The organism is Limnohabitans sp. 103DPR2 (genome assembly GCF_001412575.1).
Classification (GTDB): Bacteria; Pseudomonadota; Gammaproteobacteria; order Burkholderiales; family Burkholderiaceae_C; genus Limnohabitans_A.
Genome location: NZ_CP011834.1, coordinates 736,998 through 791,712, shown reverse-complemented (window position 1 = coordinate 791,712; position 54,715 = coordinate 736,998). Strand labels below are relative to the sequence as shown.

Here is a 54,715-nt window from a genome sequence, read left to right as displayed (position 1 = left end):
CTTCTTAGCGGCCATTGACGGCAACGACGATGTGCAAAACGTTTTTGTGGGCTTGTCTAACTGAGCTTCACAAGCACCGCTGACACTTGAATCTTGCAGGGCTCAGTGCGCTGCAGGTTTGGGTTTGTCAGCGCCAACGGCTTTTTGCAAGCACACAATTTTGGCTGGCTTTTCTTTGTACTCAAATTTGGGGCAAGCATCCGGGTTGCTGTTTTTCCCGACGGGTTGAGGTAAAGAATCGGGCGTTGTTTTGGGGCGAGTGATTTTCTCGGGCACCACAGAACGCTCCGGTTTTTTCTTGTCATCCGCTTTAGGTGCATCACTGGCAAAAGCGTTGAATGCCAACAGCATGGCCAAAATCACTGCAAATTTCATGAAGTCCTCGTAGATCGACGGCGCTCTGTGCATGCCGCAATGAACCGCATTGTGAATCTATTTTGCCTCAGCGTCACCTGCGCCAAGTAGCTTTTTGAAGAGGCTGGTCAATGACGTGGGTAATCTCGCAACACTTACCGTACCATGCACACTCAGAAATGACTTGTCTTTGAGGAACTTCAAATGCAAAACACCCCCGACAACCTGTTGCCAGACAGTTGGCACAAGTACTTTGCCATCCAAGCCAACAACACCGCTTGGACATTGTCAGAGTCTTTGGCTGACATCAGCCTGAACACTGAAATTTTGGACACCGCCCATGCATCGGCATGGCATTGGCGAGTGGTTGGCAAAGAAATCAACCACATGCGCAGCGTGATGCTACTGGCGCTGGTGCATGCACGCATGAACATGGGACCCAGTGCATGGGCTTATGCAGAACGCATGCGCATGTATTTCACTGAAAAAGCCGACACGCCAGATTGGGAATTGGCATTCACGCACACTGTGCATGCTTTGGCAGCTCTTGCTTTCGGCAAGACACCTGAATTCAAAGCTTCCAGGCAAGCCGCATTTCAGAGTCTCCAAAAAATTCAAGACAAAGCAGATCGCGAAGTCGTGATGAAAACATTTCAACTGATTTCCCAAGATTAAAGAAACACCATGTCCAACAAAGAAATGAAAGGCGCAGCGTATTGGGACGATCGCTTCCAAGCGCCCGCATATGCTTATGGCGAAGCGCCCAACGATTTCCTGCAATGGGCTGCGCCTCAAGTCAAACTCGGCAAAGCTGTTTCTTTGTGCGAGGGCGAAGGCCGAAATGCAGTGTTCTTGGCCAAGATGGGTTTTGAAGTCACTGCCGTCGATTTCTCGCGCGTGGGTTTGAACAAGGCCAAAGCATTGGCCGACCTGCACAAAGTCACCCTGAACTACGAAGTCGCAGACATGAAAGACTTTGAGCTAGAAAATAATGCATGGGACTTGGTGGTGAGCGTCTTTGCACAACCTGATGCAGACATCCGCCAGCGGCTTTATGCACGTTTGGGCCAGTCATTGAAACCGGGCGGCGCTTTCATCCTAGAGTCCAAGGTGAACGGCGAAAGCACTGCAGCTAACCGCTATCCAGGTGTAGACACACTCATCCAGGACATACAGCCTTTGAAAGTGGCATTTTCTAAACAAGGTGAGCGTGAGTTAAATGAAGGCAGTTATCACGTCGGCCTTCACACCACCGCACAAATTCTTGCATTTAAAAACGCTTAGGTTTTTCAAGTCCATTTGCGCGCATCATGACCTGCCCGGACATGATGAAATGATTTGCAGATGGACAACACTCTTTCCCATCCCCAACCGGCTGCAGTTGAAGCCCCTGTGGTTCATTATTTGCAGCAGACATGGGAAACAGCAGCCCAACTGCGCGCCTCCGATCTTCACTTCGAACCTTTCGAGAATTTTTACCGAGTCCGTTTGCGCATCGATGGCGTGTTGCAAGAAATTCCGCCACCCCCCTACGAATTCAAAGACCAAATTGCCTCCCGCATCAAGGTGCTGGCCAAGTTAGACATTGCAGAAAAAAGATTGCCACAAGATGGGCGCATGACAATCGGTTTGCGCAATTTGCAACGCTTGAATTTAAGGGTCAGCACACTGCCTACTTTGTTTGGCGAGAAGTTGGTGGTTCGGGTCTTAGCCACCGACATGGCGCAACTGCATCTTGACCATTTGGGCTATGGTCCCCAGGAAAAGCAGCGCATGCTAGAGGCCATCCACAAAACACAAGGCCTCATTTTGGTCACGGGCCCCACAGGCTCGGGCAAGTCGCAATCACTTTATGCCTGCCTGCACCTTTTGAACCGGCCCGAAATCAACATCGCCACTGTCGAAGACCCCTCCGAAATTCAGCTGAATGGCGTCAACCAAGTCAATGTCAAAGAACAAATTGGGCTGAACTTTGCCAGTTCACTCAAAGCCTTCCTCCGACAAGATCCCGACGTCATCATGCTTGGCGAAATCAGAGACCCTGAAACAGCCGACATCGCCATCAAGGCTTCACAAACAGGTCATTTGGTCATGTCCACGTTGCACACCAATGATGCCGCAGGCGCACTGGTTCGTCTTCGCAACATGGGCGTGGCGTCCTACAACTTGGCCGCCAGCATCAGCCTCATTTCTGCGCAAAGGCTGATTCGGCGTTTGTGTTTGCATTGCCGAAAACCCATGCATGTCTCGCTTCAAGCCCTGCGCGAATTGGGCCTGCAAACGTCCTTTCAAGACTTGCCGTTTGAACCTGTCTTTTTCAGTGCGCAGGGTTGTTCGCAATGTCACAAAGGCTATTGGGGACGCATTGGCTTGTTTGAAGTCATGCCCATGAGCCCCAGTTTGCGGCAATGCGTTGAAAATGACAGCAGCCATGTTCAATTGGCAACGCAAGCGTACAAAGAAGGCGTCCACTCGCTTCGACATGCAGGTTTAATTCAAGCCGCCATGGGCATCACATCGATGGCCGAAGTGCTCACGCAAACTGAGTGCATGGCATGAGCACCCCAGCAGCCATGGCACGCGCCTTAGAAAGGCGAAGGCCTAGCGCACACGTTTCTTTGCACCGCATTTCCGCCAAAACTTTGACTGTCTTCACCCGGCAATGGTCGGCCTTGATGAGTGCTGGCATTCCTTTGGTACAGGCCTTTCAATTGCTAGGACAAAGTGCTGTGGGGTCGCGCAAAACAAGGCAATCCTTGGGGCAAATATTGCAACAGTTACAGCAAGATGTCAGCGCAGGCTCTGCTTTGCATGTCGCTTTTCAAAAACATCCGCACACCTTCAACAGTTTGTATTGCAGCCTGCTCCAAGCCGGTGAGTCGGCAGGTATTTTGGACACGCTCTTGGTCCGCTTGGCGAATACCTTGGAGGCCCATGCGCAATTGAAGGCCAAAGTTCAACACGCGCTGATTTACCCTGCCTGCATTTTGCTGGTGGCCTGCGGCGTTTTAACCGTCATCTTGATTTGGGTGGTCCCTCTGTTTGAAGCGGTGTTCCAAAGCATGGGCGCTGCCTTGCCACAGGCTACACAGCAGTTGATCCAAGTTAGCCGCTGGGTCTCGCAATGGGGACTGCCTTGCTTGGCTTTGTTAACCTGCGCAGCAATCGGCTTGCACCGCGGGTATCGCCGTTCGCTAACCGTGAGGTTGGGTTGGGAATCGGCCACAAGCGCTTTGCCACTCATGGGTCCACTCATGCAAAGTCATCGCTCAGCCAAATGGGCATTGACACTTTCGGCCTTGCTGGAAGCAGGCATTCCCATCTCTGAAGCTTTGCAGCCGGCTGCAGCCGCATCGGGATCCGCGCTACTTCAAGCGCACACTGCAAAGTTGATGCAGCACATTCAAGAGGGTAGCGGTTTGAACGTCGCCATGTCAAAATCAAAACTGTTTCCACCTGTGCTGATCCAAATGTGCGCCATCGGAGAAGAAACGGGTTCTTTGGCGGCCATGCTCGAAAAAGCCGCACAGCTCTTGATGGCCGATTTGAACCAACACATCGCTCAACTCACCACCCTGTTAGAACCCTTGCTCATGGTTTTTCTGGGTGGGCTCATTGGCGGCATGATGGTGGCTTTGTATTTGCCCATTTTCAATTTAGGACAAGTCTTTTGATGCCCGCTTCGCAATGGCCCAATTTACTGGCACCGCCCGGCGCCATGGGCTGGGTGTTGCCGCAATTTGAGCAGGTCAGTCACTTGCAAGTGCTGGTATTTGCCGCGCTGGGACTCATCATTGGCAGCTTTGTGAATGTGCTGATTCACCGCTTGCCGCTCATGATCTTGGGCAACGATCTGTCCACCCACATGCCAACTGAGCTGTCCTCAGACGCGTCCAAAGCTTCGGCTGCAGAAACCAACTTCAACCTCAGCACACCGCCGTCACATTGCCCGCTCTGTCAGCATCGTTTGCATGGGTACGAACTTATCCCGGTGCTGTCATTTGTGATTTCCTTAGGTCGCTGCCGGCATTGCAATGGCCGTATTGCTTGGCGCTATCCGCTCATTGAGATCACCACCAGTCTGCTGTTCACCTTGTGCTTGTTTCAATTTGGTTGGACGTTCCAAGCACTGATGGCTTGCTTTTTCACCGCAGCCCTGCTGGCACTGGCCTGGATCGATGCAGAAACCTTTCTGCTGCCCGACGTCATCACGCAGGCCCTCTTGTGGGTCGGCCTCATTGGCAGTGCCATGTCACTCACCCCCACGCCCCTCATCCAGGCGCTTTCGGGTGCCGTGCTGGGTTACGGCATGTTGTGGGCTGTGGGCTGGGCTTTTGCAGCTTGGCGTGGCAAAGAAGGCCTGGGCCAAGGCGACCTCAAGCTTTTGGCCGCACTGGGTGCATGGGTCGGCATTTGGAGCTTGTTGCCTGTGCTCTTGCTGGCTTCGGTTTCTGGACTGATTTTTGGGGTCATCCAAAAAATGCGGGGGCAACTGGGTGACAATGGGCACTTCGCTTTTGGACCCTTTTTAGCCCTGTCTGGATTCGCATGTTTCTTTCTAGGAATTTCCATGGGAGTGTGAGCCTTTGATGCGTCAGCCTGTTCGACTGGGGCTCACGGGGGGCATTGGCAGCGGCAAAAGCACCGTGGCCGCATTCATGGCGCAAGCAGGTGCCGCCGTGATGGACGCAGATGCCATCTCTCGCGCCCTGACACAAGCCGGTGGCCAGGCCATTCCCGCCATCTTGGCTCAATTTGGCGAAACCCTCATCACGCCAGAAGGCGCTATGAACCGAGACGCCATGCGGGCCTTGGTTTTCTCCAACCCCCAGACCAAACGCCAGCTCGAAGCCATCATCCATCCTTTGGTTGCGCAAGCTTTGCAAGCCCAAACGCAAGCTGCCATAGAAGCTGGCAAAAAATGCCTGGTATTCGATGTGCCTTTGCTGGTCGAGTCGGGTGAGCGCTGGCGGCGCCAAGTGGACTGGGTCTGTGTGGTCGATTGCCAAACCGATACCCAAATTCAGCGCGTGATGGCCCGCAACCAACTGTCACAGCCGGAGATTGAAGCCATCATGGCGCAGCAGGCAAGCCGCGCAAAGCGTCTGGCCAGTGCCGATGGCGTCATCTACAACGATGGGCTTGATTTAGACCAACTCCAGACGGCCGTGCATGAAATGATGGCCCGCTTCGGGCTATGATCTTGCTACTGAAAGACGCAGCGTGATACTTTACGAATACCCCCTCAACGAACGCATCCGAACTTATTTGCGCCTGCAACATTTGTTCGCGCGCTTCAACAAGCTTTGCCAACGTACCGAGGCTTTGGACCATCACTATGCGCTCACCACGATTTTTGAAATCATGGAAGTGGCTTCACGCTCCGAACTTAAATCTGAAATTCTCAAAGACATTGAGCGTCACAAACAACAGCTCAATGCCTACCGCGGCAACCCCTCCATTTCCGAGCAAGCACTCGATCTCATCATCGAGCAATTGGACCAACGCTTTGAAACCCTCAACAGCATGGTTGGCAAGATGGGCAGCGCACTCAACGAAAGTGAATTCCTCAACAGCATTCGCAGCCGCACAGCCATTCCGGGTGGCACCTGTGAGTTTGATTTGCCGGCCTACCATGCATGGCAACACCACACCCCCGCAGCTCGCCAAGCCAACTTGTACGAGTGGTCTCAACACTTTGCGCCTTTGGCCACGTCCATTCAGCTCATGCTGAAAATGTTACGTGAGTCGGGCAGCACCCAAAAGGTCATGGCCACAGGCGGGCAGCTGCAACAAAATCTACCGCAAGGTCGTAACTTTCAATTGTTGCGACTGCGCATTGACGACAGCCTGAACCTCACACCCGAGATCAGCTGCAACCGTTTGCTGGTGGTCATTCGCCTCATGCAACAACAAGAAGACGGCAAGTTGTTGGCCAGCAAAGAAGACACCCCCTTCGAAATGACACTCTGCGCCTAATACGCGCCAGCAATCCTCACCCCTTTTGCAAGACACCGATGAGCGAGCCCTTGTCCAAGCCACGCCACGTGCCCTGCCCCACTTGCGGCGGGCCCAGTTTGTTCAGTTCACAAAATGCCTATCGGCCGTTTTGCAGCGAGCGTTGCAAAGGCATTGATTTGGGCGCATGGGCCAATGAAAGCTTCCGCGTGCCCGAAGAAACACCACCCGATCAAGAAAATTTTGGCGATCCCAAGCTGCAGTAAATCAGCTTGAATGTGTGGCCCCCGCAAAGCCACGCTCTTCGGCCAGCCAAGCCAACACCGGTATCGTGCCAGGCAAGACGGGCACCACTTGCACAGGCAAAGACTGCCAAGCAAAGTTCTGTCCTTCACGCATTTCAAGCTCGCCCTGCCACTCAAGCACTTTGCAAAAGTTCAGCCGCACCAAAGCGTGGGGATAGTCCACCAATTGCTGATGCCACAACTGCACATCGCCAATGTTCAGTCCCAACTCCTCGTGCAGCTCGCGCGTCAAGGCTTGCGCGACGGTTTCACCCGCCTCCAACTTGCCCCCTGGAAATTCCCAGTAGCCCTCGTAGACTTTGCCTGGCGGGCGCGAGGTGAGCAAAAACTGATCTTGCGCATTGATGAGAATGCCCACCGCCACATCGACCGTGGCACGGTCGGCACCGCCTTCGCGTTGCACATGGCCATCAGCCACCAGCAAAGACTTGGCGCTGCCGGTCAAGGTGTTGCTCACAAACTGCGATGGATGCTGGCAGTGGGCGATGGACCCATGCGGCCCATGTAGTCGCGCGCAAACTGATACGCCACACGACCACTGCGTGAACCACGCTCCAATGCCCAGACCAAGGCCTCAGGGCCAGAGGTTTGAATGACCGCCTCTGAGGCGCCCAGCGACTTGAGCCACTGCGCCACGATGGTGAGGTACTCGTCTTGCGAGAAGGGATAGAAGCTGATCCACAAACCAAATCGCTCAGACAAAGAAATCTTTTCTTCAATCACTTCACCTGGATGAACTTCACCGTCTTCGGTATGGGTGTAGGTGAGGTTGTCCTTCATGTGCTCGGGCAACAAATGACGGCGATTGCTGGTGGCGTAAATCAACACATTGGGAGTGGCTGCGGCCACCGAGCCATCGAGGATGGATTTCAAAGCCTTGTAACCGCCCTCGCCATCTTCAAAGCTCAAATCGTCGCAGAAGATGATGAACTTTTCGGGACGTCCGGCCACCACATCCACGATGTCGGGCAAATCAGTCAGGTCGTCTTTGTCAACTTCGATGAGGCGCAAGCCTTGCGCCGCATAGGCGTTCAAACAGGCTTTGATCAACGATGATTTACCGGTGCCACGCGAACCTGTCAGCAGCACATTGTTGGCGGGCAAGCCCTGCACAAATTGCAAAGTGTTTTGTTGCAGTTTTTCTTTTTGACCGTCAATTTCTTGCAGGTCATTGAGACTCATGTCGGACACATGGCGAACGCCTTCCAACACACCATGGCCCGACGCACGCTTGCGATAACGCCAAGCAATGGCTTCGTTCCAGTCGGGCTGGCTGAGGGGTTGCGGCAAGACGCGCTCCAAGCGCTCCAACATCAGCACTGCACGCTCTAAAAGCTTTTCAATGTTGTTGCTCATGAACGGTAGTCCGCGTTGATGGACACGTAGTCGTGGCTCAGGTCGCATGTCCAGACCGTGTCAACAGCGTTGCCGCGGCCTAAATGAACTCGGATGGTGATTTCACTTTGTTTCATGACGCGTTGGCCATCGGCCTCTTGGTAGTCTGGATTGCGACCACCGTTTTTCACAACGCACACATCGTCTAAATGCAAGCCAATCAAATCTTGATCGAGGTCTTGAATGCCCGCATAGCCCACGGCTGCCAAAATGCGGCCCAGGTTGGGGTCACTGGCGAAGAAGGCGGTTTTGACCAAGGGTGAATGGGCAATGGCGTATGCCGCCAAACGACACTCTTCAGAAGTTTTGCCGCCCTCCACCCGAATGGTGATGAACTTGGTTGCACCTTCGCCGTCGCGCACGATGGCATGCGCCAAATGTTGTGCAACGGACAACAAAGCAGCGCGCAAAGTTTGGCCGTCGGCCGAATGCCAATCGCTGATCACGGCATGCGTGGCTTTGCGTGTGGCCATCACCATGAAAGAGTCATTGGTGGAGGTATCGCCATCGATGGTGATGCGATTGAAAGATGCGTTGGCCAAATCGGTGGCCAAGGCTGGCAACAATGCAGGATCGATGTTGGCATCGGTGGCCAAGAAGCCCAGCATGGTGGCCATGTTGGGTCGAATCATGCCTGCACCTTTGCTAATGCCGGTGATGGTGACAGTTTGGCCTGACAAGAACACTTGCTGACTGAAAGCCTTGGGCACCGTGTCGGTGGTCATGATGCCTTCGGCTGCTTTGGCCCAATGCGCGGCTTGTGCGTCGGCCAATGCAGCAGGCATGCCCGCCACGATGCGATCGACGGGCAAGTTTTCCATGATCACGCCTGTGGAAAACGGCAAGACCTGTTGTGGCTTGATGTTGAGCAAACCCGCCAATGCATCTGCAGTAGCGCGCGCATCGGCCAAGCCTTTGGCGCCTGTGCCCGCATTCGCGTTGCCGGTGTTGATGACCAGTGCGCGAATTTGCGAATCAACGGCTGAAGTCACTTGCTTCAAATGCTCGCGACAAACTTGGACCGGTGCTGCGCAATATCTGTTTTGCGTGAACACGCCGGCCACAGCACTGCCTTCATCCAACAAGATCACGGTCAGGTCTTTGCGCCCCACTTTGCGGACACCCGCTTCGGCAATGCCCAGACGCACGCCAGGAACTGCCAAGATGTTGGCGGGATTGGGAGCTTGCAGGTTCACAGTCATCGTTACCCCTTATGCCAATTTGCCATGGCAGAACTTGTATTTTTTACCACTGCCGCAGGGGCAAGGGTCATTGCGGCCAACGGGGGCCAACAGGGTGCTCTGAAAATCAGATTGCGTCTGCGGTGCACCTTGCTCATCGGGGGCCGTGTACGTGACGTTGCTGATGTTTTCAGCACGCTCTTCTATCACTTGGGCCGCTTCTTCGATTTGTTCGCTGGACTCAATGCGCACATTCATCAGCACGCGCGTCACTTCGTTTTTCACGGAGTCGAGCAACTGGCCAAACAACTCAAACGCTTCGCGCTTGTATTCTTGCTTGGGTTGCTTTTGTGCATAACCACGCAAGTGAATGCCCTGGCGCAAATAATCCAAGGCACTGAGGTGTTCGCGCCAATGGGTGTCAATGCTTTGCAGCAAGACCACGCGCTCGAAGGGCACAAAGTTCTCAACACCCACAGCATCCAACTTGACTTTGAAGGCGTTGTTGGCTGCGACCAAAACCATGTCCAAGATTTCATCATCGGTGATGGCCGTGGCAGCCGCCACCGTTTCACGCAATGGCAACTCAATTTGCCAATCATCTTTGAGCACACGCTCAAGTCCTGCCAGATCCCACTGCTCTTCCACCGTTTCTTCGGGTACGTACTGGCGCACCAAGTCGGTAAAACTGCCTTCGCGCAATGCTGTGATTTGGGCGTCCATTTCGGTGGCGTCCAATATGTCATTGCGCTGTTGATAAATCACCTTGCGCTGATCGTTGGAGACGTCGTCGTACTCCAGCAATTGTTTGCGCATGTCAAAGTTGCGCGCTTCCACTTTGCGCTGCGCACTTTCAATGCTGCGCGTGACCATGCCGGCTTCGATGGCTTCGCCTTCTGGCATTTTCAAACGGTCCATGATGGCGCGCACACGGTCACCCGCAAAAATGCGCATCAGCGGATCGTCCAAGCTTAGATAGAAGCGTGAGGAGCCAGGATCACCCTGACGACCAGAGCGACCACGCAATTGATTGTCAATGCGGCGTGACTCATGACGCTCGGTGGCAATGATGCGCAAACCGCCAAGCGATTTAACTTGCTCGTGAACAGTCAACCATTCGGTGCGCAAGGCTGCGATTTTTTCTTGGCGCGCTTGGGCGTCCAAACTCTCATCGGCCTCAACTTCTTGAACGGCTTTCTCGATGTTGCCGCCCAGCACAATGTCGGTACCGCGGCCCGCCATGTTGGTGGCAATGGTGATCATGCCGGGGCGTCCCGCTTGGGCCACGATGTCGGCCTCGCGTGCGTGCTGCTTGGCATTGAGCACTTGGTGTGGCAACTTGGCTTTGGTGAGCATCTCAGAAATGAGTTCTGAGTTTTCAATGGACGTGGTGCCAACCAAAACCGGCTGACCTCGCTCGAAACATTCACGGATGTCTGCAATGGCAGCGTTGTATTTTTCGGGCGATGATTTGTAAACGCGATCGAGTTGGTCTTCGCGGCGGCTGATGCGATTGGGCGGCACCACCACAGTTTCCAAACCGTAAATTTCTTGGAACTCGTAGGCTTCCGTATCGGCAGTTCCGGTCATGCCGCCCAACTTGCCGTACAAACGGAAATAGTTTTGGAAAGTGATCGACGCCATCGTTTGGTTTTCAGCCTGAATGGCCACACCTTCTTTGGCTTCCACCGCTTGGTGCAAGCCATCGCTCCAACGACGACCGGTCATCAGACGGCCCGTGAACTCGTCCACAATCACGATCTCACCTTCTTGCACCACATAGTGCTGATCGCGGTGATAGATGTGGTTGGCGCGCAATGCTGCCGTGAGGTGGTGCATGAGCGCAATGTTGGCGGGGTCGTAAAGACTGGCGCCTTCAGGAATGAGGCCTGCACTGGCCAAAATGCGCTCGGCGTTTTCGTGACCTTGCTCGGTCAAGAACACTTGGTGCGATTTTTCGTCAACCGTGAAGTCGCCTGGCTTGGTGATGCCTTCACCTGTGCGCGGGTCGGCTTCGCCTTCTTGACGGGTCAGCATGGGCACCACTTGGTTCATGGCCACATACTGCGCAGTGTGGTCATCGGCTTGTCCGCTGATGATGAGCGGCGTGCGCGCTTCATCGATCAAGATGGAGTCCACCTCGTCAACGATGGCGTAGTTGAGACCGCGCTGCACACGGTCTTTGGCTTCGTAGACCATGTTGTCGCGCAGGTAATCAAAACCAAATTCGTTGTTGGTACCGTAGGTGATGTCGGCGTTGTAGGCCGCTTGTTTTTCTTCGCGTGACAGTTGCGGCAAATTGATTCCCACACTCATGCCCAAGAAGTTGTAGAGCTTGCCCATCCACTGGGCATCGCGGCTGGCCAAGTAATCGTTGACCGTGACCACGTGCACACCTTTGTTGGCCAAGGCATTGAGGTACACCGCCAAGGTGGCCGTCAGGGTCTTGCCCTCGCCCGTGCGCATTTCTGAAATCTTGCCGTTGTGCAAGGCAATACCGCCAATCATTTGCACATCGAAGTGGCGCATCTTCATGACACGCTTGGAGCCTTCACGAACCACCGCAAAAGCTTCAGGCAAGATGGCGTCGAGTGTTTCACCTTGCGCTACGCGCGTGCGGAACTCATCGGTCTTGGCGCGCAGCTGATCGTCGCTCAGGGCTTCGAATTGGGCTTCAAGGCCATTGATCAATGCCACTGTTTTGCGGTATTGCTTGATCAAGCGGTCATTACGACTGCCGAAAATTTTGGTCAGAAAATTGGTCGCCATGGTGCCACGGGTTCGTCTTTGCCATGCAAGCAAAGATTCGCCCGAAAATCCTGTCTAAAAGTGGATTCAAAAGGACAAGCGCACGAGGCGCAAGTGAACGCGCCATTTTAACTGCTGGGCAAGCCCAGAAACTGAAGATTTCCCGCAGATCAGCGGGGTTCTCGCATAATGGCAACATGGTCAAATTCAATCAAGCGATCTCACTCATGGAAGCTGCTCAAGAGTCGCCTAGCTTGGCGCACCTGACAGAACTCACGCGTGTGTCCAGCCAAAGGCTCAAACTCCTGCACACCCTCATTCCAGGGCCGCTTCGAACCGCCATCCAAGCAGGTCCTATCGAGGGCACGGAATGGTGCTTGTTGGTGAACTCCAATGCTGCAGCAGCCAAATTACGCCAAATGTTGCCTGCGCTGTTGGCGCATCTGAACACTCATGGCCATGCGGTCGAAAAAATTCGCCTCAAGATCCTTCAAAACCCTCGCTAATACGCTCTTAACATTCTCGCTGACACCCTCGCCTGCACCAAGGCTTGGCTGCGATTTGCCTGACGAAGAAAGTACAGACGAAAAAAAACCAACTCAACTGTTTTGCAGTGGGCTGGTTTTCAAAATGGTGCCGCTTGTCGGATTCGAACTGACGACCTACCGCTTACAAGGCGGTTGCTCTACCAACTGAGCTAAAGCGGCACGGGCTGAATTGTAATTCAATAATGACCGTTTTTCAGAGCCACTTGAATTTTTGAAGGTGCTTATTTAATTCGGGTTAGGGTGGGCCGTGTGGGTGACGGCGGTACAGGCTTGTCGCCCGAGTCTGAAGACTCAGACTTTGAAGCTTCAGAAGCGTCCGGTGCATTGGGCACTTGGTGCAATTTGTCCATGCCGAGCACCGTGCTGTTCAAGGGTGAATCGGTGACAGGAAAGGACATGCCTTGGCCGTTCTCTCGCGCATAGATGGCCATGACACGGTGAATGGGCACCATGATGTCACGTGGCTTGCCACCAAAGCGCGCTTTGAATTCGATGAACTCATTGCCCAATTGCAATGAACTGGTGGCATCGAAACTGATGTTGAGCACAATTTCGCCGCCTTGCACAAACTCACGCGGCACTTGGACCGAACCATCGACTTTGACCGCCACATAAGGGGTAAAGGAATGATCGGTGCACCACTCGTACATCGCCCGAATGAGGTACGGGCGAGTCGAAGGTGATTCAAGTGCGTTCATGACCATGCGAACAAACCTTGTGTTGCGAAGGGCTGTGATTGCGCCTTATTTGCGCATGACCTTTTCGGAAGGCGTGAGCGCTTCGATGTAAGCAGGGCGCGAGAAGATGCGCTCAGCGTACTTCAACAAAGGGGCCGCATTTTTACTCAGATCAATGCCGTAGAAGTCCAAACGCCAGAGCAAGGGCGCAATGGCCACGTCGAGCATGGAGAAGTTGTCACCCAACATGAACTTGTTTTTCAAGAACACGGGGGCCAACTGGGTCAAGCGATCGCGGATGTGTGAGCGTGCTTTCTCCAAAGCTTTGTCGTTGCCTTTGAGGGTGCGGTTTTCCAATGTGGCCACATGTGCAAACAACTCTTTTTCAAAGTTGAGCAAGAACAAGCGGACACGGGCACGATCGACAGGGTCACCTGGCATGAGTTGCGGGTGTGGGAATCGCTCATCGATGTATTCATTGATGATGTTGGATTCATACAAAATCAAATCACGTTCGACCAAGATCGGCACTTGGCCGTAGGGGTTCATGACATTGATGTCTTCAGGCTTGTTGTACAGATCGACATCACGAATTTCAAAATCCATGCCTTTCTCAAACAGCACAAAGCGGCAGCGGTGAGAAAAGGGGCAGGTTGTTCCTGAATAAAGCACCATCATGGTGAAGGCTCCTAAAAATCAAAAAGAGTGGGAAGCCACCGGGTTGGCGGGCCTGCCCACTCCATCAATTCGGGCATGGCCCGAATCACGAGTTCTTACTTAATGTCTTTCCAGTAAGCAGCGTTCAAGCGCCATGCAACGACCGTAAAGCCGGCCAAGAACAGCAACACCCAGACGCCCAGACGAACGCGGTTATTTTGCGCAGGTTCAGCCATCCATTGCAAGTAGTTGACCAAGTCGCCGACAGCTTTGTCGTATTGCTTGGGTGACAAGGTGCCAGGCGTGACCTGTTTCCACCCCACAAAAACGTGAGTGGTTTGTCCGTGCTCTTTGCGCTCTTCATAGACGGGCTCGCGCTCGCCTTGCAATTGCCAGAAAGGATTGGGCATGCCCACGTTGGGGAAAGCCAAATTGTTCCAACCCGTAGGTTTGGTTTCATCGCGGTAGTAAGTGCGCAAGTAGGTGTACAGGTAATCGGCACCTGTACCGCCATGACCCGAGCGTGAACGCGCCACCAATGTCAAATCGGGAGGTACCGCACCAAACCACTCTTTGGCTTGCTTGGGATCAATGTTGGCCTTCATGGTGTCGCCCACTTTGTCAGTGGTGAACAAGAGGTTGTCTTTGATCTGTTGGTTGGTCAAGCCGATGTCTTGCAAGCGGTTGTAGCGCATGAATGCCGCAGAGTGGCAGTTCAAGCAGTAATTGACAAACAGCTTGGCGCCATTCTGCAAAGACCCCAAGTCGCTGGTGTTAACAGGGGCTTTGTCCCAAGCAATGGCGTTGCCGCCGGCAGCTTGTGCACCTGTTAGGGATGCAACAGCAATACACAAACCCAGTGCAAATTTTTGAATTGATTTCATTTTCAAATACTCCTGGGCTTAGTGCGCAACGAAAGTAACGCGGTCAGGTACAGGCTTAGGTGTACCCAACTTGCTCCACCAAGGCATTAACAAGAAGAAGCCGAAATAGAACAAGGTGCCCACTTGTGAAACACGCTCACCAATGGGTGAAGGTGGCTGCACGCCCAAGTAACCCAAGATCAAGAAGTTGATCACGAACACGGCGTACACATACTTGTGCCAGTCGGGACGGTAACGAATGGACTTGACAGGGCTGTTGTCGAGCCATGGCAAGAAGAACATGATAACGACAGCGCCGCCCATGACCACCACACCCCAGAACTTGGCGTCAATGGCCAGCATCATGGCAGAGATGACCACAGCACCGCCCACAATGCCCGCCTTCAAAATGCTAGGCAATGCATTCTTGCGAACGGCCAAGACAGCACCCAAGACCACGCAGATGATCAAGACATACATCATCTCGCTGGTGATGGCACGCAGCATGGAGTAGTAAGGGGTGAAGTACCAGACAGGCGCAATGTGCAAAGGTGTCTTCAGAGGATCAGCTGGAATGAAGTTGTTGTATTCCAGGAAGTAACCACCGAACTCGGGCGCAAAAAAGATGATGGCCGAGAACACAAACAAGAACATGCTGACCGCAAAGATGTCATGCACAGAGTAGTAAGGGTGGAAAGGGATACCGTCCAAAGGATGACCGGCTGCATCTTTCGGTGCATTGGGGCCTTTGATTTCGATGCCATCAGGGTTGTTGGAACCCACTTCGTGCAACGCAATGATGTGCGCCACCACCAAGCCGAGCAGAACCAAAGGCACTGCAATGACGTGGAAGCTGAAGAAGCGGTTCAAAGTGGCATCACCCACCACGAAGTCGCCACGAATCAGCAGAGCCAAATCGGGGCCGATGAAAGGAATGGCGGAGAACAAGTTCACGATCACTTGGGCGCCCCAGTAGGACATCTGACCCCAAGGCAACAAGTAACCCATGAAGGCTTCGGCCATCAGGCACAAGAAGATGGCACAGCCAAAAATCCAAACCAATTCACGTGGCTTGCGATAGCTGCCATACATGAGGCCGCGGAACATGTGCAAGTACACCACGATGAAGAACGCAGAAGCGCCAGTGGAGTGCATGTAACGGATGAGCCAACCCCATGGCACATCGCGCATGATGTACTCAACAGAGGCAAAAGCGATGTTGGCATCGGGTTTGTAATGCATCACCAAGAAAATACCGGTGACGATTTGGATGACCAAAACCAACAGTGACAAGGATCCGAAGATGTACCACATGTTGAAGTTTTTGGGCGCGTAATACTCACTCATGTGCTCTTTGTAGAGCTTTGAAGCTGGGAAGCGGTTGTCGACCCAGTTCATGAGTTTTTCGCCAGCGGAGGCGTTGGGGGAGATTTCCTTGAATTCAGCCATGATGGTTTGCCTCAAGCCTTCTTGTCTTCACCGATCAGCAACTTGCTGTCGGACAGGTACATGTGCGGTGGCACTTCCAAGTTGTCGGGTGCGGGTTTGTTTTTAAACACGCGGCCGGCCAAATCGAAGGTAGAACCGTGGCAAGCGCACAAGAAACCACCTTGCCAATCGTCAGGCAAAGAGGGCTGTGGGCCTGATTGGAATTTGTCGCCAGGCGAGCAGCCCAAGTGAGTGCAAATGCCAACAGCCACCATGAACTCAGGCTTGATAGAGCGGTGGCCGTTTTTAGCGTATTCGGGTGTGGGGTAGGCTTTGCGATCAGAAGCGGGATCGGCCAATTGACCATCCAACTTTTTCAATGCTTCAACCTGCTCAGGCGTGCGGCGCATGATCCACACGGGCTTGCCGCGCCACTCCACGGTGAGTTTTTCACCAGGCTTGACGTCAGAAATATCAACTTCTACAGCAGCACCAGCGGCCTTGGCACGCTCGGAAGGCTGAAAAGAGCTAACAAATGGGGTGGCGACGAAGCCTGCGCCTACGGCGCCAGCACAAGTTGAGGCAATTAGCCACGTCCTTTTGCTGTTGTCGACTGGGGTATCACTCATGAGAATCCTCTAGCGAATCGGTATCAGGGTTAACCGCCGATTGTAGCCGACTGGTGAGGGTTTTTTCTAGGGGCGCTAGGCAATCAGTTGCTGCGCCATGCGAACAGCCGCAACCAAACTGTCGGCATCGGCCACCCCTTTGCCCGCAATGTCAAAGGCGGTGCCGTGGTCTGGACTGGTTCGAACCAGGGGCAAGCCCAAGGTGACATTGACCCCCTGCTCCAAGCCCATGTACTTCACAGGGATAAGGCCTTGGTCGTGGTACATGGCCAGCACCACGTCAAACTCGCCAGGGCTTTGGGCCTTGCGCCTAGCCCGCATGAAGATGGTGTCGGGGGCATAGGGGCCATGCACGTCCAAGCCTTCAGCCGCAGCTTGGGCCATGGCGGGCTGGATGATCTGAATTTCTTCTTGCCCAAACAATCCCCCTTCTCCGGCATGGGGATTGAGGCCCGCAACACCTATTTTGGGGGCGCGGCCCAACAAACGACTGAGGGCTTGATGGGTAATGCGCAGCGTTTCAAGCACGTTGTTGTAGGTGACGGCGTCGAGCGCCTGGCGCATGGACACATGAATGCTGACCAGCACGGTGCGCAGTTCGTCATTGGCCAACATCATGCGCACGGGCATTTGGGCCACGGGCACACCCTGGTGATGTGCTGCTTCGGCTTGCAGCAATTCAGTGTGCCCCGGAAATGCATTGAAGGGCGCACCTGCAGCAGACAAGGCTTCTTTGTGCAAAGGTGCCGTGACCAATGCGGCAATTTGGTGTTGCAAGGCGGCGCGTGCTGCCCACTGGACACACTCGCCGGCAAACCGTCCTGCTTCGGCGTGGATTTGTCCCCAAGGCAATGCGGCTGACACTTGGGCCACCTGCAAAACAGGCAACACGCCACTTGGGGCAATGCACGCCTCTTCCGGGCGATGAATGAGGCTGACACGCAATTGGCCCGAGGGGTCAACCAAGCTGGCAGCCTTTTGCATCAAGTGCAGGTCGCCCGCCACAAAACAATGCCGCGTGACCACAGAAGCACTTGGCGCTTTGGCATCCTGCAGAAAGGCCTTGGCAATGATTTCAGGACCAATGCCACAGGGGTCTCCAGGCGTGATGGCAATGGCTTGCGGCTGGGTCATGGTCTTTAGGCAGGATTGTGAATGTCAATGAATTGATGCGAGAGCCCCAACTCGGCAGCCACATGCGCCGCCACCGCGGGTGCGCCATAGCGCTCGGTGGCATGGTGACCGCAAGCCAAAAAGGCCACGCCAGTTTCTTTGGCAATGTGTGCCTGAGGCTCGGAAATTTCGCCCGTGATGAAGGCGTCCACACCTTCCGCAATGGCCGCCTCGAAATAAGACTGAGCCCCACCACTGCACCAAGCGATGCGTTGAATGGGCTTGGCCGTAGGTGCCACACAGGTGATGTGACGCCCAAGGACAGACTGCACGTGCGAAGCAAGTGCCTCTGCATTTTGAAACCCCTGCGGGTTGAGCGAATGTCCCACACTCACCAAATTTTGATCGCCACACCAAGCGTGCGCTTGCAGGCCAAGGACTTTGCCCAACTGCGCGTTGTTACCCAACTCGGGGTGCGCATCGAGGGGCAAGTGGTAGGCATACAAGTTGATGTTGTGCGCCAGCAATCTTTGCAAGCGCTCTTTCATCCAGCCCACCACCCGGCCATCTTGGCCGCGCCAAAACAAGCCATGGTGCACAAAGATGGCATCGGCTTTGACCTCGATGGCCGCGTCAATCAACTCGCGACTGGCTGTGACACCCGAGACCAATTTACCCACCGACGGCTTGCCTTCGACTTGCAAACCGTTGGGTCCGTAGTCTTTGAAGCGTTCTGGTTGTAGCAATTGGTCAAACGCTTGAAGCAGCGTCTTGAAATCTGTCATGGGCGTCTCATTTAAAGGGAGAGGCTATTGTGGCCCATCTGATGGCCTTGGCAAAGATTCAAGGCTTACGACACAATGCAAATCATGAAAAGATATTGGCTTTTATTTTCCCAAACCGTGACAGTCCTGGTGGCCGCTTGGTTTGTGGTGGCAACCCTTCAACCGACTTGGCTGAAGCGCGCCAACACGACCAGCACAGTGTCTTTCATGCAAGCCAAAGACGATGGTCAACCGGGTGTTGCGCCTGGCGGCAGTTTTCGACTAGCCGCCCAAAAAGCAGCACCGGCAGTGGTCAGCATCAATGTGCAACAAAAGTCTCGGGGCAAACCTCGCAGAGCCGACCCCTGGTTTCGATTTTTTGAGGAGCCCGAAGACGAGGCGCCCAGCGGTGGCATGGGAAGCGGTGTCATCGTCAGCCCCGAGGGCTACATCCTCACCAACCACCATGTGATTGAAGGCGCTGAGGCGATTGAGGTCAACCTCAACGACGGACGACGGGCCATGGCCAAAGTGATTGGCACCGACCCCGAAACAGACTTGGCCCTGCTCAAAATTGAATTGGGCCAATTGCCCGTGATTGTGTTGGGGCAAGTCGACAGCTTGCAAGTGGGCGATGCGGTGTTGGCCATTGGCAATCCATTTGGAGTGGGACAAACCGTCACCTCCGGCATCGTGAGTGCACTGGGCCGCAAACAACTTGGCATCAACACCTTTGAAAACTTCATCCAAACCGACGCCGCCATCAACCCTGGTAACTCGGGCGGTGCGTTGGTGGATGCGAATGGTGCGCTGATGGGCATCAACACGGCCATTTATTCACGCTCGGGTGGCAACATGGGCATTGGTTTTGCCGTGCCGGTTTCAACCGCCACCCAAATCATGGATTCGTTGATCAAAGACGGCAAAGTCACGCGTGGTTGGATTGGCGTAGAACCGCGCCCTTTGAATGCCGAACTGGCCGAGAGTTTTGGCATTGCCAAAGACAAAAGCACGGGGGAGTTGCCCAAAGGCGTGTTGATCAATGGCGTGCTACAAAACAGTCCGGCAGCCAAAGCGGGCTTGCAACCGGGTGATCTGATTCTGAAAGTGGCCGGCCAGGGCGTGGGCGATGTGCCCGACATGCTCTCGCGCGTGGCGGCTTTGAAGCCCGGAGAAACAGCTGTGATTTTGTTGCAACGCCATGGTCAATCCATGGAGGTGCGCGTGACACCGGGCACACGACCAGTGCGCCGCTAAAGCGCGTTCAAGACGAGGCAGCCGCTTCGTCTTCTTTGGGCGCTTGCGTGTGTTTGATGAACAACTTCGCCGCCCAAATGCCCAATTCATAAAGCAAGCACATGGGAATGGCCAAGGCCAATTGAGACACCACATCGGGTGGCGTGACGATGGCCGCAATGACGAAGGCCAAGACCACAAAGTAACCGCGGAAATCTTTCAATTTCTCGATGGTGACAATGCCCAATCTGGCCAGCACCACCACAGCGATCGGCACTTCAAAGGCCAAGCCAAACGCCAAGAACATGTTGAGCACAAAGCCCAGGTAGGCTTCAATGTCAGGTGCAGCCGTGATGCTTTTGGGAGCGAAGCTTTGAATGAATTTAAAGACTTGCCCAAAAACGAAGAAATAACAAAAAGCCACGCCAATGAAAAACAAGAGTGTGCTGGAAATGACCAAGGGCATGACCAAGCGCTTTTCGTGGGCATACAGTCCAGGCGCGATGAAGGCCCACATTTGGTAAAGCACCACAGGCAGCGCCAGCAAAAATGCGGCCATCAACAAAATTTTGAGGGGCACCATGAAAGGCGAGATGACCGACGTGGCAATGAGCGTTGTGCCCGCTGGCAAGTTGGCCACCAAAGGCGCCGCCAACAAATCGTAAAGCTCTGCAGGTCCGGGAAAGAGAGCCAAAATGGCCGCTGCCACACCCACCGCCGCCAAGGCGCGCACCAAACGGTCGCGCAACTCCATCAAATGGGACACGAAGGGCTGCTCGGTGCCAGCCAATTCGTCTTCGGGCTTTTGGGAAGGATCGGACACGGAAAATTAACTCAGTTGGGTAGGTCGGTATCGCGCGACGCGTGCAGCGCCCGACAGTGTTTTGGTGCGGACACCCGCGCGTGATTTGTACCACTGGGGCACAGCCGCTTGTTTCAAGCGAAACTTTTTGCCTGGGTGTTTGTAAACCGGTGGCGGGGGTTCCCAAGGGGTGTGATTGGACTCGGTTGCGAGGCCGGCCGTGGTTTCATTCCACTGCTTTTCAAAATCGATGGCTGTGGATTGAACAGAGCCTTCGACATCGCGTGCGGCCCCCTCCACAGTGTCTTTCATTTTCTTGAGCTCTTCCAAATCCATGGTGCGATTGACCTCAGCCTTGACATCGGAGATGTAACGCTGGGCCTTGCCCATCAGATTGCCCAAGGTGCGCGCCACGCGCGGCAACTTCTCAGGGCCAATGACGACCAGCGCCACGACCCCGATAAGGGCTATTTTGGAAATGCCAAGATCGATCAAATCAGGACTTTGTCTTAGCTTCTACGTCGATGGTGGTTTTTTCCACCGCAGCCGCGGCAGCCACTTGACCCGCAGGCTTTTCTTCAGTGCTGGTATTGCCGTTGGCATCTTTCATGCCGTCTTTAAAGCCTTTGACCGCACCGCCCAAGTCTGAACCGATGTTTTTCAGCTTTTTAGTGCCAAAAACCATGACCACGATGAGCAAAACGATCAGCCAATGCCAAATTGAGAATGAACCCATGGATATCTCCTAACAATTGAATGTAATTCTAAGCGTTTAACCGCGAAGCCAAGGACGAGGGCCGCCCATGACATGGAAATGCAAATGGTGAACTTCCTGCCCGCCCTCAGATCCGGTGTTGGTCACAATTCTGTAGCCACCATCGGGGTAAGGGCGACAGCCTTGTTCCAACGCCAGTTTAGGTGCCAAAGCCATCATGTGCCCCATTAAGGCTGAATGTTCAGGGGTAATTTGGGCCATCGAAGGGATGTGCAGCTTGGGCACCATCAGAAAGTGGACCGGCGCCCAGGGCGCGATGTCATGGAAGGCAAACACGTGTTCATCTTCGTAGACCTTCTTGGAGGGGATTTTTCCCTCAATGATTTTGCAGAAGAGGCAATGGGGGTCGTGCATCATTCACCTGTTTTTTCGCGTTGTTCCGCTTTGCGGAGGGCTTTTTCTTCCAAGCCACTCAGGCCTTCGCGGCGGCTGAGTTCGGCCACCACATCGGCAGGCGACAAACCATAGTGTGCCAAGGCAATCATGCTGTGGAACCACAAATCGGCCACCTCGCCCACCAATTTGTGCGCTTCGCCGCCGTGGTCCATGTCTTTGGCGGCCATCACTGTTTCGGTGGCTTCCTCGCCAATTTTCTTCAAAAAGGCATCGGGGCCCTTGTGCAGCAAACGGGCCACATAACTTTTTTCGGGGTCGCCGCCGTTTGCAGGTTTGCGACTTTCAATGACGGCCGCTAAACGGGCCAAAGCATCGGTTGAACTCATGATTTTGGCAACGAGTGCTCACTTGTAAATGGATTCAGGGTCTTTCAAGACCGGTTCGGTGGCGCGCCACGCGCCTTCTTGGTACTGCTGGTAAAAACAGCTGTGACGACCAGTGTGGCAGGCAATGCCGGGCTCATGGCCCAGTTGCGTGACTTTGAGCAAGACCACATCGTTGTCGCAATCGAGGCGCATGTCATGCACGGTTTGCACATGACCCGACTCTTCACCTTTGAACCAGAGTTTGTTGCGCGAACGGCTGAAATACACCGCGCGCTTGAGCTCGGCCGTTTTGGCCAGCGCCTCGCGGTTCATCCAGGCAAACATCAGCACATCGCCGGTGCTGGCCTCTTGCGCGATGACGGGCACCAGGCCCTGCGCGTCCCATTTGATTTGATCAAGCCATGTCATGGGTTGAATCTACCACTTGAAGATGAAGGGATTACAAACGAACGGGAATTCCCCGCTCGCGCATGCGCTGTTTGGCTTCTTGGACGGTGTATTCGCCATAGTGAAAAATGCTGGCCGCCAAAACGGCATCGGCACCACCCTGCTGCACGCCGTCGGCCAAATGGTCCAGATTGCCCACCCCGCCTGAGGCGATGACAGGCACTTGGATGGCGTCACTGACAGCTTTGGTGAGGGCCAAATCAAAACCCGACTTGGTGCCATCGCGGTCCATGCTGGTGAGCAAAATCTCGCCAGCGCCATACTCGGCCATTTGGGTGGCCCATTTGACAGCATCTAAGCCCGTGTTTTGACGGCCGCCGTGGCTGTAGACGTCCCAGCCTTCGCCGCGCAATGCCAGGTCGTCGCCCTGACGGCGCTTGGCATCAATGGCCACCACAATGCACTGCGCGCCGTACTTTTGGGAGGCATCGCGAATGACTTGGGGATTGGCAATGGCCGCCGAGTTGAAGCTGGTTTTGTCGGCGCCTGCATTCAGCAAACGGCGCACATCGTCCACGGTGCGCACACCGCCGCCCACTGTGAGGGGAATGAAGACCTGCGAGGCCACGGCCTCAATGATGTGAAGGATCAGGTCGCGGCCATCGCTGGTGGCCGTGATGTCCAAAAAGGTGAGTTCGTCGGCGCCTTGTTCGTTGTAGCGCGCTGCAATTTCGACAGGATCGCCGGCATCGCGCAGTTCTACGAAATTGACGCCCTTGACCACGCGGCCACCGGTGACGTCAAGGCAAGGAATGATGCGTTTGGCTAGCATGGTGTCTTAGAGGTTGAATTGTTGCCAAGCTTCCCACGATTGGAAAGCAGGCACGTCGATGGGTGTGTTGACGCGGGCCGCTTCAACGCACAACATGTGCTGGTAGCCTGAATCGGGCATGTCTTGGAGTTGACGCGCTTTTTCGGCACCCGGATTCCAAACCACGCTTTGGCCCCACGTGGCACTTTGCGAAATCTTCAAAGACTGAGCGCCGTCTTGCAGCACCCATGTCGGCGCGCTGTGCGCAGTCGCTTCTTCAGCCTTGGTTTCGACATCATAGACCCGGTCAAATTCAGCTTCAAAGCGCAAGTTGCCGCTACAGGCTTGGTGTGTGTCTTTCACAGCATCCCATTCGGGTTGCTGCGCTTGTCCGTGCAAACTGACTTGGGCTATGTCGCTGACTGCAAGGTAGGTGTGCAAAGCGCCAGTGAAAGTCAGCGTTGATTCCCCTAGATTGTCGACGCGCAATGAAATTTTCAATTGGTGCGCCTGCAAATCGACTGTGAGCAAGGCGCGGAAATTGACGGGCCAAATGCTGCGAGTTGCCTCATTGGCCTGCAATTCAAACGCATGGGTTGATGTTGGCGTTGCGGCTTCCAAACTGGCTTCAGACAAACGCCAAGGCATGTTGCGCACAAAGCCGTGCTTGGGCAAATTGCCACGCTGGTTGAATTGGGGAAAGCACACCGGCACACCGCCTCGAATGGCGGTGATGCCATCGCATGCGGACGTGGGGCTAAGGTACAAGCGCTCTGCGCCTGCGGCATGCCAAGACAAAACTTGTGCGCCTTGCTGCGCCACAAACACCCTGTCGCCGTTGGGCAAGGACCAGCGCCAACCGGCGTGGCCTTGGTAAGTATCAGCCGTTAAGTTCATCGGCCCTGGCCTGGGCTGCTTGGAAATCAAGGTCGCCAGAATAAACAGCGCGGCCACAGATGACGCCTTCAACGCCTTCGTCCTCGACCGCGCAAAGCTGTTCAATGTCGGCCATGTTGGACAGACCGCCGGATGCGATGACAGGAATGGTGAGGGCTTGGGCCAGTTTGACGGTGGCGTCGATGTTGATGCCGCTCAGCATACCATCGCGGCCAATGTCGGTGTAGATGATGGACTCAACGCCCCAGTCTTCAAACTTCTTGGCCAGATCGACCACTTCGTGACCGGTGAGCTTGCTCCAACCATCGGTGGCCACTTTGCCATCTTTGGCATCAAGACCCACGATGATGTGGCCACCAAAGGCGCTGCACGCATCGCGCAAGAAGCCTGGGTTTTTGACCGCCGCTGTGCCAATGATGACGTAACGCAAACCACCATCAATGTATTTCTCAATGGTGTCCAAATCGCGAATGCCACCGCCCAATTGAACGGGGATGTCATCGCCCACTTCTTTCAAGATGGACTTGATAGCGGCAAAGTTTTGGGGCTTGCCCGCAAAAGCACCATTCAAATCGACCAGGTGCAAACGGCGTGCGCCTTTTTCTAGCCAAGATTTGGCCATGGCCGCAGGGTCTTCGCCAAACGTGGTGGCTTGGTCCATGTCGCCTTGTTTGAGGCGAACGCAGTGGCCGTCTTTGAGGTCAATCGCAGGTATCAGAATCATGGCGAATTGCTAGCGCTAGAGTGGAACGAAAGAAAGTTAAAAAAATTCAGGGTTGCCAGTGCAAAAAGTTTCGGTACAGCGCCAAACCTTGGTCGGCACTTTTCTCGGGGTGAAACTGCGTTGCAAACAAATTATCGCGCGCAATGGCGCAAGCGAAGGCGCCGCCGTAGTCAGTTTCCCCAGCCACTTGGGTGATATTGAGCGGCTTGGCGTAAAAACTGTGCACAAAGTAGAAGTAACTGCCACTGGGAATGTTGCCCCAGACCGGATGTTGGGCGCCTTGGTGCTGACTGAAATTGACTTGATTCCAGCCCATTTGGGGGACCTTGAAGCGGCTGCCATCGGCTTGGACTTTGCCAGCCAAGTCAAATTTGATCACATTGCCGTGAATCAGGCCCAAACCCGGCGTGTTGCCTTCATCGCTGTGGTCGAGCAGCATTTGCATACCCACGCACACGCCAAACAAGGGCTTTTTGTCAGCGGCTTCCAGCACAGCCTCCATCAGGCCCGACTCGCGCAGTTCGCGCATGCAATCGGGCATGGCACCTTGGCCAGGCAAGACCACCCGCGAGGCATCACGGACATCTTGCGGGTTGGAGGTGATTTTGACCTCAACGCCGGTGTCTTGAGCGGCGTGAATGACCGCCTGCGCCACGGAGCGCAAGTTGCCCATGCCGTAATCGACCACCGCCACTGAGTTGACAGACATGCTTAGAGCGAGCCTTTGGTGGAAGGAATGACGCCCACCGAACGGGGATCGATTTCTAGCGCTGCACGCAAAGCACGTGCAAAAGCCTTGAACACGGTTTCGGCTTGGTGGTGCGCGTTGTCGCCGCGCAAATTGTCGATGTGCACGGTGACCAAGGCGTGGTTCACAAAACCTTGGAAAAATTCGTGCATGAGTTGCGTGTCAAAGCCGCCCACCATGCCGCTGGTGAACGGCACATGGTTGACCAAGCCAGGACGGCCTGAAAAATCGATAACGACGCGCGACAAAGCTTCGTCGAGGGGCACGTAGGCATGGCCGTATCGGCGCAAACCTTTTTTGTCGCCAACAGCTTTGGCAACGGCTTGGCCCAAAGTGATGCCCACATCTTCCACGGTGTGGTGGCCGTCGATGTGCAAATCGCCCTTGGCATCGATTTCTAAATCGATGAGACCATGGCGGGCAATTTGATCGAGCATGTGGTCAAAGAAACCAATGCCTGTGGACAGACTGGCTTGACCAGTACCGTCCAAATTCACTTTGACGCGAATTTGGGTTTCTGCAGTTTTGCGCGTGACTTCTGCGACGCGGGGTGAGCTCATAAAGATTCCTTGAGTGCTGCCAACATGCGCACGTTTTCTTCGGGGGTTCCGACAGTGAGACGCAAGCAGTTGCCAAGCAATGGGTGCATTTTAGAAACGTTCTTCACCAAAATGCCTTTCGTTTTCATACCTTCGAAGCACTTTGTGGCGTCTGGCATACGAACCAGCAGCATATTGGCCTGGCTTGGGAAGACTTGAACGCCTGGCAATTGCGCTAAAGACTGGCTGAGTTTTTCACGTTCTTGGCGAATTTGCACCGCTTGTTCGGCAAACACATCGGCATGTTCCAACGCAAACAGCGCACATTCGCAGTTCAAAACGCTGATGTTGTAAGGCGGACGCACTTTGTCGATTTCGGCAATCAAAGCCTTGGGGCCCACCATGTAACCCAGGCGCACGCCGGCCAATCCAAATTTAGACAAAGTGCGCATCAGCAGCACGTGGCCATGCTTCGCAACGCGGTCCATGTAGGTTTGGCTGGCAAAAGGCTGATAGGCCTCGTCCATCACCACCAAGCCGCCTTGCGCGCCTTGGGCCACCACGATGCGTTCAATGACATCAGCATCCCACAAGGTGCCCGTGGGATTGTTGGGGTAAGCCAAATAGACCACCGCCGGCTTGTGCGTGGCAATGGCGCTCAGCATGGCGGCCTCGTCCAACTCAAAGTTGGCTGTGAGGGGCACGCCGTGAAAGTTCACGCCTTGCAATTGTGCGCTCATGGCGTACATCACAAAGCCCGGCAATGGGGCTAAAAAGCTGGCACCCGGCACATCACAGGCCACTGACAGGAGTGTGATGAGCTCATCGGAGCCATTGCCTAACATGATGTCAAAGCCTTCTGGCATTTGCGCATACTTGGCCAACTCGGCGCGCAAGACATTGATGCGGTCACCCGGATAACGATTAAGGGCCAAGGCACCCAGCCGCTCGCCCAATTGCTTTTGCAATGCGGGCGACAAGCTGAATGGATTTTCCATGGCATCAAGCTTCACCATGCCAGTCGAATCCTGAATGGCATAGGCATGCATGGACTGCACGTCTTGACGAATGTGCTTCAACCAAGCAGCGGGATTTTGAATGGCACTCATGGTGTTTCTCTTTGCGTTGGCACGGGGTTCAAGCGCAACTCGGCAGCACGGGCGTGGGCTTGCAAGCCTTCGCCGTAAGCCAGCTCGGCAGCGATCAGGCCCAAACTTTGTGCGCCCTTTTCGCTCACCTCAATGAGGCTAGAGCGCTTTTGAAAATCGTACACACCCAAGGGCGATGAAAAACGTGCGGTGCCGCTGGTGGGCAACACGTGGTTAGGACCCGCGCAGTAATCGCCCAGCGACTCGCTGGTGAATGCACCCAAGAAAATAGCGCCGGCATGTTTGAGTAAAGGCTCCCATGCATGTGGGTTGCGGCTGGACACTTCCAAGTGCTCTGGTGCAATGCGGTTGCTGATGTTGCAAGCCTCTTCCATGCTGCGCGTTTGAATGAGCGCACCTCGATCGTTCATGGATTTTGCAATGATCTCGGCACGCGGTAAGGTGGGCAGCAACTGATCGATGGCGGCTTGCACTTGGTCAATGTAGGCCGCATCTGGGCACAGCAAAATGCTTTGTGCCAACTCATCGTGCTCGGCTTGCGAGAACAAGTCCATGGCCACCCACTCGGGCGGTGTGCTGCCATCGGCCAACACCAAAATTTCGCTGGGGCCGGCAATCATGTCAATGCCCACGGTACCAAAGACGCGCTTCTTGGCGCTGGCCACATAGGCGTTGCCGGGGCCTGTGATTTTGTCGACCTTGGGCACCGTGGCCGTGCCAAATGCAAGCGCTGCAACGGCTTGCGCGCCTCCGATTGTGAAGGCACGCGAGACGCCCGCCACATAAGCGGCAGCCAAGACCAAGGGGTTCTTCACACCTTGGGGCGTTGGCACCACCATGATCATTTCTTCAACGCCAGCCACATGTGCAGGAATAGCGTTCATCAAGACCGACGAAGGGTAAGCCGCTTTGCCGCCAGGCACATAAATGCCCACGCGATCGAGGGGCGTGACTTTTTGACCCAGCAAGGTGCCGTCTTCGTCTGTGTATGACCAGCTTTCGCCCGAAGCTTTCTTTTGCGCTTCGTGGTAACTGCGAACACGCCGAGCCGCAGCTTGCAACGCGTCTTTTTGGGCTGCGGGCAGGCCGTCAAATGCAGCTTTGAGTTCCGCCTGCGTCAGCATCAAGGCCTGCATGTCTTTGGCATTGAGGCCATCGAAACGCTGGGTGTACTCAAGCACGGCCGTGTCACCGCGTTGTTGCACGTCGGCCAAAATTTCGGCCACGCGCGATTCGATGGCTGCGTCGGCGTCGGCGGACCAATGCAAGCGCTTTTGAAACGTCGCTTCAAAATCGGCATCGGTGGTGCTTAAACGCAGAGCTTTGGCAACAAGCGCAGTCATCGGTTTTCTCTTCAGTGTTGAATTGTTCAGGCTGCTTTGGCAGCTTGTCCCGCCGCCACTGCGCCTGCAAAGGCTTCAATGATGGCGCGAATGGGTTCTTGTTTGAGCTTGAGTGACGCTTGGTTCACCACCAGACGTGAGCTGATGTCCATGATGCGTTCCACTTCAATCAGGTGGTTGGCTTTGAGTGTGCTGCCGGTCGACACCAAATCGACGATGGCATCGGCCAAACCTGTCAGGGGTGCCAACTCCATGCTGCCATAGAGTTTGATCAAGTCAACGTGCACACCTTTTTGCGCAAAAAATTCGCGTGCAATGTTGGTGTACTTGGTGGCCACTTTCAAACGTGAACCTGAACGCACGGCTGTAGCGTAGTCGAAGTCGGCACGAACGGCCACGCTCATGCGGCATTTGGCAATTTGCAAATCGAGGGGCTGGTACAAACCTTGGCCGCCATGTTCAATCAGCGTGTCTTTGCCAGTGACGCCCAAATCTGCACCGCCATATTCCACATAAGTCGGCACGTCGGTGGCACGCACCAAGACCACGCGCACACCCGCTTGGTTGGTGGGCAAAATCAGTTTGCGCGAGGTTTCGGGATCTTCCAAAACTTCAATGCCGGCCGCTTTGAGCAGTGGCAGTGTTTCATCAAAAATGCGTCCTTTGGACAAGGCCAAGGTGATCATGTCAATTCCTGTTCTGTTGCGCGTTCATTTCGAACGCTCAATCTGCGCACCGACATTGCGCAATTTGGCTTCCATGCGGTCGTAGCCGCGGTCAAGGTGATAGATGCGGTCGACAATGGTTTCGCCTTCGGCGACCAAGCCTGCAATCACCAAGCTGGCAGAGGCACGCAGATCGGTGGCCATGACAGTGGCACCCGACAATTTCGGCACACCTTGAACCACAGACACCTTGCCATCAATTTGAATGTTGGCACCCAAACGCACCAACTCATTGACGTGCATGAAGCGGTTTTCAAAAATGGTTTCAGTGACCTTGCTGGTGCCTTCGGCGATGCAATTGAGCGCCATGAATTGGGCCTGCATGTCGGTAGGGAAACCTGGGTATTCGGTGGTTCTAAAGCTCTGCGCCTTCATGCGACCTGAAGCTTGTACACGCACAAAATCAGCGCCCACTTCAATGCTGGCACCGGCGTCGCGCAGCTTGTCGATCACGGCGTCCATGTGGTCACCGCGCGCACGCTTCAGCACCACATCACCGCCTGTGGCTGCCACCGCGCACATAAAGGTACCTGCTTCAATGCGATCGGCCACCACAGCGTGGTCACAACCGTTCAGAGATTCAACACCTTGAATGTGAATGCGACTGGTGCCATGACCTTCAATTTTGGCGCCCATGCGAATGAGCATTTCAGCCAAGTCAGGAATTTCGGGCTCTTGGGCGGCGTTTTCCAAGACGGTTTCGCCTTCGGCCAACGCAGCCGCCATCAAAAAGTTCTCGGTGCCCGTGACGGTGACCATGTCGGTGGCAATGCGCGCGCCCTTGAGACGTGTTCGGCCATTGGCCAAACTGGCCACCATGTAGCCGTGCTCAACAGCGATCTGCGCGCCCATGGCTTGTAGGCCTTTGATGTGCTGATCCACAGGGCGAGAACCAATGGCACAACCGCCAGGTAATGACACACGGGCTTCACCAAAGCGTGCCAGCAAAGGGCCCAAAGCCAACACGGAGGCACGCATGGTTTTCACCATCTCGTAAGGCGCTTCGGGATTGTTCAGCGCGCCGGCGTTTAAATGGACCGTGCCATCTTCTTCGTGCGAGCAAGAAACGCCCATGTTGCGGATGAGCTTGAGCATGGTGCTGACATCTTGCAACTTAGGCACATTGCGCAGCACCACAGGCTGCGCAGTCAGCAGTGCCGCACAGAGTTCTGGCAAGGCTGCATTTTTGGCGCCTGAGATGTCAATGACGCCATTCAATGAATGACCGCCTCGAATGATGAGTTTGTCCATGTTGTCTATTGAATTTGTCTGATCAAGCGGAGGCTCAGGCCTGCGCTTTGGCCCATTCAGCGGGCGTGAAAGTTTTCATCGACAAGGCATGCACCTCGTCGTTGTGCATTTTGTTGCCCAAGGTGGCATAGACCTTTTGATGACGCGCAATGAGGCGAAGTCCTTCGAATTGCTCGGACACCACCACAGCTTGCCAATGACGACCGTCTCCGTCGACTTGGAGGTGCTGGCATGCGAGGCCTGCGGCAATCATGGTTTGTATTTGGTCTGCGGTCATGGTGAGTTGCGCTCGGAGAATCGAATCAGCCTCGAATTTTGTAGCCAGTTTTCAGCAATTGAATTGCCAAAGTACCCACACCCAACAGGGCGATGGAGACCACTGCCAAGCTGGTCCAAGGCGACACATCGCTTTGACCAAAAAAGCCATATCGAAACCCGTCGATCATGTAAAAGAAAGGGTTTAAATGACTCAAACCTTGCCAAAAAGCAGGCAAGGAATGAATGGAATAGAACACGCCGGACAAGAAGGTCATGGGCATGATCACAAAACTTTGGAAGGCTGCCATTTGGTCGAATTTTTCGGACCATAAGCCTGCAACCAGACCCAAGGCGCCCAACAACGCGGCACCCATGAAGGCGAAAACCGCAATCCAAACAGGCGCTTGGTACTGCAAAGGCGCAAACCACGCCGTCACAGCAAACACACCCAAGCCAACGGCCAAGCCGCGCAACATGGCCGAGCCCACATAGGCCACAAACCAATGCCAATGCGACAAAGGCGTGAGCAATAAAAACACCAGGTTGCCCATGATTTTGCTTTGGACCAAACTGGACGAGCTGTTGGCAAAGGCGTTTTGAAGCACGCTCATCATGATGAGGCCTGGCAACAAGAACGCGGTGTAGGGCACGCTGTCGTAGACCTTCACGTGGTCTTCCAGCACGTGACCAAAAATCATCATGTACAGCACCGAGGTGAGCACAGGTGCCGCAATGGTTTGAAAAGCAACTTTCCAGAAGCGCAACACTTCTTTGTAAAACAACATGCGCCAGCCGTTCATGCTTGCCCCTCAGCCATCACATCCAAGAACACATCTTCCAAATCGGCTTTGCGAATTTCAACGTCTTCAGCCACCAAACCAGCTTGCCTGACGGCCGCCAAATAGGTTTCAATTTCAACGGCATCGTTTGCGGGGAACTGAACAATCCGTCCCGTGATGCGTGCCTTGCTTGCCAATTCAGTGGGCAACTGGCCATCGATCTTGAAGCGCAGCACATTGCTGGAAGCCGACTTGAGCAACTCGGAGGTACTGGCCAAGGCCAACACACGACCTTGTTTGAGCATGGCCAAACGTCCGCATAAGGCTTCGGCCTCTTCCAAATAATGGGTGGTGAGCAGCACTGTGCTGCCCTGGCGGTTGAGCTTGGCCACAAACTGCCACAAGGTTTGACGCAACTCGACATCGACACCCGCAGTGGGCTCGTCCAACACAATGACCCGTGGCTTGTGCACCAAAGCTTGTGCCACCAGCACACGACGCTTCATGCCGCCCGACAACTGACGCATGTTGGCATTGGCCTTGTCGGCCAAGCCCAAACTGTCTAGCAACTCATCGATCCATGCGTCGTTTTTCTTGACACCAAAATAGCCCGACTGAAATCGCAAGGCTTCCCGCACGGAGAAAAAGGGATCGAACACCAACTCTTGTGGCACCACGCCCAACAAGCGGCGGCTTTGTACATAGTCGGTTTGGACATCGTGACCGTGCACCAAGACGCGACCCTCGCTGGCTTTGGCAAGTCCTGCCAAGATGCTGATGAGCGTGGTTTTGCCGGCACCGTTGGGGCCAAGCAGGCCAAAAAATTCACCTTCTTCAATGTCAAAGCTGACATGGTTCAGGGCCTTGAAAGGCTCACCGCCAGCAGATTTGGCGGGAAATGTTTTGGATACGGATTGAAAAGAGATGGCGGGCATGAGCCCCCTATTTTACGGTCATGCGCTTTCGACCAAGAGCTCCGAGACACCATAAAGCAGGGCCAATTCACGTAATTTGGCTGGGAACTGCTTGAATTTCAAGGTTTTGGTCAAACTTTCGGCTTCTCGGCGGCACCCCAGCAGCACAGCCAAGGCCGAAGAATCAAAATCGGTCAGCTGCCCCGCTTCAATTTCAACCTCGGAATCTGGGCTGTTTCGGATTTGCGCCTGCAAAGTGGCCATGCACGCAGCGGCGTTGCCATGGCGTAAATCGGCAGGAAGAATGAGGCGCGCAGTGGACATGCTGGGAGGACCTGAAACTCAAGCTTTTTTGGCGTTGGATTTGTTGCGATCAGAGAGGCTCTTGATCAGGCCGTCCACACCACCCGCATTGATTTCTTTGGAAAACTGCGAACGGTAGTTTTCGACCAACCAAATGCCCAAGACATTCAGGTCAAAAATTTTCCATCCAGCGCCTTCGCCAGGTGTTTTTTCCAAACGGTAGTCGAGCTGAATGGGATCACCCTTGCCTTTGACTTCTGTTTGCACCACCAAATTTTTCTCGTCTGAAGCGCCGCGCAGGGGCTTGACTTCAATGACTTGGTCATTGATTTGGCTCAGTGCGCCCGAGTAAGTGCGAATGAGCAACAGCTTGAATTCTTCTTGCAAACGCTCTTGCTGCTCGGGTGTGGCTTTGCGCCAACCGGGGCCAGTGGCCAAGGCGGTCATGCGGCGGAAATTGACGTGCTGCATCAATTTGCTGTCGACCAATTGCATGGTTTTGTTGATGTCGCCGGCCTTGATGCTCTTGTCTGCGCGCACCGCATCCAAGGTTTCGTTGGAGATGCGTTTGACAAAGGCATCGGGTGCTTCGTCAGCAGCCATCACAGCGCTGGCGCCTAACAGCAAGCCAATTGCCATGAAAAATGAGGTGAAAAGGGTCAGAAATTTGCGATTCATAGGGGGTCATCATAAAGAGCGTCTAGCCCTTTAACGCGCCAGTGTCTAAAAAGTTGATTAAACCACTGGCGACATTTCAATTTGGAACTAAGGTTTTGCCTCAGGCGCCGCTGACTTGGCAGGCACCGCAGGGCTTGCCGAAGGTCGATTAGGCGCCAACATGGGGGCTGGCTGCTCTGGATCGTCAAAGTCGTCCAACATGGGCGGATTGCCGTCGTAGATGTCGTTCAAGCGCTTTTGAAGGTAGGCATCGCGCGTGAAGGTGTAGGGGTCCAGGGAGGCTTGCTTCACCGCGTCCGACAAAGACAAATAGCGTTCGCGCTTGTCGGTCAAGCGAAGCACCGTGAGGGTGTTGCGCGCACCAATGTCACTGACTTGCTGGTTCACGTCTGTTTTGGTGTCCACCCACAAGCCCACACTGTCTCGAACGGTTGAAGGCCCAAAAAACGGCAAGACCACATAAGGCCCCGACGAGACCCCCCAAAAAGCCATGGTTTGACCAAAATCTTCTTTGTGCTTGTCAATGCGTAACTCGGTTGCCCAATCGATGACGCCCCCCAAACCGACGGTGGTGTTGATGGCCACACGCATGGCATTGCGAGAGGCCGCCTCCAACTTCAACTGCGCCAAGCTGTTGAAAAAGGACATCACATCGCTTTGGTTGCTGAAAAAATTGCTGATGCCCTTTCGCACAAACGTGGGCAGCACTTCGCCGTAGATGACGGCCACTGGGCGTAACACCAAATCGTCTGCCAGGTCGTTGAAAGCTGTGACCTTGCGGTTCACTGGCTCAAGCGGATCGGAAGGATCGGGCCCGCGCAAGGAGGCACACCCTTGCAACAGCAAGAATGCCACCACCGTACAGAGCAGGCGCCAGTGAAGCATCATTTGTTTCCGGCGGCGGGCGTGGCAGCGTCCGAGGCTTTGCTGTACAAAAACTGGCTGATCAAATTCTCAAGCACCACAGCGGATTGCGTGGAGCCGATGTTATCGCCCGCTGCCAAATTCTTTTCATCTGCACCCGCCACAATGCCCACATACTGCTCACCCAGCAAACCACTGGTGAGGATTTTCAGGGAGCTGTCTTTGGGAAAAGCGTATCGCGTCTCCAAAGCCAGACTCACCTTGGCTTGGTAACTGTCGTCGTCAAATTGGATGTTGTCCACACGGCCGACCACCACACCCGCACTTTTCACGGCGGCACCTTTTTTGAGGCCGCCGATGTTGTCAAATTTGGCGGTGACCATGTAGTCTTTGCTCCAACTGAATTGCAGCAAATTGGCTGACTTGAGCGCCAAAAACAGCACTGCAGCCAATCCAATCAGGACAAACAAACCCACCCACACATCATTTTTTGAACGTTGCATCACGTCCTCCTTAAATGCTGAACATCATCACGGTGAGGATGAAGTCCAGTCCCAAAACTGACAATGAAGAAATCACCACACTGCGGGTGGTGGCAGAGGCCACACCCTCTGGCGTCGGTTGCGCCACATAACCCTGCAGCAGCGCAATGAAAGTCACTGCAACGCCAAAGACCACACTTTTGATCATGCCATTGCCAACGTCTTTGAAGACATCGACGCCGCTTTGCATCTGGCTCCAGAAAGCACCTGCGTCAACACCAATCAGCAAAACACCGACCGCATAGCCACCCAAGATGCCCACTGCACTGAAAACCGCCGTGAGGAGGGGCAACGCAATGATGCCGCCCCACAAACGCGGCGCCAATATTCTGAGTTTGGGATCGACAGCCATCATCTCCAAAGCCGTGAGTTGCTCGCCTGCACGCATCAAACCAATTTCAGCGGTAATGGATGCGCCTGCTCGCCCAGCAAACAGCAAGGCCGCAACCACAGGGCCCAATTCACGAACCAAGCTGAGTGCCACCAACAATCCCAAGGCGTCAGACGCACCATAGCGTTGCAAGGTGTAATAACCCTGCAAACCCAGCACAAAGCCCACAAACAAACCGGACACGGTGATGATGGCCAAGGAATAGTTGCCCAAAAAATGCACTTGGTCACGAACCAAGCCAAAGCGCTTCAAACAGGCGCCCGACAACATCAGCAATTGCGCAAACAATCGCGCACCGTAACCCCAATCGGCCAATTTTTGACGGAGGGCAAAACCCAATTCAGCGGGGTGCAGAAGGATCATGCCGAGGCACCTCGAAAGTCTTCCGCCACAGATTTGGCGGGGTAATGGAAGTGGACCGGGCCATCACTCAACCCATTCACGAATTGGTGAATGAGGGGGTCGCTGGTTTGTCGCAATTCGTTCGGTGTGCCTTGCGCCGCCACTTTGCCATTGGCCAGCACCACCACGTGATCGGCGATTTGGAAGGTCTCGTCCACATCGTGTGACACCACCACACTGGTGATGCCCAAGCTGTCGTTCAAACGTCGAATCAGCCGCGCAGCCGTGCCCAAAGAAATGGGATCGAGGCCGGCAAAGGGTTCGTCGTACATCATGAGATCGGGGTCGAGGGCAATGGCACGCGCCAAGGCCACACGCCGGCCCATACCGCCTGAGATTTCTGAAGGCTTGAGATGTCTGGCACCGCGCAAACCCACCGCATCCAACTTCATCAACACAATGTCGCGCACCATGGCTTCGGACATTTGGGTGTGCTCTCGCAATGGGAAGGCCACGTTGTCAAACACGTTCATGTCAGTGAACAAAGCACCAAACTGAAACAGCATGCCCATGCGCCTGCGCGCCGCATAAAGCTGTTCGATGTTCATCTGACCCACATCGTGGCCATCAAAGGTGAGTTCACCTTGTTGCGCCGTGTATTGGCCGCCGATCAAACGCAGCACCGTGGTCTTGCCACCGCCCGACACGCCCATCAGTGCCGTGACTTTGCCGCGCGGAATGCCAAACGAGATGTCGTTCAAGATGACGCGGTCCCCGTAGCCGAAGCTGAGGTTTTTGAGTTCAACCAGCAGTGGAGATGTGGGCAAGGTCATGTGTCAAAAAACAAAAGCCGGGGTCGCCGGCTTTTGAAGGATAAGGCGTTCAGATGAAGCTTGTGTAAACCGTTCAGATTTGCACACTTCCCTGTCTGCGTTCATTTTAACGGGGTAAGTCGCTGGTTCCCATTAAGAACTCGTCAATTGAACGTGCGGCTTGACGGCCTTCACGAATGGCCCAAACCACCAAAGACTGGCCACGGCGCATGTCGCCCGCTGCAAACACCTTGGGCACATTGGTGGCATAACCACCGGTGAAGTCTGTGGTGGCCTTGGCGTTACCGCGGTTGTCTTTCTCAACACCGAAAGCGTCCAAGATGGTGGCCACGGGGTTCACAAAGCCCATGGCCAAGAAGACCATGTCGGCGGGGTAAGTCTTTTCAGTGCCAGGCACATTGACCAACTTGCCGTCTTTGAATTCCACTTCCACGGTTTTGAGGCCGGTGACTTTGCCTTTTTCGCCAATGAATTCTTGGGTGGAAATGGCAAATTCGCGGGTGCAACCTTCTTCATGGCTGGAGCTGGTACGCAATTTGAGGGGCCAGTAGGGCCATGTCAAAGGACGGTTTTCCTCCTCGGGGGGCTGAGGCATCACTTCGAACTGTGTGACGCTCTTGGCGCCATGGCGGTTCGAAGTACCGACGCAATCGCTACCTGTGTCGCCGCCGCCAATCACAATCACGTGCTTACCGTCAGCGCGCAATTGGTCTTTGAGCTTGTCGCCCGCGTTCACTTTGTTTTGCTGTGGCAAGAACTCCATCGCAAAGTGAATACCTGCCAAATCACGGCCAGGCACGTTCAAATCGCGTGATTGCTCAGAACCACCCGTCAGCAACACGGCATCAAAGTCTTTTTGGAGTTGCTTGGGACTGATGGTTTCTTGTGACCAGTTGGTCACTTTAGATCCTGCTGGCAACTCGCCGACCATCACACCCGTTCTGATGGTCACGCCTTCGGCGACCAGCTGCTCGGCGCGGCGGTCGATGTGTGATTTTTCCATTTTGAAATCGGGGATGCCATAACGCAACAAGCCACCGATGCGATCGTTCTTTTCGAACAGTGTCACATCGTGACCCACGCGGGCCAACTGCTGGGCAGCAGCCATGCCGGCTGGGCCAGAGCCCACCACGGCAACTTTTTTACCTGTCTTGTGCGCAGCGGGACGGGGCTTGACCCATCCTTCTTGCCACGCACGGTCAATGATGGCGTGCTCAATGGACTTGATGCCCACGGCATCGTCGGCCACGTTCAAGGTGCAAGCAGCTTCGCAAGGTGCGGGGCAAATGCGGCCAGTGAACTCTGGAAAGTTGTTGGTGCTGTGCAGCACGTCAATGGCGTTTTTCCAATCACCTTGGTACACCAATTCGTTGAAGTCCGGAATGATGTTGTTGACAGGGCAGCCGTTGTTGCAAAACGGTGTGCCGCAGTCCATGCAACGTGCACCTTGAACTTTGGCTTGCGCCTCGTCCAAACCGATGACGAACTCTTTGTAGTTTTTGACGCGCTCGCCGACAGGCTTGTAGCCCTCTTCGATGCGTTCAAATTCCATGAAACCAGTGATTTTTCCCATGATCAATCCTTGTTATGTCTTGTCGGTGCTTAGCTGGCGGCCACAGAATCTGTGGACTTGGCGGCCGCTTTGCGTGCATTGATTTCACCCAAGGCGCGCTTGTACTCGTTCGGGAACACTTTGACGAACTTCTGACGCGCTTGCGCCCAGTTGTCCAGAAGTTCACGTGCGCGTTGGCTGCCGGTCCACTTGTGGTGGTCTTCCAGCAATTTCTTCAACTGAGTTTCGTCGGCTTGGTCGCGGTGCCACACTTTGCGGTCCACTGACGCTTCTTGCTCGGCCACAGTGAGTACTTTTTCCATGCTGACCATGGCGGTGTTGCAGCGCGAAGCAAACTGACCGTCTTCGTCGTACACATACGCAATACCGCCGCTCATACCGGCCGCAAAGTTGCGACCTGTTTTGCCCAGCACCGCCACCGTACCACCGGTCATGTATTCACAACCGTGGTCGCCCGTGCCTTCCACCACTGCTGTGGCGCCCGACAAACGAACAGCAAAACGCTCGCCAGCCACGCCGGCAAAGAAAGCTTCGCCCGTGGTGGCGCCGTACATCACGGTGTTGCCCACAATGATGTTTTGGCTGGCCACGCCACGGAACTCGAGGCTTGGGCGAACCACAATGCGACCGCCCGACAAACCTTTGCCGGTGTAATCGTTGGCTTCACCAATGAGGTACAGCGTGATGCCCTTGGCCACGAAGGCGCCAAAGGATTGACCGCCGGTGCCTTCGAGTTGAATGCGAATGGTGTCGTCTGGCAAACCTTCTGGATGCACTTTGGTCACCGCACCCGAGAGCATGGCGCCCACAGAACGGTTGACGTTGCGCGCCACTTCCATGAACTGCACCTTCTCACCTTTGTCGATGGCGGCGCGGCTCTTCTGAATGAGCACGTTGTCCAAGGCTTTGTCCAAACCATGGTCTTGCACATCAATGTGGCGGCGGGGTACGTCGGCAGGCACATCGGGCACAGCCAACAAACGGCTGAAATCGAGGCCACTGGATTTCCAGTGCTCAATGCCTTTGCGGGTGTCGAGCAAATCGGCACGACCGACCATGTCGTCAAACTTCTTGATGCCCAACTGCGCCATGATTTGACGCACTTCTTCAGCGATGAAGAAGAAATAGTTGACCACGTGCTCTGGCTTGCCAGAGAACTTCTTACGCAAAATAGGATCTTGCGTGGCCACGCCCACAGGGCAAGTGTTCAGATGGCATTTGCGCATCATGATGCAGCCTTCGACCACCAGCGGTGCGGTGGCGAAACCAAACTCGTCTGCACCCAGCAACGCGCCAATGGCCACGTCGCGGCCAGTCTTCATTTGACCGTCGGCTTGCACACGAATGCGACCGCGCAAGCGGTTGAGCACCAAGGTTTGCTGTGTTTCAGCCAGACCAATTTCCCAAGGGCTACCAGCGTGTTTGATGGAGGACCAAGGTGATGCGCCGGTGCCGCCGTCGTGGCCGGCAATCACCAGGTGATCGCTCTTGCACTTGGCCACGCCTGCGGCAATGGTGCCCACGCCAATTTCAGACACCAACTTGACGCTGATGTCGCTGTGCGGCGCCACGTTTTTCAGGTCGTGAATGAGTTGGGCCAAATCTTCAATGGAGTAGATGTCGTGGTGTGGGGGAGGAGAAATCAAACCCACGCCTGGCACAGAGTGACGCAACTTGCCGATGTAGTCGGACACTTTGCCGCCTGGCAATTGACCGCCTTCACCAGGCTTGGCACCTTGCGCCATCTTGATCTGAATTTGATCAGCGCTGTGGAGGTATTCAGCGGTGACACCGAAGCGGCCAGACGCCACTTGCTTGATCTTGGAGCGCAGTGAATCGCCAGCCTCGAGGGGCATGTCGACTTCCACTTCTTTGGCGCCAATGACGCTCTTCAAAGTCTCGCCCTTTTTGATCGGGATGCCTTTGAGTTCGTTGCGATAACGCGCAGAATCTTCACCGCCTTCACCGGTGTTGCTCTTGCCGCCGATGCGGTTCATGGCAACGGCCAAGGTGGCGTGTGCTTCTGTTGAGATGGAGCCCAAAGACATGGCGCCTGTGGCGAAGCGTTTAACGATTTCGCTGGCGGGTTCTACTTCATCAATCGAAATGGCTTTGGCAGGATCGATCTTGAATTCGAACAAACCGCGCAGTGTCATTTGACGCTTGGTTTGGTCATTGATGATCTGCGCGTATTCTTTGTACGTGTTCCAGTTGTTGGCACGGGTGCTGTGCTGCAACTTGGCAATGGCATCGGGTGTCCACATGTGCTCTTCACCGCGAGCGCGCCATGCGTATTCACCGCCAGCGTCTAGCATGGTGGCCAACACAGGATCATTGCCAAACGCAGCTTTGTGCATGCGCAAAGCTTCTTCGGCAATTTCAAAAATACCAATGCCTTGCACGCGGCTCGGTGTGCCGGTGAAGTACTTGTTCACCGTTTCTGTGTTGACGCCAATGGCTTCAAACAACTGCGCGCCGCAATACGACATGTAGGTGCTGACACCCATCTTGGACATGATCTTGGACAGGCCTTTGCCCACCGCTTTGATGTAGTTGTAGATGGCTTTGTCGGCGGACAAATCACCAGGCAACTCTTTGTGCAAAGCTTGCAAAGTTTCCATCGCCAGGTAGGGGTGAACAGCTTCAGCGCCGTAACCGGCCAACACGGCAAAGTGATGCACTTCGCGGGCTGTACCGGTTTCCACCACCAAGCCAGCTGTGGTGCGCAAGCCTTCGCGCACCAAGTGTTGGTGAATGGCAGACAGCGCCAGCAATGCGGGAATGGCCACTTGCGTGGGCGACACACCGCGGTCGCTGATGATCAAGATGTTGTTGCCGCCTTTGATGGCGTCGACAGCTTCAGCGCAGAGTGATGCCAGCTTGGCTTCAACACCTTCACGGCCCCATGATGCTGGGTACGTGATGTCTAACGTAGCGCTCTTGAACTTGCCCTGAGTGGATTGTTCAATGTTGCGCAACTTGGCCATGTCGGCAAAGTCCAGCACAGGCTGGCTGACTTCCAAGCGCATCGGTGGGTTGACTTGGTTGATGTCGAGCAAGTTGGGCTTGGGGCCAATGAAGGACACCAAAGACATCACGATGGCTTCGCGAATGGGGTCGATCGGTGGGTTGGTCACCTGCGCGAACAACTGCTTAAAGTAGTTGTACAGCGGCTTGTTTCTGTCGGACAACACAGCCAAGGGGCTGTCGTTGCCCATGGAGCCCAAAGCTTCTTCGCCGGCTTGGGCCATAGGGGCCAACAAGAATTTGATGTCTTCTTGGGTTGTGCCAAAGGCTTGTTGCAAGTCGAGCAAAGATTCTTTGGACACAGGCGCTTCTGCGGTGGTGGCTTTGACGTCATCCAACTTGATGCGCAAGTTTTCAATCCACTGCTTGTAGGGCTTGCTGCTGGCCAGGTTCGACTTGAGTTCTTCGTCGTCGATCATGCGGCCTTGTTCCAAATCAATCAGGAACATCTTGCCGGGTTGCAAACGCCATTTGCGAACAATCTTGCTTTCTGGAATGGGCAACACGCCGGTTTCAGAACCCATGATGACCATGTCGTCATCGGTGATGCAATAACGTGAAGGACGCAAACCATTGCGGTCCAAGGTGGCGCCAATTTGACGACCATCGGTGAATACAATCGAAGCAGGGCCGTCCCATGGCTCGAGCATGGCGGCGTGGTATTCATAGAAGGCCTTGCGGCGCTCGTCCATGGTGTTGTGGTTTTCCCATGGCTCGGGAATCATCATCATCACGGCTTGGCTGATGGGGTAGCCGGCCATGGTGAGCAACTCTAAGCAGTTGTCAAACGTGGCTGTGTCAGATTGGCCCGCAAAGCTGATGGGGTACAGCTTTTGCAAATCTGGACCGAGCACGGGCGAAGACATCACGCCTTCGCGCGCCTTCATCCAGTTGTAGTTGCCCTTGACGGTGTTGATCTCGCCGTTGTGCGCCACATAGCGGTAAGGGTGAGCCAAAGGCCACTCTGGGAAAGTGTTGGTGGAGAAACGTTGGTGCACCAAACCGAGTGCAGACACGCAGCGCTCGTCTTCCAAGTCACGGAAGTAGGTACCCACTTGATCAGCCAACAGCAAGCCTTTGTACACCACGGTACGGCTGGACATGCTGGGGATGTAGTACTCGTTGCTGTGCTTGAGTTGCAGGTTTTGAATGGCCGCACTGGCAGTTTTGCGAATGACGTACAGCTTGCGCTCTAAGGCGTCTTGCACAATCACATCGGCACCGCGGCCAATGAAGATCTGCTTCAACACAGGTTCTTTTTCGCGAACAGTAGGCGACATAGGCATGTCACGGTTCACCGGCACATCGCGCCAGCCCAGCAACACTTGACCTTCAGCTTTGACAGCGCGCTCGAGCTCTTGCTCGCAAGCCATGCGTGAAGCGTGCTCTTTCGGCAAGAACACCATGCCCACACCATACTCGCCCTGCGCTGGCAATGTGACGCCTTGCTTGGCCATCTCTTCTCTATAAAGAGCGTCTGGCAACTGAATCAAGATACCAGCGCCATCGCCCATCAACTTATCGGCACCCACCGCACCCCGGTGATCCAAGTTTTCAAGGATCTTCAGGGCTTGCGTCACGATGGCGTGCGTTTTGGCGCCTTTGATATGGGCCACAAAGCCCACACCACAAGCATCATGTTCTTGTGTGGGGTCATACAGACCCGTTTGTTGCAAAGTTGATTTTTCGGCAGCCGAAGTCATGGCGCACTCCTAAAGATATTTCGCGGGAACGTGAGCATATTGCATTGCAACAAGAATGCCAAGAAAAATAATTGGGGTCAGATGAACATTAATTTTCTCTTTTTTCAGAATTAAATTAATTGGGGACAGATCAAAATTGAGTCAAAAAGAATTCATTAAAGCCACTTTATCGGCAAATTATTGACTTTAGGGAGGTGTTTTAAAGGGTCTGCCAGCCTTCTGGGGCAGGATGGGGCGCTGCGTTGTCTTCTGTAAAGACTTCAAAAACTCAGGTCTGCCTACGACTCGGCTCTTCAAAACCGACTCGGTCAGGTCTTTTTGCATGGAAGCAGACAGCCCTGCGGCCACAAACTCTGCATATGCGGCCTCCCTAGAAAACGGCGTGTTGCCTAAGCCCCAATACAGTGCATGCGGCGTCACCAATTTGTCGATTTTTTGACCAATCAGGTGCTTGTAACTGGACCAATTGAAATCTTCTGCAGCTTCAGCCACCCCTGCCCTGACGGGGTTCAAATCAATGTAGGCCATGCATGTGAGGAGATAGGCCTCCGAATCAATCACCGAAGATTTGTAACGGCCTTCCCACAAAGTGCCGCTTCGTTTGTGGCGTTGGTTGAAGTAACGCACATAAGTTCTGCCAACCGCCTGCATCATCAAGGACATGGCTTCATCGCTGGGCGGCGTGAGCAGCATGTGAAAGTGATTGTCTAGCAACACGTAGGCATTCACAGCCACTTTGTGGCGCTGCGACTCTTCCAGCCAGAGGCTGTAGAGCATTTTCCGATCAGCCTCGTCCATCACGATGGGCTGGCGATTGTTCCCCCGCTGAATCACATGATGCGGGTAACCAGGAAGGGCTAAACGAGGATGACGGGCCATTCGCGAATGCTAACCCGAAAGGAATTAATGTTGATCTGACCCCAATTAAGGGTAGCGCGATGCAAGGGATTCGGTGAGGCCGAATTCGGTCAGGAGGGCTTGGAGGCGGTCGGCGGCGCCTGCTTTGGGACGGCCGGTGTAGCGGGCCAGGATAAGTTCGTTTTTCATGCTGTGCTCCCAACCGACCAGCTCGGTGACGGTGACGGTGTAACCCTTGGACTCTAGGTAGAGACAGCGCAGGACGTTGGTGAGTTGGCTGCCAATTTCGCGGGTGTGCAAGGGGTGACGCCAGAGTTCGGCCAAGGGAGTGCGGGATAAATTGAGGGCTTTGTTTTGGCGCAGCTTGGCAGCCACTTCGGCCTGACAGCAAGGCACCAAGACCATGGCGCGGGCTTTTTTCAGCAAGCCAAAGGCAATGGCATCGTCGGTGGCCGTGTCGCACGCATGCAAGGCCGTGACCACATCGATTTGCGCAGGCATTTGGTCAGATTGCGAGGACTCGGCCACGGAGGTGTTCAAAAACACCATGCGCTTGAAGTCCAAGCGCTGCGCCAATGCGCGTGAGGCCTCGACCAATTCGGCGCGCGTTTCAATGCCGTAAATATGACCTTGCGACAAAGCCTTGAAAAACAAGTCGTAAACAATAAAGCCCAAGTAAGACTTGCCAGCACCATGGTCGGCCAAGGTCAAACCCATATGACTGGCATGCACATCCGCTGGCTTGCCTGCCGCCACATTCGAAGACTTGGCTGCATCTTCCTCCGAGAGCTCTTTCAGAATTTTTTCGATGAACTGAAACAAGTGCAAAACCTGTTTGAGCTTGCGACGTGAATCCTGATTGAGTTTGCCTTCGCGCGTGAGAATGTGCAGCTCTTTGAGCAACTCGATCGACTGGCCTGGACGCAAGTCGAGGTCCAAGGGCTTGGGCGCGTCTGACTTGGCGTTATTTTTTTTCATTGCTGTCATTCTGAGGCAGCGATGGCCCCACGTTCAAGTCTTGCCAACCCTTCAAACCCAATTGGTTCAGGGTGGCCATGTTGACTTCAAAAATATCTTCGGCATCTGGAAACGCAGCCACAGCACGGTCAATGCTGGCTTCACGAATCAAGTGCAAAGTGGGATACGGCGAGCGGTTGGTGTAGTTGGTGATGTCGTCTTCATCGGTTCCCGCAAATTGGTACTTTGGATGAAAACTGGCAATTTGAATGACACCTTCTAAATCGAGCGCCAGCAAACAATCGTCGGCCACATTCAAAAAGTCGTTGTAATCGTAAAAGTCTTGCAACAGATGCTGAACGACCAACACGGTGGTGTCTCGCACCGCGGGTTCGTGCGACACCAAGTCGCGCAACTCGCGCAGTAGATCATCGCGCAAAGTTTCCAAATCATCCGCCGCACTGACCGTGCAATGCACTTGGCCTTTGACATACACCGACTTGGCAAACGGACACAAATTCAAGCCGATGACCGCGCGCTCCAACCAGCGCAAGGTGTCTTGCACCATCACTTCAGCATTGACCTGATTCATGCAAGCTCCTTTGGCGCATTCAAGGCTTTGGCAATGAAGAAAGACATCACCCAACCCACGACGCAGCATAAACCTGTCGCGGTCCATGTCCACTGCCAGCCGCCCACTTGCGAGGCCAACCATGCCACCGCCGGAGGTCCCGCAAACTGACCAGCGGCAGAGCCTTGCTGCATCCAACCCACCGTGGTGGACACGTTGCGCTCATGCGGCGCCAAACGCACAGCCAACGAAAACAAAGTACCCGGCACCAAGCCGCCACACGATGAGAACAACAACACCCCTAGGTAGCGCAACCAGGGCAACGCAGACGTCCATTCGGAAAACGCCAGCCATGAGCCACAAGCCATCGCCAAAAATCCGAGGCCCAGCAACACACTGGGATGAAGACCACGTTGCAACATGCGGCCCGACGCCATGTTGCCACCCATGTTGACGGCAGCGGCAAATGCCGTCAGCACGCCCAAGGTGGCGCCCGACAAACCTGCTTGCGTGTAGATGGAAGGCAAGAAGCCAACCACGGCCAACCACTGACCCGAGTACATGGCAAAACAAAGTGCAACCAACCAAGGGCCCGGTGCAGTCAAGGTTTCACGCAAACGCTGCGGCCATGCCACTTGAACAACGGCCGGCGTACTTTGCAGTGTGGGTTGTTGTGAAGCCATCACCGCATCGGCGGGCACCACACGCCACAACACCAGCGCCATGACCCAAGACAGCACGGCAAACAAACACCACCAAGTTTGCCAACCCCAAGCAGGTAGCCACAAAGGCCCCACCAGCAAAGTGAGGGCTGTCCCCGCCGGCATGTAAGCACCCCAATAGCCCAGTAACTTGCGAACTTGTTGCGCGCTGACCAATTTGCGAATCAGCCCAGGCGCAGGCAAAGTGACACACAAAAAACCGAGGCCTTCAAGCGCTCGCCAAAACATCAACTCAGGCACACTCAGCGCAAACGATCCCATGGCACTGGCCACTCCCAGAACCAACAAGCCCATCAGCATGCTGCGCTTGAGTCCCAAGCCATCTGCTGATAAACCTACCGCCAAGGCCAAGCTCATGCCCGCCAATTGCACCAGCGACAACAAGAAGCCCGATTGCATCAAACTCATGCCCAAGCTTTCGGCCAATGCAGGCAAGGCCGGCGGCAACTTGCCAATCTGCAATGCAGCCATTACACCTGAGAAGATGACGATCAAGGCCGCAGCCTGCGAGCGCTTGGCATCGGCATCTGCATCTGCTTGCGTGCTCATGCCAACAGACGACGCCCGGTAAGGCGCTCGTGCTCTTTAGCGGCATAACGATCGGTCATGCCTGCGATGTAATCGGCCACTGCGCGAGGCGTTTCTTCACGCGCTGAAAAATCAGACGACATTTCTTGAGGACTGCTGAGGTACGCATCAAACAGTTCGCGCACCACCACTTGGGCATTTGCCGTGGTCTCCATCACTTGCGGATGTCGGTAGAGGTGTTTGAACAGAAAAGATTTCATCACCTTCACTTGCTGCGCCATCGGCTCACTGAAAGCCACCAAAGGGCCAGAGAGGCGCGCTTCGTCGGCACTTTGCGGCTGGTGTTGCGTCAAATGTTGGCGCGTGGTGTCGATCACATCGTAGACCTGATCGCTCAACATTCGTCGGATGGTTTCATAAAGCAAGCGTCTGGCTTTGCTGGCGTCCGCCAAGCCTGGATGTTGTTGCAAGGTGACGGTTTTGTAATGCGCAAACAAAGGCACCTCGTCCATTTGCGACAGCGTGAGCAAACCCGAGCGCACGCCATCGTCGATGTCGTGCGCGTTGTAGGCAATGGCATCGGCCAGGTTGCACAGTTGTGCTTCCAAACTGGGCTGCGTGCCATTCAAGAAGCGATGGGCCACGCCACCCGGCTCCTGCGCTTCGATCAACAAGGCATTGCGTTTGGCGCAGTGTTTCAAAATGCCTTCGCGCGTTTCAAAACTGAGGTTCAAGCCATCAAATTCAGGATAGCGCTCTTCCAAATGGTCCACCACCCGCAAACTTTGCAAGTTGTGTTCAAAGCCGCCATAAGTTTGCATGCATTCGTTCAGTGTGTCTTGTCCTGCATGGCCAAACGGGGTGTGACCTAAATCATGCGCCAGCGCAACAGCCTCTACCAAATCCTCGTTCAAACCCAAGGCCCGCGCAATGGAGCGTCCCAATTGCGCCACTTCCAAGGAATGCGTTAAGCGCGTGCGAAACAGATCGCCTTCGTGGTTTAAAAAGACTTGGGTTTTGTAGACCAAACGCCGAAACGCGGTGGAGTGCACGATGCGATCGCGGTCGCGCTGAAAGTCATTGCGCGTTGGCGCAGGCACTTCGGCGTGGCGTCGCCCGCGGGTTTGTTCAGGATGGCAAGCGTAGGCTTCAAGCACAGCAGCGATCGATGACAGCACGCACCATGGCTTCGGGCGCAGCGCTGACGCGCGCTTTGCCTGGGCCTTCAATCAATACAAATTGAATATCGCCAGCCACCGATTTTTTGTCATGCAGCATCAAGGCCAAATACTTGCCCGCATTGTCCTGGGCATCGAGCACAGGGCCACGGATGGGCAAGCCAGCTTGCGAAATGAGCTGCGTTAAGCGCGTCACAAACGCCGCATCGATGAGGCCCAAGGCCTTCGACAAATGGGCGGCCATGACCATGCCGCAACCTACTGCTTCGCCATGCAACCATTCGCCATAACCCAGGCCCGCTTCAATGGCATGGCCAAAGGTGTGACCAAAATTCAAAATGGCGCGCAAGCCGGCTTCGCGCTCGTCTTGCCCCACCACGTGGGCTTTGATTTCACAGCTGCGCTTCACTGCATGCGCCATGGCTTGCGGCTCGCAGGCTTTGAGCGCCTGGATGTTGGCTTCAATCCAATCAAAGAACGCCATGTCGGCAATGGGGCCGTACTTGATGATTTCAGCCAAACCTGCGCTCAACTCACGTGCAGGCAAAGTTTGCAACACTGCCAAATCACAGACCACACGTTGCGGTTGGTAAAACGCGCCAATCATGTTTTTGCCCATGGGGTGGTTGATGGCTGTTTTGCCTCCCACAGAAGAATCAACTTGTGCCAACAAGGTGGTTGGTACTTGCACGAAGGGCACGCCGCGCATGAAACTGGCTGCGGCAAAACCCGTCATGTCGCCCACCACACCGCCGCCCAATGCAAACAACACGGTCTTGCGATCGCAGGCCTGCCCCAGCAAGCTGTCAAAAATCAAATTCAAGGTCATCCAATCTTTGTGCGCTTCGCCATCGGGCAAATGCACGCTGTGAATGACTTTGTAATGGGCAGAAAGGGCTTGCTTGAGCGCAGCCTCGTACAAGGGCGCCACCGTGGTGTTGCTCACAATCAATGCCGCAGCCGCTTTGGGCAAGTGGGCATAGGTGGCAGCTTGGGCCAACAAGTTTTGACCAATGACGATGTCATAGCTTCGGTCGGCCAAATCAATTCGAACCACTTCTGGCTGTTGCGTCGTGCTGTTCATAAGCGGCTTCAAGTTTGGTGTGGGGTGTGCGTGTCAAAACCTTGAAGGTCCAACTCCGCAATGATGGCGTTCAACAATCGGTTGATACTGGGCCGCCCGGTGTCAAACACATGGTGCGCCGTCTCTTTGTAGAGTGGATCGCGCACTTGAAACAGGGCGCGCAATTTCTCGAGGGGGTCGTTCACTTGCAGCAAAGGTCTTTGCATGTCGTGCTTCAAACGGCGAAACACTTCTTCAGGGCTTGAACGCAGATAAACCACTTTGCCACGCGCCCGCAAATGTTGACGATTGGCTTCGCGCAAGACCGACCCGCCGCCGGTAGACAAAACACCGTGGTGGTATTTGCTGAGATCGTCGATGACGTTTTGCTCGATGTCGCGGAATCGCTCTTCGCCTTCGCGGTCAAAAAACTCACGAATCGAACAACCCAAGCGCTGCTCAATGACGCTGTCGGAATCCAAAAAAGGCAAGCCGAGACGACGCCCCATCTGTCTGCCGATGGTCGTTTTGCCAGATCCCGGGAGGCCAACAAAAATAATGAGCAAAAGAAGAAATTCAAGGTTGGAATGAGTCCCTAAGTGTATTCGAGGCCGCCCTGGGTGGCGATTCAGCCAGCACTCTGGGGGTGACAAAGATCAGAAGCTCGGTTTTTCGCTGGGTGACCTGCTCACTTTGGAACAGCCTGCCAAAAACCGGCAGGCTGGCCAAGCCAGGGACCCGCGCCTCATCTTGCTTGTCTGCCGTTTCCAAAATGCCGCCAATGACCACCGTGCCCCCGTTGTCCACCAAAACCTGTGTTTTGACGTGTTTGGTGTTGATGGAATAGCCCGCCGTGGTGACCTGACCGACGCTGTCCTTAGCGATGTCGAGCTCTAACACCACCGCCCCTTCCGGGGTGATTTGCGGTGTCACCTCGAGTTTGAGGTTGGCTTTGCGAAACGCGATGGAGGCCGCCCCATTGCCATTGTTGACTTGGTACGGCAGCTCGGTGCCCTGCTCGATCAAGGCCTTGGTTTGGTCCGCAGTGACCACCCGCGGACTGGCAATCACTTTGCCTTTGCCGTCGGCTTCAAGCGCAGAGATTTCGAGGTTGAGAAACTGATTGGCCGCTGCATTGAACAAGGACACCGCAAAACTGGCAGGCGGAAACAGGGTTTGCCCCGCCGAGCCTGCCGGCAAATTGAGCCAATAACTGGGCTGAATGCCCCCCGAGGCGGCCATGCCTTGTCCACCGATGGCCAAGTTAACTGGCTTAGCAGTTGCTGCAAAGGGGGCCGCAAAGCTGCTGGCAAATGCACCGCCCAAACGAACACCCAAGGATTTGCCAAATTGCGCTTCAGCCTCCACGATTTGCGCTTCGATCATGACCTGTCGCACTGGAATGTCCAGCCATTGAATGACGTTTTGCAGCTGTTTCAAAGCCGCTGGCGTGTCCAAGAAAAACAACTGATTGGTTCGGGGTTCGGCCATCACCGTGCCTCGCGCACTTAACCAACGCTGCCCTGACGCGCCCGCACTCACGCCGGCAGACTGCAAGCGCTGCGCCACATCGAGGGCTTTGGCGTATTTCAAAGTGATGGCCCAGGCTTGCAATCGCTCGGATGCATCGTTGCGTGAACTGATCCACAAAACGCCATCTTTGCTGATCGCCTCCAGCCCTTTGGATTGCACCACCACGTCGAGTGCTTCTCGCCATGTCATGTCTTTCAAATGCAGACTGACAGGACCGGTAACGCCATCGGCCACAATCAAATTGTGTTGCCCCATTTCGGCCAAGGCATGCAACAAAGCTTTGACCTCCATGTTTTGAAATGTCCACTTCAGCTTGTCATCGGCAGCTTGCAACAAAGGACTCCACATCAAGGTGCAAAGACCGACCACCCCTGCCTGAAACCACGGCCCTCGCTTCATGGCTTCGCCCCCTCCCAATCGAGCCGAACATCGGGCTGCCCCATCCCTGAACTCAGCCAAAGCCCCTGCGCATCGGTCCATTTGGCTTGGCTTTGCTCGGTGCCAAGCTGTTGACCGGGGCGCACCAAATGCGTTTGCGCGCCAGAGCGAACCCAGGTCCAAGCTTCGCCAGGGCCACTTGAATGACTGGATTGCGCAACACCCACCACCCGCATCTGTGATTGACTTTCCTTGGGCAAAACGTGCACAGATGGCAAGGCCGATGTGGTCTGTGAATTTGCCAGTGCAGCCACTTCAAACTGCAACGCAACGCCTGTATCGGTATCGGCGTCTTGTGCATCCCAATACAAAGACAGCTGCCCTTCTAAAACAAACCGTCCATCGGCTTGCATGCGACTGACCCACGATGTCCACAGCCCGTTTTGAAACCATTGGTCCAGGTCTTGCCAATAGGCATGCACAGCGTCTTCGGCGCCTTGAACACTGAACTTCAAGGTACTGGCCTCCAAGCCGTGCACGTCGGGTTCTGGCATCAGCTTGAGCTGCTGCACCAGCAAACCACGCTGCTGTGCCATGCGTTGCAATCGATGGAGCAAGGTCAAGCGAATGGCCGAATTGGGCCATGCCACCAACAGGTCATCGACTTGAGCTTGGTGCTGGCGTATCAATAAGTCCTGCTGCGCTAAGACTGCCTGCTCGTTCATTGCTTGCGTTTGTTGCAAAGCTGATTGCCGTAAGGCTTCTTGGACCTGCTGCTGGCGTTCCATCCACTGCGCACTGGGAACAGACAAAGCAAGCGCTGCGACCAAGCCGCGCCAAATCACTGGCACCAAGCCGCACAAAGACAGACACATCAGCAACACCATCCAAGCTTGTTGCATGGGCGAGGCCAAGAAGCTTTGGTTTTGCCAATTCAACACCCACTTGGGCCATCTCAAGAATACCCAATGGGCCAAGGGGTCCGTGATACTTTGGAAGACCTTGGCACGGCTCATGAACCCGCTCCCTGTTTGCCATAGAGCTTGGCCTGAATCAGAAACACCAAGCCTTTTGGCACCAGCGAACCGAGCACATTCAAGTCGGACTGCACTTGCACCAACACAGGCGCTTGCAACCAACCTGGAAAACGGTGCAAGGCTTGCAACAATACCGAGACATCATGAGATTGTTCGGCCACACCTTCCCATGTGAACAGGCCGTTTTGAAATTGATGTGTTCGCAAAGCAAAGGCCGTGGGTACTTCTCCATTGCGACCCTCTCGCTTCATTCGCCAGGCCGCCTGAACTTCTGAGATGTCTTCACGCTGCGCCTGTCGGCTTGCCAAACTTACTTGACGTGCTTTCAAGTCAGCCACCGTTTTCTTCGCATCGGTCAATGCTTTTGCGTCGGCAGATGGATTTGCAGGCATCGCCCCAGGCAAGGGCAAGATTGCGCTGCCTTGCACGTGCGCTGTGGTGGCCAATTCATCCAAAGCGAACAGCTCTTGCTGCCCAATGATTCCTAAACCCAACAGCAGCCCCGTGCCCATGGACAATTGGATGTTGCGGCGTGTGCGCTTGCTGCGGTGTGCAGCGTTTTGTAGCCAGTTCAACATGGGACTTCACCTTGCCGCATAAAAGAAACAAGCTGTTCAGTGATGCGCTGCTGCAAAGCCTGCTGCGACTTGAACGAATGTCGAAAGAAGCTGGCCAAACCCAGCGCTTGGCTTTGTGCCGTAAACACCTGCAAATCGAACCCCAGTTCTTTCATGTGCGCCATGCGTTCATGGAGCTTGAATGCCTCATAAGCCCAAACAGTGGCCTGCAAACTTCCGGTGACTGGCTGATGAACCTGGTAATCAAGGGCCACTTGATGGGTCGCCAATTGCATGCGCACACTTGCCTCTAAACGACATTCGGCTTCGATGTCATGAGGTCCCCAACTGGGCAAGCAGGCCCACTCGAACGTTTTGCACTGCGTATCTGGAATGACCCAAGCTGTTGGCCTAACATGGGTCTTGAAGAAGGGCACACGAGGTAAAGCCGGCCAAGCCCGCTCACGGGCCATCAAGAGCGCCGACATCAAGCTTGGCAGGTCCACTCCTGTCTGGGTTAACACCTGCTGGCCATGGACGACCACTGCAGTGAAAAATCGCGCATCATCTGGGGACTGCGCAGAGGCAGCATGCTCGAATACACCCCATCTCGGCGCATGGCGCCGCTGAAACAAAGGCAAGGCAAACAAATTGGACTTTCTGAGGCGGTTGGTGATCCCTCATTGAACCCTCTACCCACCCCCGAAAAGACTACAATTCCTGCCAATCCAGTTGCTTTGCGCAACATTCAAATTCCGCCATCTGCCCAGCAGTTTTTATAATGCGGTCAGCGGTTTTTTCCGCCCTCAACATGTCCAAAAAAAATAACGACGCATCCCCTCAACAACTCGATTTGATCGAGTCACCTCGCCTGCATTGGGCCTTGCGTGTTTGCCTTTGGGCCGCAGGCTTGGTGGCAGCGGGCTTGTTGTCCTTGTTGATGGTGATTGGCGTGGCCATGGTGATGGCCTACCCCCAACTGCCCGACACGTCTGATTTGGCCGAATACCGCCCCAAATTGCCCTTGCGCATTTACACCGCCGATGGCGCCTTGATGGGTGAGTTTGGCGAAGAGCGCCGCAACTTGACGCCGATCAAAGAAATTCCACAGGTCATGAAAGACGCGGTGTTGTCCATTGAAGATGCGCGCTTTTACCAACACGGCGGCTTGGACTATTTGGGTTTGATTCGCGCTGGCATTGCCAACTTGGGCAAACGCAAAAGCCAAGGCGCGTCCACCATCACCATGCAGGTGGCGCGCAATGTGTATCTGTCGACTGAAAAAACCTACACCCGCAAAATTTATGAAATTTTGCTCACCTTCAAGTTGGAGCACTTGCTGACCAAAGATCAGATTCTTGAGATTTACATGAATCAAATCTTCTTGGGCAACCGGGCCTATGGCTTTGCATCAGCCGCCGAAACTTACTTTGGCAAACCCTTGAAGGACATCAGCATTGCAGAAGCAGCCATGTTGGCCGGCTTGCCCAAAGCGCCTTCGGCCTACAACCCCATCAGCAATCCCAAGCGCGCACGTTCACGCCAGCTCTACATCATTGAGCGCATGGAAGAAAACGGCTTCATCACAGCCAAGCAAGCGCAAGAGGCCAAAGCCGAGCCCTTGAAAATTCGCGCCAGCAACGACAAGAACCGCATCCATGCGGAGTACGTGGCCGAGACCGTGCGCCAGCTGATGTTTGCGCAGTATGGTCAAGAAACCTACACACGTGGTTTGAACGTTTACACCACGCTCCAATCCACCGAACAAAACGCGGCCTACCATGCCCTGCGCCAAGGCATCATGGACTTTGAGCGCCGTCAGGTGTACCGCGGCCCCGAGAAGTTCATCGACTTGCCCAGCACGCCCAAAGAAATGGAAGAGGCCATCGACGATGTGTTGGAAGACCATCCCGACAATGGCGACGTGATGTCAGCCGTAGTGCTAGAAGCCACACCCAAAAAGATTGTGGCCGTGCGTCAAAACGCAGAGCAAATTGAAATCACTGGCGAAGGATTGAAACCAGCGCAATCTGGCTTATCAGACAAAGCCGGCCCCAACATCAAGATCAAGCGCGGCGCTGTGATCCGTGTGGTGCAAACGCCCAAAGGCACATGGGAAATCACGCAATTGCCAGAAGTGGAAGGCGCCTTCGTGGCCATCAGTCCACAAGACGGCTCTGTGCGGGCCTTGGTCGGCGGTTTTGACTTTGCCAAAAACAAGTTCAACCACGTGATTCAAGCTTGGCGTCAGCCGGGCTCTAGCTTCAAGCCTTTCATTTACTCAGCGGCTCTGGAAAAAGGCTTCACGCCCGCAACAGTGGTGAACGATGCGCCCTTGTTCTTCGATGCAGGCGTCACAGGTGGCCAACCTTGGGAACCTAAAAACTACGACGGCACTTTTGAAGGTCCGATGACCATTCGCAAAGGTCTGGCGAAG

62 protein-coding genes and 1 tRNA gene (2 of these 63 only partly in view) are annotated in these 54,715 nt (G+C 54.7%); 13 read left to right on the top strand and 50 right to left on the bottom strand.

The window, feature by feature from the left end; all coding sequences use genetic code 11:
* A protein-coding gene (locus L103DPR2_RS03850) for a YebC/PmpR family DNA-binding transcriptional regulator (protein WP_055359832.1) crosses the window boundary here: on the top strand, positions 1-64 show its end. It extends 650 nt beyond the left edge of the window; 64 of the gene's 714 nt are visible here — the last part of the coding sequence; the start codon falls outside the window, past its left edge; the stop codon is at positions 62-64.
* 38 nt (positions 65-102) lie between these two features.
* Here L103DPR2_RS03850 and L103DPR2_RS03845 read toward each other — a convergent pair whose 3' ends face one another.
* Positions 103-375, bottom strand: a complete 273-nt coding sequence (locus L103DPR2_RS03845) for a hypothetical protein (protein WP_156339851.1) — start codon at positions 373-375, stop codon at positions 103-105.
* Between the two features lie 183 nt (positions 376-558).
* Between L103DPR2_RS03845 and L103DPR2_RS03840 the strand changes: the two genes are divergently transcribed.
* Genes L103DPR2_RS03840 through L103DPR2_RS03805 form a run of 8 tightly spaced genes read left to right on the top strand, consistent with a single transcriptional unit; the run spans position 559 to position 6,578 of the window.
* The gene (locus L103DPR2_RS03840; RefSeq protein ID WP_055359830.1) at positions 559-1,029 is read left to right on the top strand and encodes a hypothetical protein; all 471 of its coding nucleotides are present in this window, start codon (positions 559-561) and stop codon (positions 1,027-1,029) included.
* A 9-nt stretch (positions 1,030-1,038) separates the two neighbouring features.
* On the top strand, positions 1,039-1,638 hold the full coding sequence (locus tag L103DPR2_RS03835; protein ID WP_055359829.1) for a class I SAM-dependent methyltransferase: 600 nt from the start codon (positions 1,039-1,041) through the stop codon (positions 1,636-1,638).
* 60 nt (positions 1,639-1,698) lie between these two features.
* Complete coding sequence (locus L103DPR2_RS03830; RefSeq protein ID WP_055359828.1) at positions 1,699-2,913, top strand: GspE/PulE family protein; 1,215 nt, start codon at positions 1,699-1,701, stop codon at positions 2,911-2,913.
* Positions 2,910-4,028 (top strand): type II secretion system F family protein, encoded by a 1,119-nt coding sequence (locus tag L103DPR2_RS03825; RefSeq protein ID WP_055359827.1) that lies wholly within the window; start codon positions 2,910-2,912, stop codon positions 4,026-4,028. Before L103DPR2_RS03830 ends, L103DPR2_RS03825 begins: the two co-directional genes overlap by 4 nt.
* Positions 4,028-4,936 (top strand): prepilin peptidase, encoded by a 909-nt coding sequence (locus L103DPR2_RS03820; RefSeq protein WP_231717677.1) that lies wholly within the window; start codon positions 4,028-4,030, stop codon positions 4,934-4,936. The genes L103DPR2_RS03825 and L103DPR2_RS03820 overlap by 1 nt, the downstream gene beginning before the upstream one ends.
* A 7-nt stretch (positions 4,937-4,943) precedes the next feature.
* Positions 4,944-5,555, top strand: coding sequence for a dephospho-CoA kinase (gene coaE, locus L103DPR2_RS03815; protein ID WP_055359826.1), 612 nt, complete (start codon positions 4,944-4,946; stop codon positions 5,553-5,555).
* 22 nt (positions 5,556-5,577) lie between these two features.
* Complete coding sequence (zapD, locus tag L103DPR2_RS03810) at positions 5,578-6,333, top strand: cell division protein ZapD (protein WP_055359825.1); 756 nt, start codon at positions 5,578-5,580, stop codon at positions 6,331-6,333.
* Positions 6,334-6,371: 38 nt separating this feature from the next.
* Positions 6,372-6,578: a DNA gyrase inhibitor YacG gene (locus tag L103DPR2_RS03805; protein WP_055359824.1), complete on the top strand. Its 207-nt coding sequence runs from the start codon at positions 6,372-6,374 to the stop codon at positions 6,576-6,578.
* 1 nt (position 6,579) lies between these two features.
* Here L103DPR2_RS03805 and L103DPR2_RS03800 read toward each other — a convergent pair whose 3' ends face one another.
* From L103DPR2_RS03800 to secA, 4 genes are read right to left on the bottom strand one after another with little or no spacing between them, the layout of a single operon-like run.
* Entirely contained in the window at positions 6,580-7,074 is a 495-nt protein-coding gene (locus L103DPR2_RS03800; protein ID WP_369907427.1) for an NUDIX domain-containing protein, read from the bottom strand.
* The gene (locus L103DPR2_RS03795; protein WP_055359823.1) at positions 7,071-7,973 is read right to left on the bottom strand and encodes an ATP-binding protein; all 903 of its coding nucleotides are present in this window, start codon (positions 7,971-7,973) and stop codon (positions 7,071-7,073) included. Before L103DPR2_RS03795 ends, L103DPR2_RS03800 begins: the two co-directional genes overlap by 4 nt.
* The gene (argJ, locus tag L103DPR2_RS03790; protein ID WP_055359822.1) at positions 7,970-9,214 is read right to left on the bottom strand and encodes a bifunctional glutamate N-acetyltransferase/amino-acid acetyltransferase ArgJ; all 1,245 of its coding nucleotides are present in this window, start codon (positions 9,212-9,214) and stop codon (positions 7,970-7,972) included. The genes L103DPR2_RS03795 and argJ overlap by 4 nt, the downstream gene beginning before the upstream one ends.
* Positions 9,215-9,223: 9 nt before the next feature.
* Positions 9,224-11,962 carry a preprotein translocase subunit SecA gene (secA, locus tag L103DPR2_RS03785; RefSeq protein ID WP_055361827.1) on the bottom strand — a complete coding sequence of 913 codons (2,739 nt, stop codon included), beginning with the start codon at positions 11,960-11,962 and terminating at the stop codon, positions 9,224-9,226.
* 176 nt (positions 11,963-12,138) lie between these two features.
* On the opposite strand from secA, the gene L103DPR2_RS03780 reads away from it, so the two are divergent.
* Positions 12,139-12,447, top strand: a complete 309-nt coding sequence (locus L103DPR2_RS03780; protein WP_055359821.1) for a DciA family protein — start codon at positions 12,139-12,141, stop codon at positions 12,445-12,447.
* A gap of 125 nt (positions 12,448-12,572) precedes the next feature.
* Here L103DPR2_RS03780 and L103DPR2_RS03775 read toward each other — a convergent pair.
* From L103DPR2_RS03775 to L103DPR2_RS03740, 8 genes are all read right to left on the bottom strand, one after another.
* Positions 12,573-12,648, bottom strand: a tRNA-Thr gene (locus L103DPR2_RS03775).
* Positions 12,649-12,710: 62 nt separating this feature from the next.
* A complete protein-coding gene (locus tag L103DPR2_RS03770) occupies positions 12,711-13,187 on the bottom strand; it encodes a ClpXP protease specificity-enhancing factor (protein WP_055361826.1) in 477 nt (158 codons plus the stop codon).
* A gap of 45 nt (positions 13,188-13,232) precedes the next feature.
* Positions 13,233-13,844: a glutathione S-transferase N-terminal domain-containing protein gene (locus L103DPR2_RS03765; protein WP_055359820.1), complete on the bottom strand. Its 612-nt coding sequence runs from the start codon at positions 13,842-13,844 to the stop codon at positions 13,233-13,235.
* 95 nt (positions 13,845-13,939) lie between these two features.
* The gene (locus tag L103DPR2_RS03760) at positions 13,940-14,707 is read right to left on the bottom strand and encodes a cytochrome c1 (protein ID WP_108255995.1); all 768 of its coding nucleotides are present in this window, start codon (positions 14,705-14,707) and stop codon (positions 13,940-13,942) included.
* Between the two features lie 18 nt (positions 14,708-14,725).
* Positions 14,726-16,138: a cytochrome b gene (locus L103DPR2_RS03755; RefSeq protein WP_197274930.1), complete on the bottom strand. Its 1,413-nt coding sequence runs from the start codon at positions 16,136-16,138 to the stop codon at positions 14,726-14,728.
* 8 nt (positions 16,139-16,146) lie between these two features.
* On the bottom strand, positions 16,147-16,743 hold the full coding sequence (gene petA, locus L103DPR2_RS03750; RefSeq protein ID WP_055359818.1) for a ubiquinol-cytochrome c reductase iron-sulfur subunit: 597 nt from the start codon (positions 16,741-16,743) through the stop codon (positions 16,147-16,149).
* A 75-nt stretch (positions 16,744-16,818) separates the two neighbouring features.
* Positions 16,819-17,877, bottom strand: coding sequence for a 4-hydroxythreonine-4-phosphate dehydrogenase PdxA (pdxA, locus tag L103DPR2_RS03745; RefSeq protein ID WP_055359817.1), 1,059 nt, complete (start codon positions 17,875-17,877; stop codon positions 16,819-16,821).
* 5 nt (positions 17,878-17,882) lie between these two features.
* Positions 17,883-18,641 carry a Nif3-like dinuclear metal center hexameric protein gene (locus L103DPR2_RS03740; RefSeq protein WP_055359816.1) on the bottom strand — a complete coding sequence of 253 codons (759 nt, stop codon included), beginning with the start codon at positions 18,639-18,641 and terminating at the stop codon, positions 17,883-17,885.
* Positions 18,642-18,725: 84 nt separating this feature from the next.
* Here L103DPR2_RS03740 and L103DPR2_RS03735 point away from each other — a divergent pair, with 84 nt between their 5' ends.
* Complete coding sequence (locus tag L103DPR2_RS03735; RefSeq protein ID WP_055361824.1) at positions 18,726-19,877, top strand: trypsin-like peptidase domain-containing protein; 1,152 nt, start codon at positions 18,726-18,728, stop codon at positions 19,875-19,877.
* Positions 19,878-19,884: 7 nt separating this feature from the next.
* Here the strand turns inward: L103DPR2_RS03735 and tatC are convergent, their stop codons facing one another.
* The 37 genes from tatC to L103DPR2_RS03550 all read right to left on the bottom strand — a co-directional run bounded on the left by tatC (position 19,885) and on the right by L103DPR2_RS03550 (position 52,766).
* Positions 19,885-20,679: a twin-arginine translocase subunit TatC gene (gene tatC / locus L103DPR2_RS03730; RefSeq protein WP_055359815.1), complete on the bottom strand. Its 795-nt coding sequence runs from the start codon at positions 20,677-20,679 to the stop codon at positions 19,885-19,887.
* Positions 20,680-20,685: 6 nt separating this feature from the next.
* Positions 20,686-21,153, bottom strand: a complete 468-nt coding sequence (tatB, locus tag L103DPR2_RS03725) for a Sec-independent protein translocase protein TatB (protein WP_055359814.1) — start codon at positions 21,151-21,153, stop codon at positions 20,686-20,688.
* Between the two features lies 1 nt (position 21,154).
* The gene (gene tatA, locus L103DPR2_RS03720; RefSeq protein ID WP_055359813.1) at positions 21,155-21,394 is read right to left on the bottom strand and encodes a Sec-independent protein translocase subunit TatA; all 240 of its coding nucleotides are present in this window, start codon (positions 21,392-21,394) and stop codon (positions 21,155-21,157) included.
* Between the two features lie 36 nt (positions 21,395-21,430).
* Positions 21,431-21,790, bottom strand: coding sequence for a histidine triad nucleotide-binding protein (locus L103DPR2_RS03715; RefSeq protein WP_055359812.1), 360 nt, complete (start codon positions 21,788-21,790; stop codon positions 21,431-21,433).
* Positions 21,787-22,155: a phosphoribosyl-ATP diphosphatase gene (locus L103DPR2_RS03710; protein WP_055359811.1), complete on the bottom strand. Its 369-nt coding sequence runs from the start codon at positions 22,153-22,155 to the stop codon at positions 21,787-21,789. Before L103DPR2_RS03710 ends, L103DPR2_RS03715 begins: the two co-directional genes overlap by 4 nt.
* A gap of 18 nt (positions 22,156-22,173) precedes the next feature.
* Entirely contained in the window at positions 22,174-22,572 is a 399-nt protein-coding gene (hisI, locus tag L103DPR2_RS03705) for a phosphoribosyl-AMP cyclohydrolase (RefSeq protein WP_197274929.1), read from the bottom strand.
* Positions 22,573-22,594: 22 nt separating this feature from the next.
* Positions 22,595-23,374, bottom strand: a complete 780-nt coding sequence (gene hisF, locus L103DPR2_RS03700; RefSeq protein WP_055359809.1) for an imidazole glycerol phosphate synthase subunit HisF — start codon at positions 23,372-23,374, stop codon at positions 22,595-22,597.
* Between the two features lie 6 nt (positions 23,375-23,380).
* Positions 23,381-24,250 (bottom strand): D-hexose-6-phosphate mutarotase, encoded by an 870-nt coding sequence (locus tag L103DPR2_RS03695; RefSeq protein WP_055359808.1) that lies wholly within the window; start codon positions 24,248-24,250, stop codon positions 23,381-23,383.
* Positions 24,234-24,974 carry a 1-(5-phosphoribosyl)-5-[(5-phosphoribosylamino)methylideneamino]imidazole-4-carboxamide isomerase gene (gene hisA / locus L103DPR2_RS03690; protein ID WP_055359807.1) on the bottom strand — a complete coding sequence of 247 codons (741 nt, stop codon included), beginning with the start codon at positions 24,972-24,974 and terminating at the stop codon, positions 24,234-24,236. The genes L103DPR2_RS03695 and hisA overlap by 17 nt, the downstream gene beginning before the upstream one ends.
* A 46-nt stretch (positions 24,975-25,020) precedes the next feature.
* Positions 25,021-25,683 carry an imidazole glycerol phosphate synthase subunit HisH gene (gene hisH, locus L103DPR2_RS03685; protein WP_055359806.1) on the bottom strand — a complete coding sequence of 221 codons (663 nt, stop codon included), beginning with the start codon at positions 25,681-25,683 and terminating at the stop codon, positions 25,021-25,023.
* 2 nt (positions 25,684-25,685) lie between these two features.
* A complete protein-coding gene (gene hisB, locus L103DPR2_RS03680) occupies positions 25,686-26,282 on the bottom strand; it encodes an imidazoleglycerol-phosphate dehydratase HisB (RefSeq protein ID WP_055359805.1) in 597 nt (198 codons plus the stop codon).
* Positions 26,279-27,370: a histidinol-phosphate transaminase gene (gene hisC, locus L103DPR2_RS03675; RefSeq protein ID WP_055359804.1), complete on the bottom strand. Its 1,092-nt coding sequence runs from the start codon at positions 27,368-27,370 to the stop codon at positions 26,279-26,281. Before hisC ends, hisB begins: the two co-directional genes overlap by 4 nt.
* Positions 27,367-28,713: a histidinol dehydrogenase gene (gene hisD / locus L103DPR2_RS03670; RefSeq protein WP_055359803.1), complete on the bottom strand. Its 1,347-nt coding sequence runs from the start codon at positions 28,711-28,713 to the stop codon at positions 27,367-27,369. Before hisD ends, hisC begins: the two co-directional genes overlap by 4 nt.
* Positions 28,714-28,739: 26 nt before the next feature.
* Complete coding sequence (gene hisG / locus L103DPR2_RS03665) at positions 28,740-29,399, bottom strand: ATP phosphoribosyltransferase (protein ID WP_055359802.1); 660 nt, start codon at positions 29,397-29,399, stop codon at positions 28,740-28,742.
* A 24-nt stretch (positions 29,400-29,423) separates the two neighbouring features.
* Positions 29,424-30,689 carry a UDP-N-acetylglucosamine 1-carboxyvinyltransferase gene (gene murA, locus L103DPR2_RS03660; protein WP_055359801.1) on the bottom strand — a complete coding sequence of 422 codons (1,266 nt, stop codon included), beginning with the start codon at positions 30,687-30,689 and terminating at the stop codon, positions 29,424-29,426.
* Positions 30,690-30,723: 34 nt separating this feature from the next.
* A complete protein-coding gene (locus tag L103DPR2_RS03655; RefSeq protein WP_055359800.1) occupies positions 30,724-30,966 on the bottom strand; it encodes a BolA family protein in 243 nt (80 codons plus the stop codon).
* A 25-nt stretch (positions 30,967-30,991) separates the two neighbouring features.
* Positions 30,992-31,747, bottom strand: a complete 756-nt coding sequence (locus tag L103DPR2_RS03650; RefSeq protein WP_055359799.1) for an ABC transporter permease — start codon at positions 31,745-31,747, stop codon at positions 30,992-30,994.
* Positions 31,744-32,661: an ABC transporter ATP-binding protein gene (locus L103DPR2_RS03645; RefSeq protein WP_055359798.1), complete on the bottom strand. Its 918-nt coding sequence runs from the start codon at positions 32,659-32,661 to the stop codon at positions 31,744-31,746. Before L103DPR2_RS03645 ends, L103DPR2_RS03650 begins: the two co-directional genes overlap by 4 nt.
* An 18-nt stretch (positions 32,662-32,679) precedes the next feature.
* Positions 32,680-32,964 carry an STAS domain-containing protein gene (locus tag L103DPR2_RS03640; RefSeq protein ID WP_055359797.1) on the bottom strand — a complete coding sequence of 95 codons (285 nt, stop codon included), beginning with the start codon at positions 32,962-32,964 and terminating at the stop codon, positions 32,680-32,682.
* A gap of 18 nt (positions 32,965-32,982) precedes the next feature.
* On the bottom strand, positions 32,983-33,582 hold the full coding sequence (locus tag L103DPR2_RS03635) for an MlaC/ttg2D family ABC transporter substrate-binding protein (protein WP_231717676.1): 600 nt from the start codon (positions 33,580-33,582) through the stop codon (positions 32,983-32,985).
* 126 nt (positions 33,583-33,708) lie between these two features.
* Positions 33,709-34,509, bottom strand: a complete 801-nt coding sequence (locus L103DPR2_RS03630) for an MlaA family lipoprotein (RefSeq protein ID WP_055359795.1) — start codon at positions 34,507-34,509, stop codon at positions 33,709-33,711.
* Positions 34,506-34,988 (bottom strand): outer membrane lipid asymmetry maintenance protein MlaD, encoded by a 483-nt coding sequence (gene mlaD / locus L103DPR2_RS03625; protein WP_055359794.1) that lies wholly within the window; start codon positions 34,986-34,988, stop codon positions 34,506-34,508. The genes L103DPR2_RS03630 and mlaD overlap by 4 nt, the downstream gene beginning before the upstream one ends.
* Before the next feature lie 10 nt (positions 34,989-34,998).
* Positions 34,999-35,781: a lipid asymmetry maintenance ABC transporter permease subunit MlaE gene (mlaE, locus tag L103DPR2_RS03620; protein ID WP_055359793.1), complete on the bottom strand. Its 783-nt coding sequence runs from the start codon at positions 35,779-35,781 to the stop codon at positions 34,999-35,001.
* On the bottom strand, positions 35,778-36,593 hold the full coding sequence (locus tag L103DPR2_RS03615; protein WP_055359792.1) for an ABC transporter ATP-binding protein: 816 nt from the start codon (positions 36,591-36,593) through the stop codon (positions 35,778-35,780). The genes mlaE and L103DPR2_RS03615 overlap by 4 nt, the downstream gene beginning before the upstream one ends.
* 106 nt (positions 36,594-36,699) lie before the next feature.
* Positions 36,700-38,166: a glutamate synthase subunit beta gene (locus L103DPR2_RS03610; RefSeq protein ID WP_055359791.1), complete on the bottom strand. Its 1,467-nt coding sequence runs from the start codon at positions 38,164-38,166 to the stop codon at positions 36,700-36,702.
* A gap of 29 nt (positions 38,167-38,195) precedes the next feature.
* Positions 38,196-42,896, bottom strand: a complete 4,701-nt coding sequence (locus L103DPR2_RS03605) for a glutamate synthase-related protein (protein ID WP_055359790.1) — start codon at positions 42,894-42,896, stop codon at positions 38,196-38,198.
* Between the two features lie 186 nt (positions 42,897-43,082).
* Positions 43,083-43,775 carry a transposase gene (locus L103DPR2_RS03600; protein ID WP_055359789.1) on the bottom strand — a complete coding sequence of 231 codons (693 nt, stop codon included), beginning with the start codon at positions 43,773-43,775 and terminating at the stop codon, positions 43,083-43,085.
* Positions 43,776-43,820: 45 nt separating this feature from the next.
* Positions 43,821-44,732, bottom strand: a complete 912-nt coding sequence (locus L103DPR2_RS03595) for a class I SAM-dependent methyltransferase (protein ID WP_156339850.1) — start codon at positions 44,730-44,732, stop codon at positions 43,821-43,823.
* Positions 44,719-45,303 (bottom strand): DUF1415 domain-containing protein, encoded by a 585-nt coding sequence (locus L103DPR2_RS03590; RefSeq protein WP_055359787.1) that lies wholly within the window; start codon positions 45,301-45,303, stop codon positions 44,719-44,721. The genes L103DPR2_RS03595 and L103DPR2_RS03590 overlap by 14 nt, the downstream gene beginning before the upstream one ends.
* Positions 45,300-46,553, bottom strand: a complete 1,254-nt coding sequence (locus tag L103DPR2_RS03585; RefSeq protein ID WP_055359786.1) for an MFS transporter — start codon at positions 46,551-46,553, stop codon at positions 45,300-45,302. Before L103DPR2_RS03585 ends, L103DPR2_RS03590 begins: the two co-directional genes overlap by 4 nt.
* On the bottom strand, positions 46,550-47,710 hold the full coding sequence (locus L103DPR2_RS03580; RefSeq protein WP_231717675.1) for a deoxyguanosinetriphosphate triphosphohydrolase: 1,161 nt from the start codon (positions 47,708-47,710) through the stop codon (positions 46,550-46,552). Before L103DPR2_RS03580 ends, L103DPR2_RS03585 begins: the two co-directional genes overlap by 4 nt.
* Positions 47,682-48,794 (bottom strand): 3-dehydroquinate synthase, encoded by a 1,113-nt coding sequence (gene aroB, locus L103DPR2_RS03575; protein ID WP_055359785.1) that lies wholly within the window; start codon positions 48,792-48,794, stop codon positions 47,682-47,684. Before aroB ends, L103DPR2_RS03580 begins: the two co-directional genes overlap by 29 nt.
* A gap of 8 nt (positions 48,795-48,802) precedes the next feature.
* The gene (locus L103DPR2_RS03570) at positions 48,803-49,339 is read right to left on the bottom strand and encodes a shikimate kinase (RefSeq protein ID WP_055359784.1); all 537 of its coding nucleotides are present in this window, start codon (positions 49,337-49,339) and stop codon (positions 48,803-48,805) included.
* Positions 49,340-49,349: 10 nt separating this feature from the next.
* Positions 49,350-50,654, bottom strand: coding sequence for a type IV pilus secretin PilQ (locus tag L103DPR2_RS03565; protein ID WP_055359783.1), 1,305 nt, complete (start codon positions 50,652-50,654; stop codon positions 49,350-49,352).
* Positions 50,655-50,701: 47 nt separating this feature from the next.
* A complete protein-coding gene (locus L103DPR2_RS14295) occupies positions 50,702-51,700 on the bottom strand; it encodes a hypothetical protein (RefSeq protein WP_055359782.1) in 999 nt (332 codons plus the stop codon).
* Complete coding sequence (locus L103DPR2_RS03555) at positions 51,697-52,299, bottom strand: hypothetical protein (RefSeq protein ID WP_055359781.1); 603 nt, start codon at positions 52,297-52,299, stop codon at positions 51,697-51,699. The genes L103DPR2_RS14295 and L103DPR2_RS03555 overlap by 4 nt, the downstream gene beginning before the upstream one ends.
* Positions 52,293-52,766 carry a hypothetical protein gene (locus tag L103DPR2_RS03550; protein ID WP_156339849.1) on the bottom strand — a complete coding sequence of 158 codons (474 nt, stop codon included), beginning with the start codon at positions 52,764-52,766 and terminating at the stop codon, positions 52,293-52,295. Before L103DPR2_RS03550 ends, L103DPR2_RS03555 begins: the two co-directional genes overlap by 7 nt.
* A gap of 45 nt (positions 52,767-52,811) precedes the next feature.
* Here L103DPR2_RS03550 and L103DPR2_RS14290 point away from each other — a divergent pair, with 45 nt between their 5' ends.
* Together L103DPR2_RS14290 and L103DPR2_RS03545 are read left to right on the top strand one after the other, a co-directional pair.
* Complete coding sequence (locus L103DPR2_RS14290) at positions 52,812-53,060, top strand: hypothetical protein (RefSeq protein ID WP_156339848.1); 249 nt, start codon at positions 52,812-52,814, stop codon at positions 53,058-53,060.
* Positions 53,061-53,089: 29 nt separating this feature from the next.
* Positions 53,090-54,715, top strand: partial view of a penicillin-binding protein 1A gene (locus L103DPR2_RS03545; protein ID WP_055359779.1) — the 5' portion only. Its footprint extends 741 nt past the window's final position; 1,626 of the gene's 2,367 nt are visible here — the first part of the coding sequence; the start codon lies at positions 53,090-53,092; the stop codon falls past the right edge of the window.

Excerpts from the sequence above, each read along its gene's own strand:
- L103DPR2_RS03715 (WP_055359812.1), bottom strand. The coding sequence starts at position 21,790 with ATGATGCACGACCCCCATTGCCTCTTCTGCAAAATCATTGAGGGAAAA.
- hisB (WP_055359805.1), bottom strand. The coding sequence starts at position 26,282 with ATGAGCTCACCCCGCGTCGCAGAAGTCACGCGCAAAACTGCAGAAACC.
- mlaD (WP_055359794.1), bottom strand. The coding sequence starts at position 34,988 with ATGCAACGTTCAAAAAATGATGTGTGGGTGGGTTTGTTTGTCCTGATT.
- hisA (WP_055359807.1), bottom strand. The coding sequence starts at position 24,974 with ATGATTCTGATACCTGCGATTGACCTCAAAGACGGCCACTGCGTTCGC.
- tatA (WP_055359813.1), bottom strand. The coding sequence starts at position 21,394 with ATGGGTTCATTCTCAATTTGGCATTGGCTGATCGTTTTGCTCATCGTG.
- L103DPR2_RS03565 (WP_055359783.1), bottom strand. The coding sequence starts at position 50,654 with ATGTGGAGTCCTTTGTTGCAAGCTGCCGATGACAAGCTGAAGTGGACA.
- L103DPR2_RS03765 (WP_055359820.1), bottom strand. The coding sequence starts at position 13,844 with ATGATGGTGCTTTATTCAGGAACAACCTGCCCCTTTTCTCACCGCTGC.
- secA (WP_055361827.1), bottom strand. The coding sequence starts at position 11,962 with ATGGCGACCAATTTTCTGACCAAAATTTTCGGCAGTCGTAATGACCGC.
- L103DPR2_RS03845 (WP_156339851.1), bottom strand. The coding sequence starts at position 375 with ATGAAATTTGCAGTGATTTTGGCCATGCTGTTGGCATTCAACGCTTTT.
- L103DPR2_RS03635 (WP_231717676.1), bottom strand. The coding sequence starts at position 33,582 with ATGGCAATTGGCTTGCTGTTAGGCGCCAGCGCTGTGATGGCTGCTGAC.
- L103DPR2_RS03695 (WP_055359808.1), bottom strand. The coding sequence starts at position 24,250 with ATGAACTTAACGGCTGATACTTACCAAGGCCACGCCGGTTGGCGCTGG.
- L103DPR2_RS03820 (WP_231717677.1), top strand. The coding sequence starts at position 4,028 with ATGCCCGCTTCGCAATGGCCCAATTTACTGGCACCGCCCGGCGCCATG.
- L103DPR2_RS03650 (WP_055359799.1), bottom strand. The coding sequence starts at position 31,747 with ATGAACGGCTGGCGCATGTTGTTTTACAAAGAAGTGTTGCGCTTCTGG.
- L103DPR2_RS03825 (WP_055359827.1), top strand. The coding sequence starts at position 2,910 with ATGAGCACCCCAGCAGCCATGGCACGCGCCTTAGAAAGGCGAAGGCCT.
- L103DPR2_RS03655 (WP_055359800.1), bottom strand. The coding sequence starts at position 30,966 with ATGACCGCAGACCAAATACAAACCATGATTGCCGCAGGCCTCGCATGC.
- argJ (WP_055359822.1), bottom strand. The coding sequence starts at position 9,214 with ATGACTGTGAACCTGCAAGCTCCCAATCCCGCCAACATCTTGGCAGTT.
- petA (WP_055359818.1), bottom strand. The coding sequence starts at position 16,743 with ATGAGTGATACCCCAGTCGACAACAGCAAAAGGACGTGGCTAATTGCC.
- L103DPR2_RS03740 (WP_055359816.1), bottom strand. The coding sequence starts at position 18,641 with ATGACAGATTTCAAGACGCTGCTTCAAGCGTTTGACCAATTGCTACAA.
- L103DPR2_RS03710 (WP_055359811.1), bottom strand. The coding sequence starts at position 22,155 with ATGAGTTCAACCGATGCTTTGGCCCGTTTAGCGGCCGTCATTGAAAGT.
- aroB (WP_055359785.1), bottom strand. The coding sequence starts at position 48,794 with ATGAACAGCACGACGCAACAGCCAGAAGTGGTTCGAATTGATTTGGCC.
- L103DPR2_RS03830 (WP_055359828.1), top strand. The coding sequence starts at position 1,699 with ATGGACAACACTCTTTCCCATCCCCAACCGGCTGCAGTTGAAGCCCCT.
- hisC (WP_055359804.1), bottom strand. The coding sequence starts at position 27,370 with ATGAGTGCCATTCAAAATCCCGCTGCTTGGTTGAAGCACATTCGTCAA.
- L103DPR2_RS03805 (WP_055359824.1), top strand. The coding sequence starts at position 6,372 with ATGAGCGAGCCCTTGTCCAAGCCACGCCACGTGCCCTGCCCCACTTGC.
- L103DPR2_RS03780 (WP_055359821.1), top strand. The coding sequence starts at position 12,139 with ATGGTCAAATTCAATCAAGCGATCTCACTCATGGAAGCTGCTCAAGAG.
- hisG (WP_055359802.1), bottom strand. The coding sequence starts at position 29,399 with ATGATCACCTTGGCCTTGTCCAAAGGACGCATTTTTGATGAAACACTG.
- L103DPR2_RS03760 (WP_108255995.1), bottom strand. The coding sequence starts at position 14,707 with ATGAAATCAATTCAAAAATTTGCACTGGGTTTGTGTATTGCTGTTGCA.
- L103DPR2_RS03630 (WP_055359795.1), bottom strand. The coding sequence starts at position 34,509 with ATGATGCTTCACTGGCGCCTGCTCTGTACGGTGGTGGCATTCTTGCTG.
- L103DPR2_RS03640 (WP_055359797.1), bottom strand. The coding sequence starts at position 32,964 with ATGTCCACTGCGCGCCTCATTCTTCCTGCCGATTTACGCCATGGCAAC.
- L103DPR2_RS03550 (WP_156339849.1), bottom strand. The coding sequence starts at position 52,766 with ATGTCGGCGCTCTTGATGGCCCGTGAGCGGGCTTGGCCGGCTTTACCT.
- L103DPR2_RS14295 (WP_055359782.1), bottom strand. The coding sequence starts at position 51,700 with ATGAGCCGTGCCAAGGTCTTCCAAAGTATCACGGACCCCTTGGCCCAT.
- L103DPR2_RS03795 (WP_055359823.1), bottom strand. The coding sequence starts at position 7,973 with ATGAGCAACAACATTGAAAAGCTTTTAGAGCGTGCAGTGCTGATGTTG.
- L103DPR2_RS03735 (WP_055361824.1), top strand. The coding sequence starts at position 18,726 with ATGAAAAGATATTGGCTTTTATTTTCCCAAACCGTGACAGTCCTGGTG.
- L103DPR2_RS03645 (WP_055359798.1), bottom strand. The coding sequence starts at position 32,661 with ATGCCCGCCATCTCTTTTCAATCCGTATCCAAAACATTTCCCGCCAAA.
- coaE (WP_055359826.1), top strand. The coding sequence starts at position 4,944 with ATGCGTCAGCCTGTTCGACTGGGGCTCACGGGGGGCATTGGCAGCGGC.
- L103DPR2_RS03585 (WP_055359786.1), bottom strand. The coding sequence starts at position 46,553 with ATGAGCACGCAAGCAGATGCAGATGCCGATGCCAAGCGCTCGCAGGCT.
- L103DPR2_RS14290 (WP_156339848.1), top strand. The coding sequence starts at position 52,812 with ATGGACGACCACTGCAGTGAAAAATCGCGCATCATCTGGGGACTGCGC.
- L103DPR2_RS03610 (WP_055359791.1), bottom strand. The coding sequence starts at position 38,166 with ATGGGAAAAATCACTGGTTTCATGGAATTTGAACGCATCGAAGAGGGC.
- L103DPR2_RS03605 (WP_055359790.1), bottom strand. The coding sequence starts at position 42,896 with ATGACTTCGGCTGCCGAAAAATCAACTTTGCAACAAACGGGTCTGTAT.
- mlaE (WP_055359793.1), bottom strand. The coding sequence starts at position 35,781 with ATGATCCTTCTGCACCCCGCTGAATTGGGTTTTGCCCTCCGTCAAAAA.
- hisH (WP_055359806.1), bottom strand. The coding sequence starts at position 25,683 with ATGTCTGTCAACTCAGTGGCGGTGGTCGATTACGGCATGGGCAACTTG.
- L103DPR2_RS03595 (WP_156339850.1), bottom strand. The coding sequence starts at position 44,732 with ATGAAAAAAAATAACGCCAAGTCAGACGCGCCCAAGCCCTTGGACCTC.
- L103DPR2_RS03835 (WP_055359829.1), top strand. The coding sequence starts at position 1,039 with ATGTCCAACAAAGAAATGAAAGGCGCAGCGTATTGGGACGATCGCTTC.
- L103DPR2_RS03615 (WP_055359792.1), bottom strand. The coding sequence starts at position 36,593 with ATGACCTTGCCCACATCTCCACTGCTGGTTGAACTCAAAAACCTCAGC.
- L103DPR2_RS03840 (WP_055359830.1), top strand. The coding sequence starts at position 559 with ATGCAAAACACCCCCGACAACCTGTTGCCAGACAGTTGGCACAAGTAC.
- murA (WP_055359801.1), bottom strand. The coding sequence starts at position 30,689 with ATGGACAAACTCATCATTCGAGGCGGTCATTCATTGAATGGCGTCATT.
- L103DPR2_RS03555 (WP_055359781.1), bottom strand. The coding sequence starts at position 52,299 with ATGTTGAACTGGCTACAAAACGCTGCACACCGCAGCAAGCGCACACGC.
- L103DPR2_RS03590 (WP_055359787.1), bottom strand. The coding sequence starts at position 45,303 with ATGAATCAGGTCAATGCTGAAGTGATGGTGCAAGACACCTTGCGCTGG.
- L103DPR2_RS03600 (WP_055359789.1), bottom strand. The coding sequence starts at position 43,775 with ATGGCCCGTCATCCTCGTTTAGCCCTTCCTGGTTACCCGCATCATGTG.
- L103DPR2_RS03770 (WP_055361826.1), bottom strand. The coding sequence starts at position 13,187 with ATGAACGCACTTGAATCACCTTCGACTCGCCCGTACCTCATTCGGGCG.
- hisF (WP_055359809.1), bottom strand. The coding sequence starts at position 23,374 with ATGCTAGCCAAACGCATCATTCCTTGCCTTGACGTCACCGGTGGCCGC.
- pdxA (WP_055359817.1), bottom strand. The coding sequence starts at position 17,877 with ATGACCCAGCCGCAAGCCATTGCCATCACGCCTGGAGACCCCTGTGGC.
- hisD (WP_055359803.1), bottom strand. The coding sequence starts at position 28,713 with ATGACTGCGCTTGTTGCCAAAGCTCTGCGTTTAAGCACCACCGATGCC.